The organism is Frankia sp. CcI156 (genome assembly GCF_001983015.1).
In the GTDB taxonomy this organism is placed as follows: Bacteria; Actinomycetota; Actinomycetes; order Frankiales; family Frankiaceae; genus Frankia; species Frankia casuarinae.
Window position 1 is genome coordinate 1 of record NZ_MOMD01000013.1, and the last position, 57,671, is coordinate 57,671.

A 57,671-nucleotide genomic window follows, 5' to 3' on the forward strand; every position below is an offset into this window, starting at 1 on the left:
CGCGCCGTCTCAGAGCGCGCCGTCTCAGAGCGCGCCGTCTCAGAGCGCGCCGTCTCAGAGCGCGCCGTCTCAGATGCGACGCAGGCCGGCGAGTACCCGGTCGAGCAACTCGAGCTGCGGGGCTCCCGTCGGCATGGTGAGCTGGGAGATCTCTACCAGGCGGTCCGCCGCCGCGTCGGCGACGAGCACGCGGACGACGCCCACGGGCAAACGCAGCTCGGCCGCGATCTCGATCACCGACTGAGGCTGCACGCACATCGCGACGATCGACTTCTGTYCGAGAAGCAGGACGGACAGCCGCCCGYGGCCGAGCGGTGTCGTGGTCACCATGGCCTCGAGCGCCAGCAGACGGGACGGGCGCGCCCGGCCGCGGGTCGCCGTGTACGGCCGCACAAGCTCGCCCGACGGCTCCACCGCGTCCCCGTTCACGTGATCACCTGATCACCTGGTCATAGGGGTATGGGGTCATGGKGGATGTCACCTGGTGGACACCTGGTCACACACTTTCGCGGCGGGCCGGGGTGAGCGCCTCCCGGGTCCGGGCGACGAGCACCGTCATCTCGTACCCTACGAGCCCGATATCGCAGGTGTTGGTGGCGAGCACGGCCAGATAGGACCCCTCCCCGACTGCCATGAGCAGCAGCGAGCCCTGGGCCATCTCGACGATGGTCTGGGTGACGTGGCCGCCGTCCACGAAGTCGGCGGCGGCCAGGGTCAGGCTGAACAGACCGGACGCGAGAGAACCCAGCCGTTCCGCCCGCTCCCGCGGGAGACCAGTGCAGACGGCGAGGAGATGCCCGTCCGAGGACGCGACGATCGCATTGGCCACGCCGGGCACGAAGTCGACGAAGTTGTTGACGAGCCAGTCGAGCGAGGGATGCTCGGGATCCGCGCGGGTCACGCGTCCTCCAGACTATGCGAATCAGACGGTGCGAATCAGACGGTGTGGTGTCCGCGCGCAGGCAGGAAGGGTGCGGATGGTCATCCGTCCCCGCCAGGCTCGTCAGGGGTCTCCCTTGACACCACGGGCATGGTGAACGCCTTCGTACAGTCGGCTCAGGCGGCCGCGGATCCGTTCGGGCGCCACCGTCTGCCGTTCCGGGGCCGGCGTGAGCGCCGCTGCCGGGCCGAAAAGGTCGGGACCGGCATCGGGGGGGCGAGCGGTCGCGGACCTGGACGGGGGTGTGCCCAACGGGTCCGGGCCGAGGAGCCCGTGGGTCTGCGGGGCGCGGATCGGCAGCCCGGAGGGGGTCCTGGGACCGTCTGGCCCGATGGGGGGATGGTCACTCACCGCCGCTTCGCCTGAGCCCGGTACCCCACCGACGGTTATCGCCCCGCCTGACCGTGCCGCCCCACCGGCCGCTGAGGGCTCAAGGGACGCGGGTGGCTCAAGGGACGCGGGTGGCTCAAGGGACGCGGGTGGGATGCGCTCCGCGGAACGCGACGGTGCCGGATCTCGCGTGAACCAGTTGAACTTCTCCTCGGGGACCTCGGGGACCTCGGGGACCTCGGGGACCTCGGAGGGCTCGGAGGGCTCGGAGGGCTCGGGCGACCGCACCGCGGCGGCGCGCATCCTTCTGTCCGCCCCACGCTCGCGCCGACGACGGAGCGCGGCCACCGCCTCCTCTATCGGAGGCAGGGCGGCCCCGCCATCCGATCCCGTGGCGGCGCCCGGACGCGACCCGCCACCCGCCTCGGCCGCGGTGGGCAGGTCGGCGTCGTCGGCGAGCTCGTCAACGACGTCGAGATCGACACCGCGCGGCCGGAACCACTCCTCGGTCGGTGTGTAGGAGGTGTAGGAGCCGAGAGCGGCCGGCGGCGTATCGGGACCGCCGAGCGACCCCGCAGGCCCAGCAGGCCCCGCAGGCCCGTAACCGTTCAGGCCCGTCGCACCGGGCCCCGCCAGGCCGGGAGCCGCCAGGCCGTTGCCATGAGACGCGCTGCCATGAGACGCGCTGCCACGAGACGCGCTGCCACGAGACGCGCTGCCACGAGACGCGCTGCCCGCGACGAGCAGCACGGCGGGCAGATGGACGAGCGCGCGAACCCCGCCGGTATCCGAGCGTGCCAGCCGCACCTCGATGTCGTGCCGCGCGGCCAGGCGGGCCACGACGAACAGGCCGAGGCGTTGGGCGATCGAGAAGTCGAACACCGGAGGCTCGGCCAGCCGCTGGTTGGCTGCGGTCAGCTCCTTCTCCGACATCCCGAGGCCGGCGTCGTCGATGATGATGAGCAATCCGCCGTCGTCAAGGCGGGACGCCGCGAGGTCGACCGCGAGGTATGGCGGGGAGAACTGGGCGGCGTTCTCCAACAGCTCGGCGACGAGGTGGACGACGTGGTTGACGGAGTCGGCCGCAACCTGCACCTCCGGCACCTCGATGATCTGGATCCGTTCGTACTGCTCGATCTCGCCGATCGCGGCCTGCAGCACGTCACCCAGCGGTACCGGACCCGCCCGGCGCCGGCCCGGGCCGGCCCCCGCGAGCACGAGCAGGTTCTCGCTGTTGCGGCGCATCCGGGTCGCCAGGTGGTCGAGCTTGAACAGGTTCTCCAGCTGGAGGGGGTTCTCCTCGCTGGCCTCCAGCCGGTCGATGAGCGCGATCTGCCGTTCGATGAGGCTCTGGCTGCGCCGGGACAGGCTCAGGAACAGGGTGTTGACGTTGCGCCGCAGGCCGGCCTGTTCGGTGGCCAGCCGCACCGCCTCGTGCTGCAGCTCGTCGAAGGTGCGCGCGACCTCGCCGATCTCGTCGCGGGAGTCGACGGCGATGGACCGGATCGTCGTGTCGACCTGGTCCGGGTACGCGGTTTGCAGCTGCTCGATCAGGCGGGGAAGGCGCTCGTGGGCGACGTCGAGGGCGCCCGTCCGCAGTCTGCGCAGGGGGCCGGTCATCGTGCGCGCGATCGCCAGCGTCCACACGATCGCACCGGCCATGATAATGATGATCAGCGCGCCGAGGATGGCGGTTCGCTCCCAGGCGGTGGAGCGCAGGTCGCTCGCGGACCCGATGACGTCGTCGAGCAGTCCGGTCTCGACGGTGCGCAGCAGCTCGATGTGGGTGGTGCTGGCCGCGAACCACTGGTCGGGATCGATGCCGAGGTCGGGCAGCCGCTGACGCTGGATGGCACGGTCGGAGGTGCGCTTGACCGTCAGCACCGCCTGACCGTTGACGATCTGATCATAGCGGGTCCGGTCGCTGGGTCGGGCTGCGGCGCGGAACGCGTCCTGGGCCGTCTGCTCCTCGGCGAGGAGACCGGACATCCGTTCGGCGGCGCCGAACTCGAACCGGCCGGTGAGGGCCGCGGCGTAGAGCTGACCGCGGATCTGGGAGTTGATCTCCTTGATGGTCGACAGGTCATTGAGGACCGTGGTGGCGTAGCGGAGCTCGTCGTCGTCCCGGTCCTGCCCGATCCGGCGGTCGAAGGCGAGCAGGCGGCTGATCGTGGTCGAGTACTCGCTCAGGATCGCGCCGATGGGCAGCTTCCCGCCCCGGACGGCCTGACGCAGCGCGGGCAGTGCGGCGATGCTCTGCCGCACCCGCACGGACAGCGGGGAGGCCCCTCGGCCGAGACGGCCGGAGGAGGACCCCAGCGAGGCCTGGAAACGGGTTAGCACCTTGTCCACGACACGCTGCTCGGTGTTCAGCCGGTCGGCCAGCGCCCTGCTGGTCGGGGCGGCGCCACGCCCGCTCATGATGAAGCCCGCGGCGAGGTCCCGCTCGAGCTGCATCTCGTGCACCGCCGCGGTCACATCCCGGCCGAGCCTCGCCGAGGTCACCCCGTGACCGTAGCTGGCCGCGTCGGACAGCCAGGTCACGCCGGCGAGAATCGCTACCGCCAAGAAGGCCGCCATGGGCACCGCCAAGGCCGCGAAGAGCTTCCCGCGCACGGGGAGGTCGTGCAGGCGCAGCCGCCGCCACGGACGCGATCGGAACTCCCCCGCCCCGGTCGTAGCCACGGCGGGGGCCGCGGCCCCGGTCACGGCCCCGGTCACGGTCACGGTCACGGCCCCCGCCGAGTGCCGCCGACGCCGCACCGGGGATGGCTGCTCCCGGTCCCCGGGTGTGCCCGCGCCACAATGCCGGCTCTCGGCAGAGGAGCCCGGCGGGTCATCCGCCGCGACCCGCCTTCTTCCCGGCTGGACCACGAGATCCGTACCTCTCGCCCTCTCGGATCGCCCTCTGGAACTGTCCCGCCAGGCCAGTCCCGGCCCTGGCCGGCAAAGACTATGCCTTGGCCGGCAAAGACTATGTGGGCGCCCGATGTCGCCGCCGGTGGGGTYGCCAGTAGGCTCGCCTGACGATTGGCCCCGTCAATCACCCGCGCTGCTGGACAGCCCGGCTGCGGTTGTTGTCCGACAAACAACTAGTGTCGCCGCTGGCCACTGCCAGCTTTCACTCCTCACCGAGCCGGGCATGCGGGAGCACGATGATCCACGGGTTTCGAAGCACGGTCGCGGGCCTTGCGCTTCTCTCCGCGGTCGTGCTGGCCGCCTGTGGTAGCGGTGGCAAAGCCGAGCCGGCCCGAGTTTCCGGCGAGGTCAAGATCGGACTGCTCGCCCCCATGACCCATGGCGATACCGAGACGGGGCGTGACGCACAACGCGGAGCAGAGCTCGCCAGCCGTCTCATCAACGCCGGCGAAAGCTGGGCGAGCGACGGGACCAGAGACCTCTGGGGGCCAGCCGGCCGGGCCCACCTTTCTGTTGTGACATTGGATACAAGTAGCGATCCGCGCCAGACCGCGGACGCCACGTCACGCTTGGCGACCGACCACGGCGTCGTGGGCATCGTCGGCGCGTTCACCCCCGACGCCACCCTGGAAGCCAGCCAGCGGGCCGAACGCCTGCGGATCCCGTTCGTCAGCGGGGGCCCGTCGCTGACGGCGCTGACCGAACGTGGGCTGAGCTGGTTCTTCCGGATCGGACCCGACGCGGCCGACTACGGCGGCGCCTTCCTGTCCCTGCTGCGTGACGCCGAGCAGCCGGGCCAGGAACGCCGACGCGTCGCCCTGCTCTACACCAACGACGCCACCGGCCTCGATATGCAGGCGACCGTGGCGGAGTTCGCCGAGGAGACCGGTTACCCGATCGTGGCGAGCGTGGCCTACCAGCCGGGTACGGGCCAGCCGGGTACGGGCGATCTGGCCGCCGCTGTCGGCGCCCTGCAAGCCACTGCACCCGACATTGTACTGACGAATATTTCTCCCGGTCAGGGCGCAATTCTGGGAAACACTTTCCGGGATGGTGGATACATACCGCCCGCGGTTGTCGTGTACGGCGACCCGGCGGAGGCCGCCCGACTCGCCGCGGTTCCCGAGTTCGCCGATCGGGTCAGCCGCCAGGTCGCCTGGTCGATGCCCATCGCCCGGGCCAATCCGCTGGCCGCGAGAGTAATCGACCGCTATCTGCACGATTTCGGGGCGCCGATGACCGAGAATGCGGCCGAGGCCTTCACCGCCATGACCACGATCGCGCAGGCAATCGATGACGCGGGCAGTACGGATCGTGAACTGGTCCGCTCCGCGTTGACCGCCCTGAATCTACCCGCGAGTTCGACCATCATGCCGTGGAACGGCGTCCATTTCGACGGAACCCACCAGAACACACTTTCCGCAACAGCGATCGAACAGACCACCGGTACGACATTCAGAACCGTCTACCCCCGCGACCTGGCCACGACGACGGTCAAGTGGCCCGCGCCGGGGACGGCCGTGACGACTGTCGGACACCCATCATCGAGGGCGACGTCGGCGTCACRGTCGACGCCGGGGACCAGGACCAGGACACGGACACGGAACGAGTAGGTACCCGGATCGTTCTCCCCCTGACCCGTCCACGGATCACCTCGCCGGCGCGAGATCCGCCACCAGCACCGGATCGAGGCCGCCGGGGGTGCCGTCCGGCTCGGTCTTCTCCAGCCGGAACCGGGCCGCGCGTCCGTCGAGTTCGAGGACGGCGAGCACACCGCCTGCCACACCGGGCTCGGCGCCGTGGCCGCGGCGCCGTGGCCGCTGGGCGAAGCCGTCACCGGACTGCTGACCATGGTGGCGGTCTGGGCGACCCTCTCCCGGAGACTCCTGTACGCGAGCCCTGGAGCCGCCGGCGGCGCATACCTGGCGGCGCGCACCTGGCGGCCAGGTGGTGCTGGCGACGGCGCCACGCGAGCCACTCCGGGAAGTCGGACGACAGGCTCGTCGTGTAGCGCCGTTCACGGCAGCGCGAGCGAGGATATTCTGGAGGTTTTTGAGCTGGTCCTTCAAATTCGGACCTTCCTTCAGCTATGAGCCGGTCTATGCAACTGTTGCCGCACGGAGGAGATCGGAGGTATGTCGGCTGTAGGGGTTGCGTCGGGGTATCTGGTCGGAGTCGACCCAGGGCGGAGGGATGAATTCGGGCCGGCGATCGTGGCCGATTCGGACGATCCAGCCGTGATGGTGGATGAGCCTGTGATGATATCCACACAGTAGTACCAGATTGTCAAGTGAGGTTCTTCCACCGTCTATCCAATGACGAACGTGGTGAACTTCGCACCATGACGGCGGCCGATCACACCYCGGGAATGAACAGCAGACGTCTCGGGCGATGACGGCGCGGCGTAGGTCCGCGGGTGCGGTGCGGTGGGCCCGTCCGACGTCGAGGGGGACGCTCGCCGCATCGAAGACGACGCGGGTGACCGTGGCGTCACAGGCCAGCCGGCGCAGGACACTGGCCGGCAGGGGTTGACCCCAACTGGTGGTGGCGGGCGTACCTCCCTGGCCGAGTAGTGCCGTCCAGGAGACGGTGACGGTGAGGTGGGGGCGCACGCCGCCGGTGACGGGCAGGGCTGCGGTGGCGAGGGTGCGGTGAAGGAGGTCGACGAGGGCGTCGGCGCGGCGCTGTGCAGGTGTGCGGGGGTCGAGGGTGCCGTCGTCGGCGGGGCGGGGTTTGGCCAGCGGGTCAAGTGCGCTGCGTAGGAGCGCGGCGGCTTCGGCGTCGAGTTCGCCGGTGATACGGGTGCTACCCCCGGGCAGATCGGTGATCCACAGGCCGCGCCGATCCGCGGGGGCGTCGCCCGAATCCTGGTTGCCGTTGCCCGAATCCTGGTTGTCGTTGCCGGGGTTCTGGTTGTCATCGCCGGCCGGGCCCCCTGCGGGGCCGGGAGACGTGCCGGAGTCGGCGCCCTCACGGTCGCCGTTCTGGCTGCCGGTGTTGGCGGGGCCGTCGCCGCCGGGGCTGGTGTCGATGCGGGTGAGTTGTTCCCGCAGGTGCCGGCCAAGACGGGCCAGTTCGCGGGGGTCGAACATCCGGGCCAGCTCCAGCAGGGATGCCTCCGCCGCGGTGTACACCTGCGCGTCCAGGCCGCGGGGGAGAGAACGGATCGTCGTGCGGACCTCGACCGCCTGCTCGACCGTGATCGCGCCGGCGGCCAGGGCCGCACCGGTGGCACTCAGCGGTCCGTCCACGGCCAGGGCCAGGGCCAGATCGACCAGGCGATGGGCGTCCCCCGGCCGGATCCGCAGCCGTTCCCGCAGCAGCGCCGCGGTGCTGGTAGCCCCCTCCCGCACGGCCAGGTTCCGGCCGTGGGCCTCTCGCACCAGCGCGAGCCGTACCGCGGCCAGGCGGGCCAGCTCCACCGAACAGTCGTCCAGGGCGCCGTACAACTCGGCATCCGACAACGACCACACCGGCGCGTCCAACAGGCCGCCGACCTGCTYGGCCACTACCGCCAAACCCGACGGCACCAAATGCTGCCCGAGGGCCGGGCCGGCAGTGATGGTCATGGATCAAGCGTAGATCACACAACCCCCGATGTCGAACTCATGTTCGATTGCCGTAACTAGGTGCTGTGGTCGTAGCGGAAATGAGGACCGGCGTGCTGGTGCGCGCCCTGCGCGAAGATCCCGGTCGCCCTCGGCTTCACGTGTATGGCCGGCGGCCTGCCGGCCGGGACCGTCCCCGCACCCCGCCCGGGCCGCCCTCGACTCCCCCGGCAGCCCGGGGCACGGCCTCGAGCACGGTCCAGAGCCCATCCCGCRCCTGCGATTGTTCACTTCTCCGGTGGAAAATCTGCACCCGCCGCGGACAACGACCCGACACGCTGCTAGCGTCGAAGCCGTGAGGTCGTATGCCGGATATCCGGGACGGTTGCGCGCCGCTCTGCGATGTTCGGGGGGATGCCCGAACATCGGTACACCGAATGGTCACCCATCCCGCACGGCCGCCTTCGACGGGCTGTGTCCAGGCTCCTGACCTTTTCCGTACCACACGATCTTAGGCATTCCGACCGGGCCCCGGGGAAGCGGCCCGGTTCGGCAGCCGGACCGTCCACCGCCGCACCGCGCGAGCAACCGTGAGGAACCGCGGACGAGGACAGCCATCGCGGATTAGTCGCAGAGGCATCGGTGCCCGGCCAGCGCCCCACGGCCGGCGCCCAGTACACCGCCGACACGCCGGCGCCCAGTACACCGCCGACACGCCGGCACCCCACCGCCGACACCGCCAACACCGCCAACACCACCAACACCGCCAACACCGCCAACACCGCCAACACCACTGACACCGAACACCGACTTCGACCCGGGGAGAATCACCCTATGAGCACCGAGAGCTGGTCGTTCGAGACCCAGCAGATCCACGCGGGAGCCCAGCCGGACCCGGCGACCGGCGCCCGAGCCGTGCCGATCTACCAGACCACCAGCTACGTCTTCCGCGACACCGACCACGCCGCCGCTCTGTTCGCCCTCGGTGAGCCCGGAAACATCTACACCCGGATCATGAACCCCACTCAGGACGTCTTCGAGCAGCGCATCGCCGCCCTCGAAGGTGGGATCGGGGCGCTCGCGGCGGCGTCGGGGCAGGCCGCGGAGACGCTGGCGATCCTGAACCTGGCCGAGGCCGGCGACCACGTGGTCTCCTCGGCCAGCCTGTACGGCGGGACGTACAACCTGTTCCACTACACCCTGCCGAAGCTGGGCATCGAGGTCTCCTTCGTCGGCGATCCCGATGATCTCGAGGAGTGGCGGGCGGCGGTACRGCCCACCACGAAGGCGTTCTACGGGGAAACGATCGGCAACCCCCGCGGCGACGTCCTCGACACCGTCGGGATCTCCGAGGTCGCCCACGCGCACGGGATCCCGCTCATCGTTGACAACACCCTCGCGACGCCCTATCTGTACCGGCCGCTGGAGCACGGCGCGGACATCGTCGTCCACTCGGCGACGAAGTTCATCGGCGGCCACGGCACCGCGATCGGCGGCGTCATCGTCGACGGCGGCCGGTTCGACTTYGGCGCCTCCGGCCGGTTCGCGAACTTCACCACTCCCGACCCGAGCTACCACGGTCTAGTCTACTGGGACGCGCTCGGTCACGGCTCGTACATCGCCAAGGCACGAGTGCAGCTACTGCGCGACCTCGGCCCGGCGATCTCCCCGTTCAACTCGTTCCTGCTGCTCCAGGGTCTGGAGACGCTGTCGCTGCGGATCGAGCGGCACACCGCGAACGCCCGGCGGGTCGCCGAGTGGCTCGATGCGCGCGACGAGGTGAGCTGGGTGGCCTACCCGGGCCTGCCATCGTCGCGGTGGTACTCCCGGGCGCAGAAGGTGCTCCCCCGCGGCGCCGGCGCGATCCTGTCCTTCGGCATCGTCGGTGGCGCCGAGGCCGGGAAGAAGTTCGTCGAGGGGGTCGAGCTGTTCAGCCATCTGGCGAACGTCGGCGACGTCCGCTCACTGATTATCCATCCCGCGACGACGACGCACTCCCAGCTCACCGAGGCCGAGCAGACCGCGACCGGGGTCACCCCGGATCTCGTCCGCCTGTCGGTCGGCATCGAGGGGATCGACGACATCCTGGCCGACCTCGATGCCGGGTTCCGTGCGGCCAAGAGCTGAGTCGCGTGGCACCGGTGCGGCCCTTTCGGTCGAACCGGTACCGCCGACGGTCCAACCGATACCGCCGACGGTCCAACCGATACCGCCGACGCCACCGCCCGCCTCCGGGGCATGGCGCGCCGGGATCGACCCGGTGGGACGGCGCCGGTTCGTCGACCTGCCGGGACCGCTGCGGCTGGAACGCGGCGGCATCCTGCCCGGCGTGACGGTGGCCTACGAGACGTGGGGCCGCCTCGACGCCGCGGCCACCAACGCGGTGCTGGTCCTGCACGCGCTCACCGGGGACAGTCACGCCGTCGGCCCGCCCGGGCCGGGCCATCCCACCCCAGGCTGGTGGGATGGCCTGATCGGGCCTGGGCGGGCCCTCGATACCGATCGCCTCTTCGTGGTCTGTCCGAATGTGCTGGGCGGCTGTCAGGGCACGACCGGGCCAGCCAGTCCCGCGCCGGACGGCCGACCCTGGGGCGGCCGATGGCCCGAGATCACGATCTCCGATCAGGTCACGGTGGAGGTCGCCGTCGCCGACGCGCTCGGCATCCGGCGCTGGGCCGCGGTGGTCGGCGGCTCGATGGGGGGCATGCGGGCCCTGGAGTGGGCTGTCGGCCATCCCGACCGGGTCGACCACGCCGTGGTCCTGGCCTGCGGCGCGGCTGCGACGGCGGAGCAGATCGGGTTGTCCGCGGTGCAGCTTCGTGCGATCATCGACGACCCGGCCTGGAACGGCGGCGACTACCACGGCCGGCCCGGCGGACGCGGCCCGGACGCCGGCATGGGTCTGGCCCGGCGGGTGGCCCAGATCAGCTATCGCAGCGAGGCCGAACTGGAGGAGCGGTTCGCGGATCGGACCCGGCCCGACGGGTTGTTCGAGGTCGCCTCCTACCTCGACCACCATGCCGGCAAGCTGGCCGCTCGGTTCGACGCCGGCACTTACGTCGCACTGACCCGGGCGATGATGACCCAGGACGTCGGCCGGGGGCGCGGGGGGCGCGCGTCGGCGCTACGGTCCTGCCCGGTGCCGTTCACCGTCGCGGGGGTCGACTCCGACCGGCTCTATCCCCTCCATCTGCAGGAGTACATCGCCGAGCGCGTCGGCGCGCCGTTGCGCGTCGTCCACTCGCGGCGCGGGCACGACGGGTTTCTGATCGAGACCGAGCAGGTCGCCGCAATCGTCCACGACGCCCTCCGGACGGCCTGACMCGGAACTGATTATCCGCACAGTTTATCCGCACGTTGACGGCACCGCGCGGCACTCTGACGGCACGGCGCGGCACGTTGACGGCACGGCACCCCGGCCCGTCACCTTGAGCGTGTATGAACCGCTGCATGGTGACCCCCTCCGCCGGTCCGCCGGGTGCCCGCCCGGGCGGGCTGTTCGCCACCATCCGCGCGGCCCTGCCAGGCCTGCTCCCGAGCGAGCAGCGGGTGGCCGAAGTGTGTCTGGCCCGTCCGGGGGACGTGGTCGAATGGTCCGCTGCGCAGCTCGCGGAGGCCGCGGGAACATCGACGGCCACGGTGGTGCGCGCCTGCCAACATCTCGGCTTCCGCGGATTCCAGCATTTCCGCGTCGAGCTCGCCCGGGAGAGCGGGGCCGCGGCGCTGCGCGGTGAGATCGGCCGAACGGACGCCGCCGACCCGGTCGAGCGCCTGGTGGACACCGTCTTCGGCGCGGCGACCGCGGTGCTCGCCGACGCGCTCGGCCCGCTGGACCGGTCCCGTCTCGCGCCCGCCGTGGACCTGCTGGACCGGGCCGACCGGCTGCTCGTCATCGGCAACGGCGGATCGGCTCCGGTCGCCCAGGACGCGGCGTTGCGCTTCCTGGGTATGGGCCGGCCGGCCGAGGCGCCGGGCGACTCGATCGCCCAGGAACTCACCGCCCGCCTGCTCGCGCCCTCGGACGTCTGCCTGGTTATCACGAGCAGCGGAGCGAACGAGCCGAGTCTGCGGGCCGCGGAGGCGGCCCGGACCGCGGGCGCCGCCGTCATCGGCATCACCAGCTACACGGCCGGTCCCCTGGCCGAGATCGCCGACATCAGCCTCGTGGYGGGGGCGCCCGACTGGCCCATCAGCTCGGACATGATCGCAAGCCGGCTGGCCTCCCTGCTGCTGCTCAACGCCCTGCAACTCGCGGTCGGCCTGCGCCGCACGGACAACCCGCTGCTGGCCGGAACCATCATGCGGGACGTCCAGGGCCACTCCGTGCGGGCGGAGGACGGCCCGCGGCGGCCCGCGGCGGATCCCGGCCTCGGGGCCGCCGATCCCTACGAGTTCTGACCGATGACCGGTCGGGTCAGGGGACGCGCGGACAGCTACGAAAGCGTCCCACCGGCAAGGCGCTTGGCCGGAGATTCGTTGCGGTAAGTGACTGTCCCCCGTTTCCCGACCGTCATGGACCATTCATCTCGGTACCCGAGACTGCCTCTGTAACGAGGAACCGGGAGGCAGGCGCGCTCCTGGAGCAGACGTACACGGGGTGCTGGGTGGCAGAAATCCGGATCGAGGGCCTCACGAGGCGCTTCGGAAACGTCCGTGCGGTGGACGACGTCTCCCTCGACGTGGCGGACGGCGACTTCCTCGTTCTGCTGGGACCGAGCGGCTGCGGGAAGACCACGCTGCTGCGCATGATCGCCGGCCTGCTGGAGCCGAGCGAGGGACGCATCATGCTCGGCGATCGCGACATCACCCATGTCCCCGCCCGACGGCGCGACCTCGCCATGGTCTTCCAGAGCTACGCGCTGTACCCRCACCTGACGGTCGAACGCAACATCGGGTTTCCGCTGCGGGCCGCGCGCCGCCCCAAGGCGGAGATCGCCCGGCGCGTCCGCGAGGTCGCCGACCAGCTCGAACTCGGCGGGCTGCTCCACCGGCGCCCCCGTGAGCTGTCCGGCGGGCAGCGCCAACGGGTGGCGCTCGGCCGTGCGCTGGTCCGTGACCCCCAGGCGTTCCTCATGGACGAACCCCTCTCGAACCTCGACGCGAAACTGCGCACCGCGACCCGCACCGAGCTCGCCGGACTGCACCGCCGGCTGGGCCGGACCTTCATCTACGTCACCCACGACCAGGTGGAGGCCATGTCGATGGCAACCCGCGTGGTCCTGCTCAACGGCGGCCGCGTGGAACAGGTGGGCAGCCCGACCGAGGTCTACGACACGCCGGCCTCGGTGTTCGTCGCCGGCTTCCTCGGCGCACCGCCGATGAACCTGATCGAGGCCCGGGTGGAGGCCGACGGCGACCTGCTGGCGGTCCGCGCGGACGGGCTGCGCATCCCGCTGTGGCCGGGCTTCGACGAACCCCGCGACGTCATCGTCGGTCTGCGACCCGAGAACCTGACGCTGTTGCCCGGCTCGGCCGAGTCGCCCCGCCCGGCCGAGCCGCCCCACCCGGCCGAGGCATCGACGGCATCACCCGGCTTGACGGCATCACCCGGGTCGACCGCGCAGATCGAAGGTGTCGTGACCACGGTCGAGAACCTCGGCAGCGAGGAGGTGGCCTGGTGCGACGTCCACGGTCAGGCCGTCGCGCTGCGTGGCCCCCGCCCGATCGGACTGGCCGCCGGTGACCGGGCCCGACTCACTGTCGACGTCTCACGGGTGCACCTGTTCGCTCGGGCGAGCGGACGTCGTCTCGCCTGGCGGCCACCGGATCCCCGGGAATCCCTGACCATCCCCGTGCCCGGCGCGCTCGCCGCGTCCCCATCCCCCGCTTCGCCCGCGCCCGCCGCGGTCTGAGCTGCGACCAGACCAACCGGACCAGATCATCGCGATCCGGTCCGTCCGCCATCCCGTTGATCCCGTTGATCCCAACGTCCCGTTGATCCCAAGGAGCATCMCCGTGGCTCGACCACGCCTGCTGCGTGCCGCGGCTGGCCTCGCGTTGCTTGCGGCGCTCGCCTCCGCGTGTGCGACGTCCTCGTCCACACCCACGAGTACGGCCGCGAACGCCAGCACGATCCCCGAACTCTCCMCGGACCAGAAGGTCTCGATCGTCTTCGAAAGTTACAACCTCGCGAACGTCGGGACGTGGAAGCCGGTGATCGAGGGGCTGCTGCGCGACTTCCAGGCCGCGCATCCCAACATCACCGTCAAGGGCCAGCCGCCGCAGAACCTGGCCGGTAGCGCGAACAGCGGCGACTACGTCACCAGCATCAAGAACCAGGTGCTGGCAGGCAGCCCCCCGGACGTCGCCCAGATCACCTTCAACGCGCTGCGCTTCGCCGCCGGCAGCCTCGGCGCCCAGCCGCTCGACACGTTGGTCGGGCGGGAGGCCGTTCAGGCGAACTTCGGCGGCGAACACCCGTTCGCCCCGAAAGCCCGCACCCTCGGCGACGTTGACGGCAAGACCTACGCCGTCCCGTACGTCTTCTCCACCCCGGTTCTCTGGCTGAACAAGACCCTGTTCACCCAGGCCGGCCTCGACCCGGCCAAGCCGCCGAAGACCTGGGCGGAGGTAAAGACCGCGGCGCTTGCCATCAAGGCGAAGACCGGCAAGGACGGGGTCCTCATCGACTGTCTGACGAAGGTCGGGGACTGGTGTTTCCAGAGCCTGGTACGTTCGGCCGGCGGCCGAGTGATCTCCACCGACGGTACCAAGCTGTCCTTCGCCGATCCGCCGGGCGTCGAGGCGGTATCGATGGCCGCCGACCTGGTACACAGCGGCGTGATGCCGAACCTTGACCAGAAGCAGCAGGTCAAGGCGTTCAGCAGCGGTCAGGCCGGGATGCTGCTCGAAAGCAGCTCCCTGCAAGGGATGTTCATGGCCGGCGCCAAGGCGAACAACTGGCAGCTCGACGCCACCCAGGAACCCTCGTTCGGCTCGAAGCCGGTCATCCCCACCAACTCGGGAGCGGCACTGGCGATCTTCAGTAAGGACCCGGCCAAGCAGCGCGCCGCCTGGGAACTGATCAAGTTTCTCACCGGCGACCACGCCTACACCGAGATCTCCTCGAAGATCGGCTACCTGCCGCTGCGGACCGGCCTGATCGACGACCCGAAGAGCCTGCAGGCCTGGGCGAAGGCGAACCCGCTCATCAAGCCGAACCTCGACCAGCTCGCCCGGATCGAGCCGTGGGAGTCCTTCCCGGGTGACAACTACCTCCAGATCTCGGACACGATGATGACCGCGGTCGAAAGCGCCGTCTTCACCGGCAAGGATCCCGCATCCACCCTGGCCGCCGCACAGAAGCAGGCCACCAGCTTCCTGCCCCGGAAGTGACCGCCGTGCCCGTCGTAAGCACCGGGAGCACGGCCACCGCAGCGAGCACCGGGAGCGCCCCGGGCGACGGCGGGGCGCCGCAGGCGCGGCGCGTCCTGTCGCTGCCGGGCACGATCAACCTGCGCGACGTCGGCGGCTACCCGACTGTGCACGGACGCTCCCTGCGCTGGCGCACGCTGCTGCGCTCGGGCACGCTACGCGGGCTCGACGGCCGTGGGCAGRCCATCCTCGCGCAGATCGGGCTGCGCACGGTCATCGACCTGCGCGAGGACACCGAGGTGGCGCACGATCCGGACCAGCTCGGCCGGCTCGCCGCGACGCATCGGCGGGTGCCCGTCTACACCCTGCCGGTCGACCGGCACCAGACGGCCGGCGATCTGCGCAGCCTCTACGACCACGTCGTCGATCATCGAGGGGACCGCCTCACCGCGGCCATGCTCGCGCTCGCCACACCGGGGGCACTGCCCGCGATCGTGCACTGCAGCGCAGGCAAGGACCGCACCGGTCTGGTCATCGCTCTGGCGCTGGACCTCGCCGGGGTGCCAGCCGAGGTGATCGCGCAGGACTTCGCGCTGACCTCGTACTTCCTGCGGGACGAGGCCGCGGCGGCCGTCCAGCGCATCTCCGCCCTGATGTCCACCGACGGCGAGGAGCTGCCGGCCTCGCTGATGGCGAGCCCGCCCGACCTCATCCTGCACGCACTGGACCGTATCCACGCCCGGCACGGGGACACCCGCACCTACCTGCTCGCGCACGGGGCGACGGCGCACGCGCTGGACCGCCTCGTCGAGGCCCTGCTCGTGCCGGCGGAGGCCTCCGACGCCGGGCCGGACTGCGGTCCGCCGACCGCGGGCTGAACCCCAGCCGGTGAGCCGCAGGCCCGAAGTCCCCACCCCTCGGGCCTGCGGCTCACCCCATGCGCCACCCCGCCCGCCCTGAACCCCGCTCCGGAAGGATGTCCATGCCAATACTCCTGGACCCGACCGCGCACACGCCCACCCACATCCTGATCCAGATCAGTGACACCCACATCGTCCGCGAGGGTGAGCTGATGCACGGCAAGGTCGACACGTACGCCGCGCTGCGCACCGTGCTCGACCAGATCGAGGCGTCCACGCTGAAGATCGGCGCCCTGCTGCTCACCGGCGACCTCGCCGACCGCGGTGATCTGCTGGCCTACCAGCGGTTGCGTGACCTGGTCGAACCGGCGGCGGCGCGCCTGGGCACGCCCGTGCTCTACGGCGTCGGCAACCACGACTCGCGTGGCCCGTTCCGGGAGGGACTGCTCGGCGCGGAACCCACGGCGGAGGCTCACGACTACGTGCACTGGGTCGGTGACCTGCGGATCATCATGCTCGACACCACCGAACCGGGCGAGCACAGCGGCTTTCTGAGCACCGCCCAGCTGCGCTGGCTCGCCGACGAGCTGGCCACCGCGGCCCCTGACGGGACCATCCTCGCCCTGCATCACCCACCCGTGCCGTCCCCGCTCGCGATGGTGAACTCGCTCCTGCTCGCCGAGCCGCAGAACCTCGCCGACGTGCTCGCCGGCAGCGACGTGAAGATCGTGCTGGCCGGTCACRCCCACCACGCGTCCGCGGGCGTGCTCAGCGGCGTTCCGGTCTGGGTGGCGGGTGCCACCGCCTACCGGATACGCACCCTCGGCCCGGCCGACCGGATAACCGGCCTGGTGGGGGGCGAGTACACCCGGATCGACGTCTACCCCGAGGGGGCCGTCGCCACCGCGGTACCGATCGCCACCTCCGAAGTGGTCTACGACATGACCCTCGACGAGGTCGTCCAGCTCGCGGCGGATTATCACTGACCCCGTCCGGCACTGACCCCGTCCGGCACCGACCCCGTCCGGTGCGTCGGCCCTTCCCACGCCTCCGGACTTCCCGCGCCTCCGGAAAGGATGCTTCCGAACCGTGTTCGTCGAAATCGCCATCCCGGGGGCAGCCGGCGCCACAGTCCCCGCCGGTGCCGCAGTTTCCGCCGGTGCCGCGTCGCGCGTGCCGGTGCGGGCCGCCCGGCCGTCGCTGGCCCGGCGGATGCTCGCCGCCACCCCGCCCTACCTGTACCTGCTGCCCGGAGTGGCCAGCCTGGTGCTATGGACCTACAAACCGATCATCGAGGCCGTCCAGCTGTCCTTCTACCACTGGAACCTGCTGCCGAACTCGCCACGGACCTACGTCGGTCTGGACAACTACCGGCAGATCTTCACCCTTCCGCAGCTCCGGGGCGCCGCGAAGAACACGCTGTGGTACATCCTCGGCCTGGTTCCGTTCGCCATCGTTCTGCCCACCGCCATCGCGCTGGCCATCCGGGACCTGGGCGGTCGGTCGCGCACCGTCTACCGGGCGCTGGTCTTTCTGCCGATGCTGGTCGCGCCGGTCCCCGCCGCCGCGGTCTGGCGCTGGTTGCTGGATTCCAAAGGGGTGGTGAACCACGCCCTCGGGCTTGGTGACTACAGCTGGCTGCGGGAGGAGCGGACGGCGCTGATCGCCATCCTGGCGATCTGCGCGTGGCAGATCCTCGGCTTCGCCACCCTCGTCATCTCCGCCGGACTCACCGGCATCAGCAGTGATTACGCCGAGGCCGCCGAGATGGACGGGGCGTCGCGCTGGCAGGTCACCCGGTGGGTGACTCTGCCGATGCTGCGCTCGACCCTGCTGTTCATGCTGCTGATAACCGTGCTGCTGTCGGGGCAGTGGACATTCCCACTGCTCGACGTGCTCACCCAGGGCGGCCCCGCCGACTCCTCGACCAACATCTATTACCTGCTCTGGGAGTTCGGTTTCCGCAGCCTGGACTCCGGTCTGGCCTCCGCGGCGGGCATCGCGTTCTTCCTCGTCTTCGCGGTGGTGGCGGCAGTGCTGGTCAAACTGGCCGACCGGTACAGCTTCRCTGACAACTGACCCGGACCCTCGGCGACCGGATTTCTCGACACACCCCGGTCCCCCGATCCAAGGATGCGCACACGATGAGCAGCATGCGGATACCGCGGATACCCCACTGGCGGGCCGCGGCCAGCCATCTGATGCTGGCCCTACTGAGCCTGATCAGCCTGTTTCCGGTGTACTGGATGTTCGCCACCTCCTTCCGCCGGCCGGACGACATCTTCGACCAGTCGCTCCTGCCCTGGCCGCTGAGCCTCGCGAACTACCGCTACGTCTTCGACAGTCTCGACATCGGCGTGCTGCTCGCCAACACCTTCACGATCGCCGCCGTCACCGCCGCCGGYCAGCTCATGATGTCCCTGCTCGCCGCCTACGCCTTCGCCGCCTGGGAGTTCCGCGGCAGGACCCTGTTCTACCTGGCGTTCGTGGCCACCTGGCTCATCCCGTTCCAGGTGACGATGATCTCGAACTACCTGGTGCTGTCGAACCTGGGCCTGCTGAACACGCTGGCCGGCGTCATCGTGCCGAACCTGTGCTCGGCGCTCGCGGTGCTCATGCTCCGCCAGCACATGCAGGCCTTCCCCCGGGAGCTGCTCGACGCGGCCCGCATCGACGGGCGGGGTTCATGGTCCACATTGTGGACGGTCGTCGTGCCGAACCTGCGCCCGGCGCTGGCGTCGCTGTCGATCCTGCTGTTCATCACCGCCTGGAACGAATATTTTTGGCCGGCGCTGGCGCTGCAGCGGGCGAACTCCGTCATCCAGCTGGGCATCCGCGGTTTCCTGACCCTCGAGGGCGACAACTGGGGCGCCGTGATGGCCGGGTCCGGCCTTGCCTGCCTGCCCGTCTTCGCCCTCTACCTGGTCCTGCAGCGCCAGGTCGTCGACGCGTTCGTGCGCTCCGGCCTGCGCTGACCGCGCTGACCGCTCCGGCCTACGCTGACCGCGCGGCCCCGTTTCCCGGCGGCAGCTCCTCGCCTCTTGCCTCTTGCCTATCCAAAGGAAGCCGGCCGGCCGGGTGACGGCGATCCAAGGTGGGCCGCGAAAGTGGGCCGCGAGATCGGAGAGCTCCGTCAGACGGACGGGGTGACCATATCGTCGGCGATCCGCTCGATCCTGGCCCGCAACTCGGCCAGGGGGAGCCTCAGGTCGAGCACGTACGTCACGAGCCCGATGGGCGTGGGACCCCCGATCCGGCTCCGGATGACGTCGCCACGACCGCCGGGCTGGCCGTCGGCCCGCTCCGAGCCGGCGTAGACGAGCCATCCCTGCCGGGCGCCGAGCCGGGMACAGTAGGCGATCATCTGGTGGTACACGTGTGCGCGCGCGCCCTGTCGGATCGCGAGCCGGTACTTCGCGTCGAGGACAACCGCCGGGATCATCCGCCCGCCCGGGCCCTCCGGCCGGTACAGCACGAGATCGGGGCACATCTCCAGCGTCCGGTCCTCGTCGAGGTGGTGGGTGCGGTCCTGCAGGCGGACCTCACCGCCGCGGTKGGTGAGGACCTCGTCGACGGCGTGGGTCACGAAGTCCTCGAAGACCTCCCACATCTTCACCACGAAGCCGTCCACCCGGAGCGTCTCCCCGTCTTCCCGTTCGAAGGAAGACGAGCGCAAGACCGTCTCGGCGAGCCGGAGCGCCGCATGGTAAGGCGCGTTCACCCGGGTTGGCACCCAGTCCGGCGGCTTGAYGGGGCCGTGCGCCGGCTCGGCCACACCGTCCAGGGCGGCGGCGATACGGCGCAGCTCCTGGGCGGTGGCCGGTGCCACCCCGGCCAGGGCGAGCAGCGAGCGGGTGGCGGCGAGCAGCAACCGGTTCTCGGCGGTGTCGACGGTGCGCTCGTCATAGCGCACCTCGAGGGGGAACATCACCCCGGACCGTTGCCGGAGCTGCGCGGACTCGCGCAGCCGGCCGCGAAGGACGGGAAGCGCCGCATCCACCTGCCGATAGCCTCGCGGCACCCCGTGCGCGAGCGCCCGCGAGGCGGTTCGGGCGAACGCCGCGGCGACCGCGGGCAGAAGATCCGGTTCCTCCGCCGCCTGGACCTCGTCCTCGAACCACCTGCCGCGATCCTGCGCGTAGCCAAGCAGAAACAGCAGACGGCGGATGGTGACCTTGGGTCGGATGCGAACCTCGAACGTATCCTCGCCCGACCCGAGGCGCACGGTGCCGACCAGGGCGTTGTCCTTGACCTCGCAGGTACCGTCGGCACGCCGTTGCCGCACCTGCGCCACCTCGCTGGCATCGAGCGCATCGGCCTGGCCCGGGCTCAGCTTCCGCCGCTGCCACCCGGCGCCCTCGGTCAGCTCCACCGGCGCAAGCATGGCATCAGCCTGCCGCGGGGCCGGGGATGGTGTTCGCGGGGACTCCGGCGGCCGGAACCACCGCGGCCGGAACCACCGCGGCCAGGCCGAGGGACTGCCGCAGCGCCGGTAGGCCGTACCGGGCCGCGAGATCGATGGTCTCGCCGACGTGGTGTTCGGCCAGCAGCGGCAGGATCTGATGTTCCCACACCCGGTCGAGGCCGTCGGCACTCTGGTGGACGCGGTCGCGCATCAGATAGGACGGGCCGATGCGGGCGTCCGGGTCGTCGATGCGGCGGTTCAGCTCGCCGAGCAGGCGGGCCGCCTCGTCGGGCAGGTCGCCTGCCGCAAGCCAGCGGCGCAGCACGGACGCGGTCGGTTCGACGTCCGGATGGAGCCCGACGAAGGTGAACCGCCGGCGCAGCGCCTGGTCGAAGGCGGCGATCGAACGGTCCGCGCTGTTCATCGTGCCGATGATGAACAGGTTCTTCGGTAGTTGGAAGTCGCGCGTGTCCGCGGAGGCGTACTGGGTGGTGACGGCCTCCCCGCGGTATTCCAGCAGAAAGTACAGCTCACCGAAAATCCTGGCCAGGTCACCCCGGTTGATCTCATCGATGATCAGGAAGAACGCCTGGCGGGGATTGAGCTCGGCGGCGGTGGCGAGCCGGCGCAGCGGACCGTCCACGAGCTCGAAGGACATCCGGTTGGTGGTGGCCGCGTCACCGTCGCCGCCCTTCACCTGCACCGGACGGAAACCCTGGAAGAAGTCCTCGTACATATAGGACGGATGGAACTGGACGAGGGTGACGTTCTCGCGCCGATCGTCGGCGAGATGCCAGGCCAAGCGCCGGGCGAGGTACGTCTTGCCGGTGCCGGGCGGGCCGTAGAAGATGAGCTGCGGCCGGTCCCGCAGAAGCTCGACGCACCTGCGCAACCAGTCCCGGCTGTAAAAGAGGCCGTCCGCGAACTCGTCCGTGACCTCGCGCAGATCGTCCCCGCCGAGGGCCTGGCCGGCGAGGGCCTGGCCGGCGAGGGCCTGGCCGGCCAGGTCGGCGTCGGCGCTCTGGGGGGCGGCCCCCGTCGTCGCGATCGATGCCACCGGCGCGGGCGCGGGCACCAGGGCGTCGAGGTCGGCGACGAAATCGGAAAGATCGACGATGCGCGCTTCCGCGTTGCCGAGCAGGGCCGCCACCCGATCGGGTAGATCGAGGTAGTTCACCGGCTCGTCGGCGTTGCGCCAGTGGACCGGCCGTTGCAGGTCCGCGACGCCCCCGACGCTCGCGACGAACACCGGCGGTCCGAGGATCTCCCCGACGTAGTACTCGTCACGGTCGTTMACGACGACGAGGTCGTTCTCCCGCATCCGGCTCAGGAAGGCGTGGTACTCGCTGGTGAGCCGGCCGCGCCGGGCCGAGGTGAGCGAGGCGTGTTCGCGGTCGACCGCCCGGCGCACCTGCTCCCGGTCGACCCCGGGCCGCACCTCCAGCCGGTCACCGGGCAGGGAACAGACCTCGTCGGCCAGCCAGAGATCCCGCGCCAGCGAACGGCCACGCCGGTCCGCGCCGCGCACCAGCCAGGCCCGGCGAGGGATCCGCTCCGGCGCGATGGACTCGACGAGCATGCGGAGGTCGTCGAGCGGCAGCCGCAGCTCGCCGGCAGCCCGCCCCGCCGTCAKGTCGCCGACCTCGACCTCGAACCAGTCCAGCCAGTCGCGATACTCGTCCTCGGTGAAGAGGGCCTCGCGCGGCGGCCGGCCCGCCGGGTCGAGTACGCGCGACCAGCCCTCGGGGCGGAAGCCGCACAGATGGCGGACGAGGCCATCGACCGTCAGATCGGCCACCGTCGAGAGATCCGTGACGCTGACCCAGGTCTGTTCGGGCAGCACCGCGAGGACGTCGTCCACCAGGCCAAGGCTGCTCCGGTGTTCCCGCCAGTAAGTGTTGTGCTCCGTGACATCACGCCACCACGCGGCCTCGTCCGGGGACGCCCGCAACGCATCCCGGCCGATTCCGGTAGCCTGCCACCGGCGGTTGCTCTCACTCAGATGACCGGCCCTGGCCAGGTAGACAGCGCCCCGCAGGACGAGTTTCCTTGCGACGGCGCTCCGCGGGTCGTCACCTGATCCGCGCCGCCATCCGGGATCGGCGCCAGCATCGGACGCACGCATCCGCATCCACAGCTCGTCCGGAGACGCCTCGCCGACCTCCGCCAAGATCCGCATAACCCGGTACAGCAGCCCGCCGATGATCTCTAGCTGATCCGCCATGCACCCGCCCCCGAGACGATCCACCCGCAGGATCTGATCGGGAGCAATTATTCATCAGGTCATCAGACAACGACGAAGCACTCATAGCGAACGAAACTTCCACTACCCAGAGTGATCATTCTGGTGAGCCAGCCAGGCCGTCCGGAGAGGTATCGAGCCGTCCGTTTCCCGCTGTCGCCGTCCACACGCCTCACGCACCGAACGCCCGTCGCCCCCGGCAGGCCTGCCGKCAACCGAAGATCGATGCTGCCGTGAGCAGGCACACAGGCCGGCAGGAGCGTCCTCACCGCGAGCATGAAGGCGCGCGAACCGATCTGTTTCGCGCGGCGCCGGCTCACGTGGACCGCGGAGAAATACGCCCCCCGATCGCCGGAGGTGATTACAGGCGGCAATCCCGCCCGGCTCGCTTCTCCGCGCCGGGATGCCGTACAAGTGCCAGGCGCTTCTGAATACGATACCGTTGGCCCGGTCACGAGAATGGCTCTCTTCTGCCCCGGGAGCGTCCATGGCTGTTCGCCGGTCTCCGGCCAGGTTACCGCGGTGACTCCGGCCGAGTTCCGTGGCCTCGAAACCGCCCCGGAACGACCCGACGCAGGCGGTGGGCCGGTCCCGGAGCAGTCTCGGGTCACCGAGATCGACAGAAAGCTCGACCTRCTGGACCGCGCCGCCTCCCCGGGCGACTCACCCGAGCCCTGCCATCAGGAGCGACCGGCCGGCCGGGATGCTCCCAGCCGGAACACCTCCAGCATCGACGCCAAGCTGGACCTTCTCGACAGGGCGGCGCTCGCCCGTTCCGGCGGCGGCGCGGCTACGCCGGCGGACACCACCGGCGACCGGCCGTCCGAGGTCCGCCCGCCCACCGAGCCCGGGAACAGCGACCGGGCTCGGACCGAGGCCAAGCTGGCGCTGTTGGAGGACGCGGCCCGCCGCTACCGCCCCGAGCCCCCGGACGCGCCCGCCCCCGGTCGGGAGCGCTGGGCCGTCCGCGAGGCACCGCGGACTCTGCCGGACGACCATCCGCTCCTCACCCCGACGGACACCATCAACACCCCCGAACGCGYCGCCCTCCGGGAGAATCTGGTGAAGGAGGTGATCGGCGATGCCAAGCCGCCGGAGCAGGGCAGCCCCACCCTCGACCTCATGGGCGGCGGCGGAGCCTCCGGCAAGGGCTTCGTGCTGGAGTACCTCAAGGACGAAGGCCAAGTACCCACCGAGAACGTAGTCCATCTTGATCCCGACGAGATCAAGAAAATGATCCCCGAGTTCGACGAGATCATGGGTGCAGGAGACTCGCGCGCGGCTGAGGTGGTCCATGAAGAGAGCAGCTCACTCGCGAAGGGAGTCCTTCAACAGGCCATGGACCGCCGCCTCAATATCATCTACGATAGCACCCTCGGCAACCCGGAGAAGACCGCCAAGCTGATCGATGACGCGCATGCGAAGGGATACGAGGTTCGCCTATTCGGGGTGAGTGCCGATCCGGAGCTCGCGGTCACGCGCGCCGCKGACCGCGCCGCAAAGTCCGGCCGCTATGTTCCCGTTGACCACCAGCTTGCGGCACACCGTGGATTCTCCCAGGGCTTCGAAGGTTATGCCGAGAAGGCCGATAAAGTACGTCTTTATGACACCAACTCTGAACCCCGACAGATCGCCCGCAAGAGGGCGGGCGAAATTTTGACAATTCTCGACCAAGGATCGTACGATAAATTTCAAAATAAAATAAACATTAATCCAGAAGCCATGGGGCCGGCATCACTGTACACCGATCGAGGCGAAAACCAATAATTTTCACTTCGACGACCAGCTACCCGCACAATCCGAATATCAGACAGATGGTTTCACGAGAAAAAGGAGCATAGCATGGAAGGCAAGGAAACCGACGAGGAGTTCGACGCTCGTCGTTCACAGAAGTTCGATGAGGGGATGGACCGACTCCAAACCTTCGACCCAGATAAATGGGAGGCCGTCAAGAAGYGGATGCGCGAGAAGGAAGAAGAGGAGACCAAGCRCATCTTCGGCGACAAGAAGCCCACTCTGTATGTCGATCGCTATACCGACCTGTGAGGCTTCGCGGCTGATCCCGGCGGCCCACAGAACCCGTCGGTATCGGGTGAAGTCAGATCGGCGCTGAGATCGTACGCAGAGATCCGGGGACGCGGCTACCAGAGGGCGTGCTGGTCGCCGGGAGGTGGCTCCGTGCCTTGTGCGCGCCGAAGGCTGCGAGGGTGGCCGGGTGAGGATGTACTCGAGCATCACGTAGTTCGTCAGCAGGATGTCGGGACGCCGATCCAGGATCCGCTGCCGGGACTCGGCCAAGTCCTGCCCGGTGTACCGGTCGAAGGTGACCGACCGRYCATCMACGGGTATTCCCCATTCGAGATACTTCTTCAACTCGTGGAGCTGGCTGTTCGCCAGCGCGTTCATGGGGTAGACCACGATCGCCGAGATGCGGTTCGGGCGGGGGTCACGGAGGACGGAATCCACGACCGGCACGATGTAGGAAAGGCTTTTACCGGATCCCGTGCCGGTGGTGAGCACATAGCTGCTGCCGTCCCGGGCCGCCTCGATGGCTTCCCGTTGGTGCCGATACAGCGTCAGCGACCGCCCGCCGGGATCGCCGGAATCCCTCTTGACCCGGAAGAATCTGCCGCAGTCGGGGTGCAGCAGACCTGTGCCKACCAGTTCGTCGAYCGTGCCGCCGGAGGCGAACGCAGGGTTGAGCGAGATCCACGGGTCAGGCCAGCGGACCTTCGCCGCCCGCTCCCGCTCGAGATAATCTTTGATCTTCTCGTCGCGAACCTCGACGAGGGAGTCGGYGAAGGCCGCATAGTCCTCGATCAGGCTCCGATGAGTCTCGAAGACCTCCACGTACTCCCTGCCCTCCTACCCACCAGGTCCGAACAGTGTCCGGCCAGCACATCCAGGTCGGGCGCGGCGGGCCGGGTGCGTCTGTCGTCGTACCCTACGGTGATCGGCGCCCGTCGTCCGGCATGACGGACCGGCTTCTGCTTCTGGTGGATCCGCCGCCTGACCCGGCCCGACCCGGCCCGRCCTGATCGCGGCACACCGTGGGCTGTTCCGGTGGGTGTCTGTCCAGAGGCCCCGAGCCCGATTCGTCCTTGTGGACACGCACGGCCACACCGGGAATCTTGCCTATCCAGAGGCTTCGACGTCCCTTTTATCCCTCTGGAAAGGCAAGAGAGGGGGCTGGCTACTCGGCTATTCGAAGCGGGGGGGCTGGCCGGTCGCTTCGAGGACGGACATCCACAGATCGCCGGCCGGGTCGACCTGGTTGCGCTGGCTGATCGCGAGCGGGATCGGGATGTGGATGAACCGCCGCCGCCAGCGGCCGACGACCATCTCCGTGCGGCCGGACATCGCGGCGTGCACGGCCGCGTGGGCGAGCCGGATCGTGTAGACGCTGTCGTACGGGTTCGCCGGCACGCTGCGGATCACGTAGCTGGGATCGATGTACTTCAGGTTGAGCTCGATGCCCTCGGCGTCGAAGTACTCCTTGATCCGGCGGGAGAGCTCCGGGCCGATGTCGTGCAGCTTGCGGTTCCCGGACGCGTCGGTGCTCTCCGGCTGGCCGACGACAAGCTCCTGGCCGGCACCCTCGGCGACGACGACGACGGCGTGGCCGCGCTCGGCCACCCGGCGACGCACGTAGTTCAGCAGACCGCCGTCGCCCTCCAGCTTGAACGGCAACTCCGGGATGAGCACCACGTCCGCGTTACTCTTCGCCAGCGTCGCGTAGCAGGCGATGAATCCCGAGTGGCGGCCCATGAGCCGGACCACGCCGAGCCCGCCGGGCGCGGACGTCGCCTCGGCGTGCGCGACCCGGATGGACTCCGCGGCCTTGCCGAAGGCCGTCTGGAAGCCGAAGCTCTGGTCGATGTAGGGGATGTCATTGTCGATCGTCTTCGGGATGCCGACCACGGCGATCTTCTCCCCGCGCGTCTCGGCCTCCCGGGCGATCTGCCCGGCCCCGCGCAGGGTGCCGTCACCGCCGATGACGAACAGGATGTTGATGTTCATCCGGGAGAGGCAGTCGACGATCTCGGCGGGATCCTGCTGGCCGCGGGAACTGCCGAGGATCGTCCCGCCGTCCTCGTCGATGTTGGCGACGCTCTCCGGGGTGAGATCGACGACGTCGTGGCCGTAGCGGGCGATGAAGCCCTGGTACCCGTTGCGGAATCCGAAGATCCGCCGAACCCGGTAGTGCGAGGTCAGCTCCAGCACCAGACCGCGGATCACGTTGTTCAACCCGGGACAGAGCCCACCGCAGGTGACGATGCCCACCCGGGTCTTCGACGGGTCGAAGTAGATCTTCCGGCGCGGCCCGGCCGGCTCGAATCCGGGCAGGTCATCGAGCGCGACACCACGCGAGGAGATCATCAGGGCGGTGTCGTCGTAGAGGACCTTGTCCGACTCATCGATGTAATGCTGCGTCGTCGGCCGCTCCCCCAGCAGCGGCAGGAGCGGGGAGTCAATCCGGCAGACCCCCAGGGTCTTGACCGCCAGATCGGCATTATCCACCAGTATTGGTGCACCCACCGTTACCCGGCCCTCACGTCTCGATCGGCGCTACATCAGTCTCGGTGACTTCGCTTCATACTTACCTGGACCAGAGGAGCACGGACACCCCCGATCATCCTAGGTTTCTCCACCCCGAGAGTACCGACCCAAACCACCCACCACGACCCCGTCGACGGGATAACCCGCAACCTGCGGACGGAAACAATGGCTTCATAGGCGCGAAACCGGCGTAACAACCTGCCAACCCCGTCCCGACCTGTCCCGGGCGGACACCTCCGGGCGATGCGGGCAGGCGATGCGGGCAGACCGTCCGAGCCGGATAACCCAGGCCAGACCAGGCCAGGCCAGACCAGATCCGGATCCGGAAGCCCCGCGACGTCGGCGGCCGCGAAGTCCGGTAGACGGTCAGCTCATGCAGTGACCACCATCGCGCGGCGGCCGAATTTGGGGGAGCCCGTCACGGTCCAGGGACCGCAAACTGTGCTCAGGTCCCCCAGATTCGCCGGCCGGCAGCCGGCAGGTCACCGCGCTCAGGACAACCCGGCCCGGTGCGCGCGCCGCCAGAAGGCTCCCCCACCGAGCAACAGCACCGCCAGTACGGCAAGGACGCTGATCTGCCCACCGGTATAGGAAAGCGAGTTCCCGCGGCCCCCCGTCCCGGTCCTGTCCGGGGCGGGGGGCCGAGGCGCACCCGTGCCGGCGGACGCTCCGGGGTCTCCATCACCACCACGGCCGTGGTCCCCATCACCAGCACGGAGCGAGACCTGGTCCGGCGCCTCGTCGATGGAACGCGAGCTTTCCGCCACGGAACGCGACGGGCCGTCCGCGGGGCGCGAAGCCGCGACCGGAACCGCGGCCAGCACAAGCAGCATGCTCGTGAGCACGGCGGCACCGCCGGAACGCAATCCCATGGTGGTTCTCCCCCAGCAGCCCGACTTGGCGCAGCCCGACCGGACGACGTCGGACCAGACGACGTCGGACGGTACCGATGGTCACTATGCGTGTCCAGGAGACGACAGGATCGACACGCCGACAGTTCACCACCCCACGTGCGTCCCCGGTAGTGGATCAGGCGTCGGCCGCCTCGTCCGGCGTAGGTGCGGCCACGGACGGAACCGCGCCGCGCGTCCCCGGGCGGCGGTCCGRGCGGCGGTCCGAGCGGCGGTCCGAGCGGGACAGGCCGGAAGCCGGCGATTGTGTCGGAGACAGGTCGTAAGGTCGATCAGGCGAAGGCGCGGGCGGCAGGTGGCGTCGCGCCGCCGCGCCCTGACCCAGCCCGCCAGCCGAGGAGCCCGATGTCCGCTCGTGATCAGGTCCGTGGCCGGTCGCTTCGGCTCCTGGACTACCTGGCCGCGCTCGCCGCCGAACGGCGCGGTGCCCCCCGTCGCCAGCTCGCCGAGTACGTCCCCGCTCCGCTCCTTCCGGCTGACGTCCCGTCCCATCCGGGGGTCCGGCTCGGCCCGACAACGCAGCGGGAGAGCTGGCTGGAGGTCGCCCGGGTACCCCAGCCGGCCGCGCCGAGCTGGCCACCCCCGCTCGACCGCTACCTGGCCGGGACGGTGGTGAGCCCGGACGCCCCACCCACCATCCCCGCCCATCTCCTGGACGCGGAGGCCGTCGAGCAGACCGGGGAGCGCGAGCCTCCCGGTGTCCCGGGCGAGGAGCGGGACGCTCCGCCGGGCGCCGTCGCACTGCTCGACGCCTGGGTGCGTCAGGTGTGGCGGCCGTGGGCGCCCGAGGCACGCGCCGCCCGCGACGCGCGCGCCCTCTACCAGCGCCTGTTCGACCTGCGCCTGCGGCTGCAGCGCGAGGCCGCGACCGTGGAGCTGGCCTGGGGGCACTCGGTGCTGTGCTGGCGGGTCGGCGACGCGACGATCATCCATCCGCTGCTCGTCACCCGCATGGTGCTGACGGTCGATCCGGACTCCGGGGTCATCCGGCTGCATCCCGACGGTCCGGTGAGCCTGGAGACCGAGCCCCTGCACGGCCTCGGCCTCCCCGGTCTGGACGAGATGTCGGCCCTGCGCGACCGGCTGCGGACGGCGCCGGCCGATCCGTGGGACGCCCCGGCCCAGGCCGAGCTGCACCGCCAGATCCTCGCGCCGCTCGGGCTGGACGCCCGCGCGACCACCGGTCCGGTGCCCCCGCCGGGGCCGAGCCCCGTCCTGGTCGACACCTGGGCGGTGTACGTGCGGCCGCGGCCGGCCCTGCAGGCGCAGTTCTACGCGGAGCTGCGGACCGCCCTCGCCGAACGGGACCTGCTCCCCGAGGCCATCGCCGCCGTGGTCGCCGACGACAGGCTCGTCGCCGCCGCGCTCGGCGGGGACGATCGGGCCGACGGCACCCTCCCCGAGGGTGCCCACGCCGATCGAGGCCGTGGCCGGCGCGGTCACGACGGCTCCCCCGCGGGGCTCGGTGAACGCCTGCTGATGCCGCTGCCGACGAACGCCGACCAGGAGCGGATCGCCCGGCAGCTCGCGGGCGCCCGCGGAGTCACCGTGCAAGGGCCGCCCGGCACCGGTAAGAGCCACACCATCGCGAACATGATCTGCCACCTCGTGGCGCATGGGCAGCGGGTGCTCGTCACCGCGCAGGACGAACAGGCCCTCGCGGTGCTGCGCGACAAGATCCCGCGGGAGCTGCGCGACCTGACCGTCGCCGTGCTCGGGTCGAGCCGGGCCGACCTCGACGAACTGCGCGCCGCCATCGTGGAGATCTCCGGGGCGGTCAGCGAGGTCGACCCGGCGCGGGAGACCGCGGCCGTGAAGGCCCTCGCCGAGGAGCTGGACGCCGCCCGCGCCACCGCCTGCGCCCTCGAACTGCGGATGATCGACCTGCTGGCCGGCGAGGCGCGGGAGTTCGAGCTGCCGCACGGGCGGGAACGCGCGCCGGAGGTGGCGAGCTGGCTGGCCGAGCGCGCGGAGGAGCTCGGGTTCGTTCCCGACCGGCTCGACCCCACCCGCGCGCTTCCGCTCGGCCCGGCCGAGCTCGCCGAGCTCTACCGGACCGCGCGCGAGATCACCCCCGCCGACGCCCGGGCCGCCGCGGGCAATCTGCCGGGCGACCTGCCGGACGGCGCGTCGCTGCCGGGCGCGGTCGCCCTCGGCCGGCTGCACGACGAACTCGACGAGATCCGCGCCGGGCTCGCCGACCTCGAACAGGCCGGCCTGTCCGTCGACGCGCTCGACGCGCTCGACGTCGACGGTGCCGACGGTGCCGACGGCGTCCGTGCCCTGGTCGAGGACACCCGGGCCGCCGCCGACCGGCTGCGCCGGCTGTCGGTCGGCTGGCTCACCACCGCCCGGGCGCAGTGCGCGGCGTCGGGTGAGCAGGCCAGGTTCTGGGCCGACCAGGCCACGGCCCTCGCCGCCGAGGTCGCCGAGCTGCGCCGTCTGACCACCCTCACCTTCGGCCGTTCCATCGAGCTGCCCGCCGGTGACCCGCGGGTCCAGCTGAGGCTRCTCGCCGACCTGCGGGGCCGCTTCGCCGCCGGCCGGGGGATCCCCCGCCTCGGCGGACGGGAGCTGCGGGACCTGCACGACGCGGTGCGCGTCGATGGGCTGGCCGCGCGCACGGGGGAGGACGTGGCAATCGTCGAGGCAGAGGTGCGCCGCCGTCAGACGCTGGCAGCCGCCGCCGCCCGTCAGGCCGCGATCGCCGCCGCCCTCGGCGGTGAGGCCATCGAGCCCGCGGCACCCGACGTCCTCACCCGGCTCGACGCGGTCGCCGGCGGCCTCGCCGACGCCGTCGACTGGGAACGCCGGGCGGCACCGGAGCTGTCCGCCCGGCTGCGCGCTGTCTTCCCCGCCGGCCATCCCGCCGGCCATCCCACCGGCCATCCCGTCACGACGACGCCTTCCGACCCGGACACGCTTTCCCACCTCGCCGGCCTGCTTGCCACGGCGACCGGCCGACGGCGCGAGAAGGAGATCGCCGGCGCGCTCGCCGAGGTAGAACGGGCGCTCGCCGAGGGAGGCCGTAGCCCGCGGGCCGGCCGGGTGTGGGCCGACCTGCACGAGGCGCTGACCAGGCGGGACCTGGCGACATGGACGGCGCTGCTCGACGAGAGCGCCCGGCTGGCGGCGCTGCGCCCCGGCGTGGAACGCCGGGACCGGCTGGCGGCCCGGCTGCGCGCGGTCGCGCCGCTGTGGACCGACGCCATCCTCACCGGACAGGGTGACCCGTCGAGCTGCGGCGAGGCGGTGCGGGCCAGCGAGGCGTGGCGCTGGCGCCAGGCCCAGACCTGGCTCGACGACCTGCACTCCGACGGCGACCTCACCACGCTCGGCCGTCAGCTCGCCGACGCCTCGCGGCACGTGCGCGCCCTGGTGCTGGAGACTGCGCGTCGCTCCGCCCGGCTGGGCCTGGCGATCCGGCTCGGCGACTCCCAGCGCCGGGCGCTGACCGGCTGGGTACAGGCACTCGACCGGATCGGGAAGGGCACCGGGAAGTACGCCCCGCGGTGGCGCGCCGAGGCCCGGGCCCACATGCGGGCGGCGATGGGCGCCGTGCCGGTGTGGATCATGCCGACGCACCGGGTGATGGAGAGCTTCGACCCGGGCGCCGACGACCTGTTCGACGTGGTCATCGTGGACGAGTCCAGCCAGTGCGACCTGCTGGCCCTCGGCGTGCTGAGCCTGGCCCGCAAGGCTGTCGTCGTCGGCGACGACGCCCAGACGAGTCCGGAGGCCGTCGGCATCGAACGGGCCAAGGTTCATGCCCTGATCGACGCGCACCTGCCCGACGTCGCCCAGCGTTCGCTGCTCGACGTGGAGGCGAGTCTCTACGACACCGCGGCCCGGGTCTTCCCGCGCACCATCGTGCTCAAGGAGCACTTCCGCTGCCTGCCCGACATCATCGGCTTCTCCAACCGCTTCTACGACCAGCAGATCCTGCCGTTGCGGGAGGATCCGGAGCTCGCCCTCGGCGCGCCGCTGCGACCCGTCCGGGTCCCCCGGGGCGCCCGGTCGCAGACCCGCTTCGGCGACGCGAACCCAGCGGAGGCGCAGGCCCTCGTCGAGCGGGTCCTCGCCTGCTGCGCCGACCCGGCCTACGACGGGATGAGCATGGGCGTGGTCACCCTGCTCGGCGCCGGCCAGCCCCGCCTCATCGAACACACCCTAGTCGAACGGCTCGGGGAGCGCGAGTTCTCCCGCCGCGACCTGCGGGTCGGCGACCCGTACCAGTTCCAGGGCGACGAACGGGACGTCATCTTCATCTCCGTCGTCGCGGACGACAACCGCTCGGCCGCCACCCGCCGCCGCGACCAGCAACGAGTCAACGTGGCCGCGAGCCGCGCCCGCAACCAGATGTGGGTGTTCCACAGCGTCGACCCGGCCACGCTGCGCGACGACGATGTGCGGCGCCAGCTGATCGAGTACATGTACGCCGGGCAGACCGGACGGCTCGACGCGGATCTGGCCAATCGCTGCGAGAGCGAGTTCGAACGGGCCGTCCTGCGCGAGCTCCTCGCCCGCGGCTACCGGGTGCGCCCCCAGCATCCGGTCGGGCGCTACCGGATCGACCTGGTCGTCGAAGGGGTCGCCACCACGCGAGCCACCGCCGAGCAAGCCGTCACCGAAGGAGCCACCGCCGGGGGTGTGGGGCGCCGCGGCCCCCGCCTCGCGGTCGAATGCGACGGTGACCGTTTCCACGGGCCCGACCAGTGGGAGGCGGATCTGCGCCGCCAGCGGATCCTGGAACGGCTCGGCTGGACGTTCTTCCGGATCCGCGGCTCGGAGTTCTACCGGCATCCTCGGCCGACCCTGGAGGCGCTGGTGCGACGTCTCGACCAGCTCGGCATCCACCCGGTGCCGGTGCCGGTGCCGGTGCCAGCACCAGCCGGCTCGCCGACGGAAGGGCCCTGATCTATCCGTTGGCGGCCCGGGGTTTGGGGCCGGTGGCGCGCATGTTCACCAGTCTGCCGAGCAGGTCGAACCAGAAGGGGGCGCCGGCGGTGAGCGCGAAGCAGGCGATCGCGATGCCGGCGATTTTCAGGAGCCACCCCTCGACGGAGTCGGGAACCTCCCGTGGGTCGTCGCGGCCCGCGGAGTTGTGGACCCAGCCGATCGGGAAGGCGAGCCCCGAGGCCTCGCGCACCGTCTTGATCACCTGTTCCGTGGCGTCCCCCACCATGGGCTGGTCGGAGGTGAGGCGGGTGCCGGAGGCGGGATCCCCGGCGAAACTCCCGGCGGAGCTCCCGGCCGCCTCGCCGGATGAGCCCACCTCGGCCTGGGCCGCGGTCACGGCCGCCTGCCGCACGGTGCCGTCCTGCCAGAACGCCCGTGCGAGCCCGATCGCGTCGAGGTTGAACAGGACGGACAGCAGGACCGCGTAGCCGAGCAGGAAGACGGCGATGCGCCGCTTGTACCACCCGGACAGGCGATCCATCGCGTCGTCGTACCACCGGGCCAGCTCGATGACGACCTTCTCGCGGTCCCCGCCGGCCTGGACTATCGCTGTGGTCATMGCGGTCTTCGCCGGGGAGGGGGGCATCGCGGCGAGCCCGTCCTCCATCGTTCCCACGGCTCCGGCCCTGGTGGCGGCGACGAGCGCGGCGGCCACGACCCGCCCGGTGGGGTGATCCACAGGCATCGCGTCGTACAGGGCCTGGGCGGACCTCTCCCCGAGGGCATGCCGGGCACCGTCGTAGGCCCGCCGGTAHGCGGCCCTGGCCTCGTCGGGGACGTGGTCAGGCAGGGTGTCCGGGCGGAGCTGGGACAGCAGGGCCCGGGCGGGCGGGTCGACCCGGTCCAGCAGCGCCCGAGCGAAGGCGGTGGACGGCAGGTAGGACGGCAACCGCAGTGTGTGCGCGCGGCGCACCGAGGCCCAGGTACCGGAAACCGGCGGATGGTCGTCCATGGCCGGCAGGGAGGTGTCGCGGCCAGTGGCACGCATGGCCCGAAGCGGCCCGTCTAACAGTTCGGCGACGAGGTCCGTCCGATCCGCGGGCGGGTCCGCCCCCGGATCGGACGGTTCGGCGGGCCGGTCACCGCCGAGCAGCCGTCGCAGCTCGGCCTCCAGCTGGCGCCCCCGGTAGCGGAACAGAGCGAGCACGGCCTCGTTGATCCGGGAGACTGCGAGGCTGAACGCGGCAAAGAGCAACGCGAGCCCGATCAGGACATCAAGAGCGGATGAGTCCGGCATAACCCCCCCGATTCCGAGCCCGGGGCACCCGCGCCACCGCCTTCACGGCCGAGGAGTACGCCCCGGGACTGTCCTGGGCAGACCGCGCATTTCTACACCTCGGCGCAGAACCGGCACTCAGCGGCATCATCGGACACCTGGTCGAAGCGGGCGAAGAGGACACCAGACGACCGGGCCGCCCCGCTTCGAACAGCGGGCCATGCTGGCAGGCCTGACCGGCCGGAGAGACCTGAGCCCGTCGGAGGAGCCGGTGGGGGCGATCCAGGAGATCTTGGCAGCCGGCGCCGCCGAACTAGAGGGTGTCGTCGCGAAACGACCCCGCCCTGTCAAAGAGGGCGGGGTCAAACGATCGTAGCGACGCTCCGATAGGATGATCGTCTTGGCGTCGAGAGACTGGATGGTGGATGGGCCGGCGGGATGACTCGTCCACGCCCACCATGATATCCGTAGATCATCCGGAAGACGTTCTTCGTGCTCCACGTGCGTCAGCCCCACCGCCCGTTCGGGCGGTGGGGCTGCCCCCGGCACAGCCGCGGCGGCGATCGGTCCCCGGCCACTGGAGCCCGGCTACCTGTCCCCGGGTAGCGGAGCCGGAGGACCCGCTGATCAGTCCGGGGGATCGTCGCCGAAGGGCCCGTCCGGGCCGTACGCGGCGACCTCGATGTCGATCATTGGAGGGCGCTGCGGATCCTGCAGGGGACGCAGCGGTGAGGTCGTCCCGCGGTGGTCCGCCCCCTGTTCCCACACGTTGAACTCGGCCATACTCGCCCAGACGCTGACCACCGCGAACCGGGACGGGTCCGCCGCCGACCGGTGCAGCGTGTTACCGAGCAGGCCAGGCGTGCCGACCAGCTTGGAGCTGATCTCGTGGTAAGCCCGCTCCACCGCGCCGGGATCGTCGGGCGGGTCGACCGCCCACAGCATGACCCGAACCTTCGCCGGACCGGCCACGGTCAGCTTCCCGCCGGAACGGTCAGGGAGGCCGCGCCGGCCAACTGGGCGACGACGGTACCGGTGACCATCGAGGCACTGGCGCGCAGCGGGTGCAGCGCCTTGCGGTGCACCAGGTGACRCTCGCTGTGCTCGAACTCGCGAAACTGCTCCTCGTCAACCCAGTCACTGACGATGTAGTACGTGCTCGGCTCCTCCTCCGAGCGGATCAGCCACTGCCCGAGGTTCGCCGGGTGCGAGGTGACCGCGTCGCCGATCCGCAGCCAGGTCTGCTCGAACTCGGCCTCCCGACCGGGGTGGATCCGCATTGTCAGCATGATCCGAAAAGGCGGGGTCGAGGTCATCAGATGCCTCCGTCCACGGCAAAGGTGGCGCCGTTGACGTAGGACGACACGTCGCTGGCCAGGAACAGGACGACCGCGGCGACCTCCTCGGCCGTCCCGATGCGTCCCAGCGGGATGCGGTTGGTGTAGGCCGCCTTGACGGCCGGGTCGATGCCYTCGGCATGGTGGGTCTCGATGACTCCCGGGGAGACCAGGTTCACCCGGATGCCGCGGACACCGAGCTCCTTGGACAGCGAGCGGGTCAGTCCGATCAGGCCGGTCTTCGCCGCGGTGTAGTGGGCCCGCAGCGGCAGACCGACCACCCCGGAGCCGGATCCGATATTGATCACMGAACCGGAGTCCCCCAGCAACGACAACGCGCCCTGCGTGACGAGGTGAGTGGCGGTGAGGTTGGTGGTCAGCACCTGCGTCCACTCGTCCAGGGGCAGCTGCGCGTAGGGGATGTGGCTGATCGTGCCGACGTTGTTCACGACGATGTCGAGGCCGCCCAGGTGGGTGCCGGTGGCCTCGACGAGCTCGGTGATCTGGCCCRGATCGGCGACGTCGGCCTGGACGAGCAGATGGTCGCCGCCGGTGTCCTTGAGCTCGCGGCGCAGGCTCTCGRCCTCCTCGGTCTGGCGCTGGTGGCCGGCAACGACCGTCGCTCCGGCTCGGGCGAGGCCGAGCACCACGGCCCGTCCGATGCCGCGGGTACCGCCGGTAACCAGGGCGCGTCGCCCGGCCAGGTCTGGGAACATCGCTGACTGTCTCCTGTGTCAAGGTGTCGGCTGGTGAGGTTCGGCTGGTGAGGTTCGGCTGGTGAGGTTCGGCTGGTGAGGTTCGGCTGGTGAGGTTCGGCTGGTGAGCGGGGGCAGGCGATACGGGCAGGCGATACGGGTGGGTACGTCCTCCTCAGCAAGGACCGACGGCGCGAACCACGAGGCTGCTGTTGAAACCGCCGTAGCCGCGGGCGTTCACCAGCGCCACCCGCACGGGTACACGCCGGGGCGTGCGCACGAGGTCGAGCCCATGGGCCGGATCGGGGGTGTCGAGGTTGCCCACCGCCGGGATGACCCCGTCCCGGATGGACAGCAACGCCGCGGCTACCGTCAACGCCGAGCCGCCGGCGAGGAGCCGGCCGACGAAGCCCTGCGGCGCCGTCACCGGGACCGTCCGGGCCCCGAAGACCGTGCGGATCGCCGCCGCCTCCTGGGCGTCGAGGTCCGGTGAACCAGCGCCGTCCGCGAAGACGACATCGACGTCGTCCGGGGTGAGGCTGGCGTCGCGCAGGGCCCGGCGCATCGCGGTGGCGAGCCAGCGCGCGTCCGGGGCGGGGCGTTCGTGGTGGGCGGCGTCGTGCGTCGCGGCGTAGCCGGCGATCTCGCCGTAGACGTGCGGGGCTCCCCGGGCGGCGGCGGCGGCCGGATCCTCGAGCACGAGCGTCGCGCCACCCTCACCGGGCAGGTAACCGTTCGCCCGAACGTCGAACGGCTTGTAGCCGTCCGCCGCGACGGTCGCGGTGCTGACCCGGCCACCGGACAGATGGCCGGCAATCGCATAAGGCGTCAGGCTCGCCTCGGCCCCCCCGGCGAGCACCGTCGGCGTGYCGCGGCGGATAATCCGCCGGGCCTGGGCCAGGCTGTCGATTCCGCCGGCACCGTCACTGACCAGGACCCCCGACGGCCCCTTCAGACCATACCGGATCGAGGTCTGCCCGGTCGTCGCCGCGTAGAACCAGGCGATCGACTGATAGACGCTCACCGCGGTGCGGCCCCGGGTCCACAGCCGTCCCAGCTCGCGCTGCCCGATGTCKACACCGCCCGACCCGCTGCCGAACACCACCGAGGTCGCATACGGATCGTGCGCGGCGGGGTCGTAGCGCGCATCGGTCATGGCGAGGCGCGACGCGGCCATCCCGAACCAGGTCCACCGATCGGTCTGGACGATGTACCGCTTGTCGACGTAATCCTCGACCGCGAAACCGGCGACCTCGCCGGCAAGGGTGGCGTCGTACCAGGTGGTGTCGAACCGGCTGATCGGCGCGATCTTCAGCTCGCCGCGCAGAGTTGATGCCCAGTACTCCTCCGTCCCGATGCCGCTGGGCGCGAGGACGCCGAGACCGGTGACGACCGGCCGGACCGGGGCCTGCGGCGAACCGTCCCGGTACGCGGGTCCCGCGGCCGTCGCGACGGAGGCCTCCACGGCGGCGTTCATCGCGTCGGGGCGGCGAGGACGATCGCCGACTGGAAGCCACCGAAACCGCTGCCGACCGACAGGGCCACGTCGACAGTGTGGTCCCGGGCGATGTTCGGGACGTAGTCGAGATCGCACTCGGGGTCGCGGGTGGTCCAGTTGGCGGTGGGGGGGATGACGTCGTTCTCGATCGCCAGGGCGCRGGCGGCGATCTCGATCGACCCGATCGCGCCCAGCGAGTGCCCGATCATCGACTTGATCGAGCTGACCGGGATGTCATACGCCCGCTGTCCCAGCGAACGCTTGAAGGCGGCCGTCTCGTGCCGATCGTTCTGCTTGGTGCCCGATCCGTGCGCGTTGATGTAGTCGATGTCGTCGGCCCCGACCCGCGCCGCGTCCATCGCGACCCGGATCGCCTCGGCCATCTCGACCCCGTCGGGGCGCAGTCCGGTCATGTGGAACGCGTTCGAGCGCGAGGCGTACCCACCCACCTCGCAGTAGATGTGCGCACCGCGCGACCGGGCGGCGGTGAGCTCCTCCAGGATGAGTACGGCGCAGCCCTCCCCCATCACGAAGCCGTCCCGGCTGGCGTCGAAGGGACGGGAGGCGTGTTCGGGGTCGTCGTTGCGGGCTGTCGTCGCGCGGATCGCGTCGAAGGACGCCATCGAGATCGGGGAGATCGGCGCGTCGGAGGCACCGGCGATGACGATGTCGGCCTCGCCGTCGACGATGAGCTGATGGCCGTAGCCGACCGCGTCGATGCCCGAGGTGCAGCCGGTGGAGACCACGAAGGCTGGGCCGTGCGCGCCGAACCGGCAGGCCAGTTCGGTGGCCAGGCAGCTCGGCACCATCGCGTGGTAGAGGAACGAGCTGGCGTACCGGGGATCAACCTCCCAGTCCCGCCCGCTGTCGGAGACCTCGACGTACTCGTTCTCCAGGCGGGTGGTCGCGCCCACCGCACTGCCGATGCTGACGCCAACGATCGGGCCGTCCCCGGAACCGTCCCCGCCGTCCCCGGAACCGTCCCCGCCGCCCCGCAGGTCCAGGCCGCTGTCCTCCACCGCCTCCAACGCCGCGGCCAAGGCGAACTGCGCGAACCGGTCGTTACGCGCGATCTCCCGGGCGGTCAGGCCGGCCGCCGCCGGGTCGAAGTCGCACTCGGCGGCCACCTGGGAACGGAACTGGGTCGGGTCGAAGAACGACAGTCGCCGCGTCGCGGTACGGCCGTCGGTTAGCAGGGTCCAGAACTCCTTGCGGTTGACCCCACCGGGGGCGACCACCCCGATCCCGGTGACCGCCGTCCGTCTTGGTCCGCTCACTGTCCGGACCCGTGGGGCAGGGAGTCGACGGTGGGCGCCGACGGGGCGACCGGGACGTGCGGGGCATCCGGGTCGAGCGGTACCTCGGTGTCGACATGACCGAGGTCGGGCCGGGGTGCCAGCGGGCTGAGGTGAAAGACGAGGAAGGCGGTCTCCTCACCGGTGTTGACGACGCGGTGGCGCATCCCGATCGGGATGCACACCCCGTGGTCGGCCGGCAGGTCCTGGTACTGACCGTCCAGTCGGGCGGTCACAATGCCGCGCACGCAGTAGAGGAACTCCTCCGAGTAGGGATGCAGGTGTTCGGTCACCACCTCACCCGGCTGGAGGGTCAAGGTGCCGAAAAAGCCCGAGGTCGAGCCCACGGTCGCCGGTGAAAGCAGCGTGCGGACGTCACCGCCGCGCCGACGGTTTGGGGTCATGTCGTGAATGCAGAGAACCTTCGGAATCGCTGTCACGGAAGTCACCGGTCTCGTTCTCCTCAGACTTGTTCCGGCAGCGCGATGGAGACCGGGGGCAGCTCGGCGGCGGCCCGCTCGACCTTCTCCCGGATCACCGACATCTCGCGGGCGGTGTTGGCGTTGATGCGGTTGGTCATCTGCTCGTCGTTCACCGGCGCCGACGGGCGCATATGGAAGTCCTGCACCCAGCGCATGYGGGTGCCGGTGCCCTCCGGCGTGTAGCTCCAGTGGATGTGCATGTACTCGAACGGACCGGTCTCGACGCGGTACGCGCGCACCTGCCGGGTGGCCGGGTCGAGCGTCCGCTCGGACACCCAACTCCACGCCGTCCCGTTCTCGTCGGGATGCATGGTCAGGCGAAACTTGAAGGTGTTCTCATGGTGCTCAAGAATCTCTACCGAGGCGTATTCGGTAAAGAGGTCAGGCCAGGACTTCAGATCGTTGGTGATGGTCCAGACGGTTTCAATGTCGGCATCGATGAAAATCRAGTTGTCAGTGTGCCCGCTCACGTCGGCTCCGGTCGGCCTGGAAGGTATGGGGCGTGGGAACTAACGGCGGATTCAGACCGTCTCGCGCTGGCCGAGAGCCGTGTTYACCGTGGCCAGGATCTCGGCGAGGGTCCAGCTCTCCGGCAGCTCGGCCGGGAGGTCCACCCCGAAGGTCCCGGYCACCTCCGCCGAGAGCTGGAGGTAGGCGAGCGAGTCGAGGCCGATGTCGATGAAGGTCACATCCAGGTCCGTCGGCCGCTCGTCCGAGGGCAGACCGGCCTGCTCGACCAGGAAGTCGAGCAGGGCATCGGCCGACCATTGCCGGGGCATGTCGTACTCCCTTTTTCATTTTCGGGTTTCGGGGTTCACATGAAAAACTGGGCGTACCGGTGGGCGGGATCTAGGACGCGGTCGCTGATGACCGGTCGCGGCCACAGCCGGCGGGCCCGGTGCTCTGGCGGTGTACAGGAGCCCGGCCGTGTATCAGGAGCCCGGTGGCGCACCGGGGGCTCAGCCGGCCGTCCACGAGTAGAAACTCTGTGCCATCGCGTCCCCGGGGGTGCGCCAGGTCTCCGGGTCGTAGGCGGAGACGTATTTCCCGAGCTTTTTGCTCACGTCGACGAACAGCGGATGCTCATGGACGTTCTCGACGGTGTTCCTGACGTTAGTCGGAGCCTCGATAAGATGAAAGTAAAGGCCATGGAAGTGAAACAGGTCACGCCTGGTCACACCCACGATTCCGGGTAGTTCTCCGGCATCGGACTCGGCGAAGGTCGCCGCGATGGCGGGAGCGTCGGCAGGGTTCATCCTGGCCACGATGAGAGTCCGRTGTGACTGACCTCCGGACGGCGTGGCGGGGTTCTGCGGACCGGTGACTGAGGGACCGGTGACTGAGGGCACAAGAATCTCCTCGACATGTTCTTGGGAAGCGCGTGTTTGACCCCAGGCAAGCACGGGTACCGTGTGCATGGCAAGCACGGGTACCGTGTGCATGGGCAGTCAGGCGGACCGGCCATGACGGACCGGCCCCGRCACCTTGCGACGCGTTACAGGTGGCAGGGGAATCCGCCGACGAGCATGGAGCCGGCCGGGAGTGACCGGTGCGCGACCACCGCTTCCCACCCGACAGCCCTTCTGAAGCAGCCAGCCTTTCTAAAGCAGTCGGCTTCTTTGACTCATCGAGAGCATGGGGCCACGCGGCGCGGCTGTCCTGGATTTCCCCTGGCAGCAAGTTGCCCTGGCAGTCAAATGCCAACCAGTGCACACGGAGAGCACAACGCGGCTACAACCATCGCGAGCGGGCTTCCCGGTGCCCGGGGGTGGTCGACACGCCACCGGAGGAGAACCGGGATCTCGATCTCGTGGGAACCACGTCGTCCGCGCTCGGCCTCGGCCTGGTCGGGTATGGTGCTACCCAGAGCCGGCTACATCCAGAGCCGGCTACATCCAGAGCCGGCTACATCCAGAGCCGGCTACATCCAGAGCCGGCTACATCCAGAGCCGGCTACATCCAGAGCCGGCTACTCAGAACCAGCCGCTCAGAACCAGCCGCGTTGCGCGGCGAGGCTACCCGCCTGGAATCGGCTACGGGCGTTCAACCGTGCCATCAGATCGGCGATCATGCGGCGCACGGTGCGGACGGAGACGCCCAGATGGCGCGCGGCCGCCTCGTCCTTCATGCCGAGGCTGAGCAGACGCAGCAGCAGCCGTTCGGTGTCGTTCGGCGCGTCGTCACCGTCCCCGGGAGCGGCCATCGCCTCGCCGCTCAGCGGTTCGGCGGCCTCCCAGACCTGTTCGAACAGGGTGAGCAGCAGGGCGGTCAGCTCCGGGGTGCGCACGAGCAGGGTCTGGCCGGTCGCGAACCCCCGGCCCAGTCGGACCAGGCCGATCCGCCCGTCGACCGCGGTGGCGTCCAGCCGGGGATCGTCGATCATCCGGGCGTCCAGGCCATGCGCCGCCACGGTCCGCACATAACCGGCGCCGAGCTCGTCCAGGCGCACCGACCGGGGCAGGACGCTGCGCATCACCACACCACGCCGCAACGCACGCAGTTCGACCGGCATCACCTCGCGAGTCAGGGTCGAGGACCACTCGCGCCGGGTATGCAGCGCGAGCACCTCCCGCTCGGCTCGCCCGACGATCGCGAGCAGCTCCGCACGGGCCTGGTCGGCACTGTCTATCCGCCTTACCTCGGCGGTGTCCCCGCCGGGACGGCTCTCCAGGTAGTCCGAGACGAAGGAGCTGATCTGCGCCCGGGCCAGGAGCAGCCGCTCATGGCGACGGATCAGCTGCTCGTGCTGCGCCTGGAGCAGGTGGTCGAGCCCGGCTTCGGGATGCACCGCGACGTAGTGACCGGCCCGTTCGCGCGAGGGCAGCAGCAGACCCAGCTCGACCAGACGATCACGCGCCCGCCCCGCGGCGACCAGCGGCTCGCCGAGCATCTCCGCCACCTCGGGCACGCTCAGGACCTCGTGGCACAGCCACAGCCGATAGGCGGCCAGGGTGACCTCATCGATACCGAAAAGATCGAGCACCTTCCCCTTCCTCGGAGCAGGATCGGGACGTGGMCGACGGACGCCGACCGGACCAGCCGTGCCCACCGGACCAGCCGYGCCCACCGGACCGACGCGGCCGCTCACCCCGACCRCTGGGGCAGGCCCGGCCGGGACTCCGCGGACACCACGTCGAGGGCGTGGCGGACCAGCGACACCAGGGACTGCCGGACCGACTCCCGCTGCCGGGCGTCGCAGAACACCACCGGACGGCGCGGATCGAGGTCCAACGCCGCCCGGACGTCCTCCACCCGGTACTCCCGCGCACCGTCGAACCGGTTCAGCGCGATGAGGAACGGGATGTCGCGCTCCTCGAAGTAGTCGATGGCCGGAAAGGAGTCGGCCAGCCGCCGCGTGTCCACCAGGACCACCGCGCCKATCGCGCCGAGGACGAGCTCATCCCACATGAACCAGAACCGGTCCTGGCCCGKGGTGCCGAAAAGGTAGAGAATAATGCTGTCGAGAAGCGTGATCCGACCGAAGTCCATCGCGACCGTGGTTGTCGTCTTCGAACCGACCGCGCTGGTGTCGTCGATCCCTATGCTTGCGGCCGTCATCGCGGCCTCCGTGGTGAGGGGCTGAATCTCGCTCACCGAACCGACGAACGTCGTCTTTCCGACTCCGAACCCGCCGGCGATGATGATTTTTACCGGATGCGGCGGCGCCGTTTCCGGCGACCCCGTTCTAGAGGGCCTGTAGTCCATCGAGCACCTTTTCGATGAGGGCAATGGAAGGGCGGTCGGAGGGTCGGGCCGGTCGGGTCACGGTCACCAGGCCGGCGTCGAGCATGTCGCCGACGAGGACCCGCGCGACCCCGACCGGAAGATTCAGCCGAGCGGAGATCTCCACGATCGACTGCACGCGTTGGMAGAGCAGCGCGATGGCGCGCTGCTCATGCTCCAGCGTCCGCATCATCAGCCGGCCGTTGGGCGTGGTGGTCACCAACGCGACCAGCTCCAACGTCTGGTTCGTCGGCCGTGTCCGGCCCCCGGTGACAGCGTAGGGGCGGACGACCGGACCAGCCTCTTCGTCGAACCATTCATCATCGCGCGACATACCGGTCCTCCTGCCTTGAGAATTCTGCTGTCATCCGGTCGGTGATGGCAGGGGGTGACCGGCTGACCCACCAACCGATCGGACCCCCACCCGATCGCCGGGCCGATGTCAGAGTGGCAGCGCGGACTGCATCTGAGCCCGGAGTTCCGGGGTGAGAAACTCGCCGACCCGGGTCACCAGCAGCGCCATCTCGTAGGCGATGAGACCGATGTCCGCGCCGGGGCTGCTGAGAATGGCYAGGCACGATCCATCCMCGACCGCGGTGACGAACAGGAATCCCTCGTCCATCTCGACAATGGTCTGCCGGACGTTTCCACCCCCGAAGAAACGACCCGCGCCGCGCGCCAGGCTGTTGAATCCGGAGGCCACCGCGSCCAGTTGGTCGGCGGTCGCCCGGTCCATCCCGTACGAGGTGGCGAGCAACAACCCGTCAGAGGAAAGCGCAATCACATAGGTGACTTCGGGCACCTTCTTGACGAGGTTGTTGAGCAACCAGCTCATGTTCTCGGACGGCCCCAGCGGACGCATCAGGTCACCTTTCCTACATCGTCACCGTCGTTCGAAACCTGGCCGTCCGCCAGACCACGACCAAAGTTGTTCTGGAAGGACGACATCATGTTGCGGATCTCTTCCGGGCTCCGTTGCGCGGCGAGTATTCCGGAACGCTCCTCGGGAGTGTCCCGACGAAGCTGTGGCGCGAGACTGGCCCGCCGGGTGCGCTTGGGCAGGCCCACCTCGGTGAAATCGACGGGCAGCTGGCCGTCCGCGCCGGGCCCGGCCGGGTCAGCGGGCTCGTCCGAACGGGCCGAAGGCGCCGGGCGTCCGAGGGGGACGACCGTCTGGCCCATGGCGGGGGTGTCCTCGCGCTGGAATCCCTCGGAGCGTCCCACCGGCCGGCCCAGCGGTGAGGTGAACGGATCGGTTCGGGTGGCCTCCCGCGGGTCGGCGGAGCCGGGCTCACCACCGCGCGACCGCTCCCTGGCCATGGGGCTGTCACCGAACAGCGAGGTGACACGGCTGCCGGGTCCGCCGTCGCCGCCATACTCGGAGCCGGGCGCACCGTCGTGGCCACCCGGACCGGGGACGTCCCGTCCGTCCTGGAAGGGGCCATCCCGGAAGGGCTCCTCCCGGAAGGGTTCATCCCGGAAAGATGTGTCCTGTCCCGGACGGGCCGGCGGACCGCCGGGGTCGTCCGACCCGGGCGTCTGGGGATGGTCCGGGACGGCGGGGTGGGGCTGGTCCCCCACGGCCCTGCGGCCGCCACGCGAACGGCGCGACGGCAGCGGCGGGGGGTCACCGAAGTCGCGGGAGCCGGGCTTCCCGCCCGACCCGCCGTCCGGGTCGGAGYGCGGGGTCGAGGGACGCGGCGGAGCGTCCGAAGGCCTGCCGTTGGAACGGTGCCGCGGGCGGTCGGCGACGAACCAGCTCGATCGCACCGTGGCGAAGACCGGCAGATCGTCGATGAGCGTCTCGTCCTGACCGTGCGCAGCCGCGGCCGCGTCCTCGGAGCGCGCGGGGGGACCGGCGAGGTTGCCGTCCGCGTCCACCAGCGACCCACGGAACCGGTCCTCGTCGATGGCCGGGCCGTCGAGAGCCGGAACCCGCGTCATGGGGAGCGGCGGGGCGATCTGCGCGGGCTCCGGCCGGGCCTCCCCGTCGGTGTCGACCTGCCGCAGCAGCGTGGTCGGCACCAGGACGATCGCCATCGTGCCGCCGTACGGCGAGGACCGCAGCTTCACCGAGATGGAATGCCGCTCGGCGAGCCGACCGACGACGAACAGGCCGAGACGCTCGCTGGTCGACAGGTCGAAGGGAGGCGGGTTGGCCAGCCGCTCGTTCACGGCGTCGAACTCCTCCGGACTCATGCCCAGCCCGCGGTCCTCGATCTCGATCACGAAGCCGTTCGACACCTCGTGCCCGGAGACATGCACCGGCGTGTGGGGCGGAGAGAAGGAGGTGGCGTTCTCGATCAGCTCGGCGAGCRTGTGGATGACGTCACCGACGGCGTGACCGCTGATGGCCCCTCCGTCGATCGACATCACCTGCACCCGGGTGTAGTCCTCCACCTCGGCGACGGCGCCACGGACGACGTCCTTGACCGGGACGGGCCGGCGCCAACCACGGGCCGGCTTGGAGCCGGACAGCACGATGAGGTCCTCGGCGTGCCGGCGCATGCGGGTGGCGAGGTGGTCGAGACGGAAGAGCTCCTCCAGCTCGTCCGGGTCGGTCTCCTTGCGCTCCAGGGCGTCGATCACCTTGAGCTGGCGGTGAATGAGTGCCTGGCTGCGGCGGGCGAGGTTGAGGAACGTGTCCCCGATGCTCTTGCGCATCGCGGCCTGCTCCACCGCGGTCCGCACGGCCACCGCGTGCACGGTGCCAAACGCCTCGGCGAGCTGACCGATCTCGTCCTTGCTCCGGACCTCGACCGGGAATTCCTCCTCGGCCACGTCCACCGGCGACCCGCGGTGCAGACGGTCGACGACCCCGGGCAGCCGCTCGTTCGCGACTTCGAGGGCGCCGCGGCGCAGTCGGCGTAGGTCCCGGATCATCGGGCTCGCCACCAGGAGAGAAATCACCACCGACACCACGAGCACCAGCGCCACGCCGATACCGCTGAGGAGCGCGTCGCGGGTGGCCGAACTGGCGATCTTCGCGCTGGTCGTTGCGAGGTCGGCCGCGATCCGGCGTTCGACCTGCCGCATCGCATTGATCTTCGCGTCGGAGGCCTCCAGCCAGATCTGCGGGGTAACGGTCAGCGGCTGGCCGTTCTGCACGGCGTTGACCGTGCCGTCACGCAATGTCGCGGCGGCCGAGATCGTCCGGCCGACCGTCACGTTGTAGAACTCCTGCTCRTCCGCCGTGGCCGTGGTGCGGAACTGGGCCAGCCAGGCGTCCTCCGCCCCGCTCCTGGTCTGGATCTCCCGCAGCGTGGCCGCATCCGTCTGCTGGAGGAGGATCACGCGGACGACGGCGCCGCGCTGGTGGGCGACCTGTTCCTTGGCCTGCGCGATACTCACCAGTGTGGTGGCACCGTTGACCAGCGAGGTGTTGCGGCTTCCGGCCGCCACCTGGGCGTTGAGGGCGAGGAGATCGTCCACGGCACCCGAGTAGAAAGCAATGTTCTGGTCCACCTGCGCCTGGTGCGCGTCGATCGCCTTGCGCTGCGCAGAGAGCTTGCCGAGGCGTTCCGAGATCGACGCGAGCGTGGTCGCCAGGGTGTCACGACCCGCCGCGGGCAGCGCCGCCTCACCGRCCCGATAGACGGCCAGGGCCTTGTCCACCGGGCCGCGGGCGGCGAGCGCCGCCTGCTCCTGAGCGACGGCCATGTAGTTGGAACCGACATAGGAGTTCGTGGCGTACCGCTCGACCTGCAGGGCCTGGACCAGCTCGTTGCTTTTGATCGAGAAGTCGGCGAGTGCCTTGATGCGGTTGGCGACCCGCACGTTGTCGACGTTCCCCCGCACCTGTATCGCGCTCAGTACCGCGAGCGCAGCCAGGGGGACGACGAGAATCACCACTAGCTWCGAGCGGATGGGCCAATTCTGGAGCATCCGGTCCTCTCGTCCGGCACCCGGGAGTCGAGTGCCTCGTGTGCGGGGGTGAGTAGTCGAGTTCCATCGGGACATGTCACCGGAAGACCACAGACGACAACACCGGGCCAGCGCATTGGAGTAGGCGGTCCGGACATCGGGTGAATGTTCCGGGGGCGCGGACAACTGTAGCGGGTGAAGAACTAGCCCGACTGGGGGCACCCGCCTTCAACGCAAAAGGATGGCGAGGTAGCACCGGGTGACGAACATTCGCGGGCGCGCAACGCGCAACCAGAACCCGCCCCGAATTACATGAGCGCAGCCCGGACCAAACAACGACGATGCGCATGAACTAGCACTGACGGGCAGCAGTCGACGCCAACCGGCGCAGATCCTCCGCGGCCACGAAGGCTCCGATCAACCGGTCGCACCGCGCTCGACAACGCAAACACATCACATGTTGGCATGTTGCTGGAAGCACATCGCACGATCCGAGGCCACACAGATCACACCCTCGCAGCCCACCCGACCCCCGCCCGGGCCGCAGCTCCCACCTCTTGCCAGATCATGAAGAGTGGTTCCATTGTGGACATTGCAGACGTTGTAGACATTGCAGACACCTGGCGACGGGAACTGGGTCACCCCGCCCCAGCAGTCACCCCCGTCGACGATTGCCGATCAGGCGTCGACGATTGCCGATCAGGCCCTACCCGGTCCGCCGAAGCTTCAATCACTCCACAACAACTCCACGACAGACCTCCCCATCAACTCCCGTCCAATGAGCTGCTGCTGAACTGCTGAACTGCTGCGCTAATMGCCGAGCGAGGCCCCGGCTGGCGGAAGCGGCGGAGGTCACGGAAGCGGCGGAGGTGGCACAACTACTTTCACCCGAGGCCAGCCGGTGGCACTGTGCCCCTGAGCACGGTTGACGCCCCCGGGCACGGTTGACGCCCCCGGGCACGGCCGGGTCGGGAGCACGGCCGGGCCAGGGAACCCGACGGACCGGTGAGGAGACACGGATGAGCAGCCAGATCGAGAGCGAACCCGGCCAGGGCGCGCTGACGGTACGGATCAACCGCCCGGAGAAACGCAACGCCCTCACCCAGGCGATGTACCTCGCCCTCGCGGAGGCGTTCGACAAGGCCGAGACCGACCCGGAGATCCGGGTCATCCGGCTGACCGGCAGCGGCGGATCCTTCACCGCCGGCAACGATCTGGTCGACTTTCTGGCCGCCGACGCCCTCCGGGCGGAGGGTCCGACGCTGACCTTCATCCGGACGCTGGCCCGCAGCACGAAACTTCTCGTCGCCGAGGTCGACGGGCCCGCGATGGGCATCGGGACCACGCTGCTGCTGCACTGCGACCTGGTCTACGCGACCGAGCGCAGCACTCTCGGGATGCCGTTCGTCAACCTGGGGGTGATCCCCGAGTTCGGGTCGACCCTCCTGCTACCCCGCCGGGTCGGACCAGCCATCGCTGCCCGCCTCGTCTACTTCGGCGAGTCCCTCGGAGCGGCCGAGGCCGCCCGACTGGGGGTGGTGACCGAGGTACTTCCCGACGCCGAAGCGCTACGCGCCCGGGTCGACGACCGGGTGGCGGCGCTGCTGGCCCAGCCGCCGCAGGCGCTCGCGGCAGCTCGCGCCCTGCTGCACGACGGCGGGACACCGGAGGTGTTGGCGCGCATCGACGTCGAAAGCTCGATCTTCACCGAGCGCCTCGTCAGCGACGAGGCGAGATCCGCGATGACCGCCAGGCTGCCGGGCCGCCACGGCACGTCGGCAGCCGAGGGTTGACCGACCACCCGAGGGCTGACCGACGTCGGTGTCCGCCCGCTCGATGCCGTCCGTGCGATCCGGGAGGACCATCCCCGCAACGGCGACGAGGGCGACCGGTTCGCCCCGTCCGGGCGGGGCATACCGGTGTCTGTGACCCATTCCCTGCCGCACCAACGCGACCGGGGTAGTGCCCTCGGGCACCGGCCTTGGTGGCGCCGCGCCTTCTCCTGCGGCTCCTCCGGTCCGGGGGGGTTCCCCCCGGCTCACAGCGCATTCGGGCTACGCCGCGTCCTCGCTGCGTTCGGCCTGGTGTTCTGCGGGGTCTTCGCCGGTTTCTTCGCCGTCCGGGGGCAGACAGCCGGCGCCGCCTTCCTCGCCTTTCTCGCCCTCGTCRCCATCGTCGATCTGGTCGTCATCCAGCAACGGATCCGGCGCCAGACCGAATGATCCCCACGCCGGTCCGGATGGGCGGTGCTCCCGCATAAGGTGGCCGAGGATCGCCGCGTCCGGCACCGCCAGGCTCGCCCGCCAGCCTGGTCGGTCCGCGCCGATCCGGCTGGCGGAACGAGCAGGAGGATCTCAGTGGGCGGCGGGACGGGCTGCCGACCGAACGGGCGGCGATGAACGATCCGGAGGGCGTCTCCGGGCCGGTGTCGGCTGGCTTCGCGCGCGGCACCACCGACGAGGTGGGCCTGCGCCGCGGGCTTCGCCGGATGCGGCTCATCGCCGGCAGCCTGCTTGCCGCGGTGGTGACGATCTACCTCCTCGCCGCCCGCTGGCAGGCCCACGGTGGCCCGGGGTGGATCGGGTACGTGGCCGCGGCCACCGAGGCGGGCGCGGTCGGCGCACTGGCCGACTGGTTCGCGGTGACCGCRCTGTTTCGCCACCCACTCGGCCTCCCGATCCCGCACACGGCGATCATTCCTCGACGTAAGGACGCGCTTGGTCGGAGTCTGGAGAACTTCGTCGGCACCCACTTCCTCGCCGAGGACGTGATCCGGGAGAAGATCGACGGCATCGGAGTGTCCGCCCGGGTCGGTGCCTGGCTGCGCCAGCCGTCGCACGCCGAACGGGTCACGACCGAGGCGGCGGAGCGGTTCATCGCGGTGCTCTCCGGGATGAACGACGACCTGGTCCGCGAACTCGTCGAGAAGGCGGTGCTGCCCCGCGTCGTCGAACGGCCCTGGGCCGGGGCTCTCGGAATGGCGCTGGAACGGGTGGTCGAGGACCGGCTGCACCATCGACTGGTCGACGTGATCGTCACCGAGGCCGAGACGTGGTTGAAGCAGAACCCGGAGGTCTTCGCCCGCACCGTGCAGGAGCGGGCACCAAGCTGGTCTCCGAAGTGGCTGGACGAGGCGGTCGCGGCCAAGGCGTACAGCGAGGCGCTGCGCTTCACCGAGGCGCTGCGCACCGACCCCGAGCACCGGGCACGCCGCGCCCTGGACGCGTTCCTGCGCGGCTTCGCCGGCCGGCTGCGCACCGACGAGGCGCTGGGACGGCAGGTCGAGCAGATCAAGTACCGGCTCCTGGCCCATCCCGAGGTCGACCGGGTGATCTCCGCCATGTGGGCCACGGCGAAGAGCATCCTGCTCGATCTTGCCTCCGATCCGGGCAGCACGGCCCGGGTCCGCGCGACCGACGAACTCGCGGCCTTCGGCGCCCAGCTCGCCACCGATCCGGAGCTGGCGCGCACCGTCGACCACACCGTGGCGAACGCGGCCACCCGCGTGGTGTGCCGGCACAAGGACGACATCGCCGCGGTCATCGGAGATACTGTCGGCCGCTGGCAGCCCGACGAGGCCTCCCGGCGCATCGAGCTGCACGTCGGTCGCGACCTGCAGTTCATCCGGATTAACGGCACCGTCGTCGGCGCCCTCGTGGGACTGATCATCCACCTGGTCACCGAACTCGCCTTCTGACGCAACGGGTGGAGCTGAGGGAAGCATGCGGGGCAACGAGGACGATCGCCGTGGCGACGAGCGTGGGAGCCGGCCCGGCCCGGATAACCGACAGCTCGTCCGGGGACTGTCATGGCCGACGCCACCCGGTCGGCCCACCCTGCCGGTCGTCGGACTGATCATGCTGGTCTGGTTCGGACTGATCACCCGGATCGGCCACTACGACGTCGACGTCTTCCTGCGGGCCGGCGCGGCCGTGCGGCACGGGCTCGATCCCTATCCCGCCCCCGGCACGGGTGCGGTGTACTCCGGCTTCGCGTTCGTCTACCCCTACCTCACGGCGATGCCGTTCGCGCCGCTGTCCTGCCTGGCACATGCGGACGACATCTTCGTCGCGGGATCCGTGCTCGCCCTGCTCGGCGGGACCCACCTCGCCGGCGCCCGGGACTGGCGGGTGTACGCGCTGGTCATCGCCCCGTCGTGCACCATCATCGGGCTGCAGATGGGCACCCTCAACGCGTTGCTGTTCGCGGGGCTGGCACTGGCCTGGCAACGACGCGACCGGCCCTGGACCTGTGGCGGCGTCGTCGCGTTGCTCGTCTACAGCAAGCTGTTTCTCGCGCCGCTGCTGCTCTGGCTGCTGCTCGCCCGCCGGTTGCGGGCCTGGATGGTGGCCCTCGCCGGTCTCGGCGCCCTGTTCCTGGCCGGTGAGCTGCTCAGCCCGGTGGGAACAGCGACCTACGTCGGCATGCTGGACGCGCTCGCCCGGGCGGAGGCCCCGAACGGGCTCAGCCTCACCGGCCTGCTTGTCAACATCGGTGTCGCGATGGAGGCCGCCGCGTCGATCGCCCGGCTCTGCGCCCTGGCCGTCCTCGCGGTCTGCTGGGCGGCCACCCGGCGGGGCCACGACGAACGGCTGCTGTTCGCCGGTGCCGTCGCCGCCGCGATCCTCGCCTCCCCGATCGTGTGGAGCCACTACCTTCTCCTGCTGGTCGCACCGCTGCTCGTACTCAGCGCGCCTCGTCCAAGCCTCGCGGACGCCGGGGTCGGACCGGGCTGCCGGKTCGGATCCGGTGCCCCCATCGGGCCGGACCCCGCCGTGGGATCGGGCACTCCGGTGAGACCGGGCACCGCCGCGGGATCGGGCACTCCGGTGGAACCACCCACGTGCGTGGGGCCGGTCTCCCCCGGTCCGACCGCCGCGTTCGCCGTGAGCTCCTGGTTCCTCGTGACGCCCCACCGCAGCACCACCATGGAGCTGCTGGCTGTCACGGCGATCCTCGGGCCACTCGTGCTGAGCTCGCTGCACGCCGGTCGGACGTCGCGGCCGTCGGCCACCCGGCGACGGACCGTCGCGGCGGCGGGCGGGCGGGCTGCGACGCCCGCCAGGCTCAGGCTCGCGGTCGGGCTCGGGCTCGCGGTCGTGTTCGGGCTCGGTGACGCGGTGGTGAATCTCGCGGCGGGGCACAGCGCGGCCGGGCGGGTGGTGGGTGCTTACGGGACACTCGTCGGCGTCGTCACCCTGGTGGCCTGGGCCGGGCACGTCACCGCCCGCGACCGGGGACTGCGCACCGCGGCCGGCGACCCGCTCGCCCGAAAGAGCAACCCGGGACGAACCAGCGGGTGAGCCCGAGACGTACAGCCGCAGGATCGGCGTCTCTCACACTCCGCGTGGCGGAACGGCGATGTACCTTGAACAGAACGACGGCTTGCAAGGCCGTCCGCGCCCGGCCGAACGGTCGGGTGTGCGAGGTCGGTGCGAGCGCCCTAGCGGGGATGACCCGCCGGTGGGTCCGGTCGCGAAACCCGGCCGTACCCCCGGCCTCCGGACGATACGCGGACTGGTGTGGGACACCTCATCCAGTCCGGGTGGACCCATGGCGGCCCTGACCTGATCGGCGGATCCTCTGTCTCAGTACGGAAACTCCCAGTCCCACCCGGGCCAGCAGTCCCCCGGCTCCCAGCAGTCGCACGCCCCGCAGCGCCAGCCTCGCCCGGCCCGGGGCCGCGGCGGTCCGGGCGGTGGCGGGGCCCGGGGTGGCGGCCGCGGCGCCGGCGGGCGCGGCCCGCGGTACAGCGGCTCCCGTTCCGGTGGCCCGGCGCGCCCGGCCGGACCGACCATCACCACGCGTGAGCCCCGGCCGCCGGCCGAGTCCTTCGAGGCCGCGGGCCTGCCCCGCCGGCTTATCAAGGCGCTGGCCGACCGGGACATCGCCGCCCCGTTCCCAGTCCAGGCATCGACCCTGCCCGACGTCCTCGCCGGGGAGAACGTCCTCGGCCGGGCCCGGACCGGCTCGGGCAAAACGCTCGCCTTCGGGCTGCCGCTGCTCGCCCGCCTGGCCGGCCAGGGGCCGGCCCAGCCCCGCCGGCCCCGTGCGCTCGTCCTCGTGCCGACCCGCGAGCTGGCCCAGCAGGTCAACGACGCGCTTGAGCCCCTGACCAAGGCGCTCAACCTCCGGCTCGCGCCGGTGTACGGCGGGACGTCCATCAGCCGGCAGATCTCCGCGCTGCGCCGCGGTGTGCACCTGGTCGTCGCCACCCCGGGTCGGCTCACCGATCTGGTGGAGCGCGGCGCGTGCGTGCTGGACGGGATCGAGATCACGGTCCTGGACGAGGCCGACTTCATGTGTGACCTCGGCTTCCTGCCCGCGGTGAAGGCACTGCTCGACGCCACTCCGGCGGACGGGCAGCGGCTGCTGTTCAGCGCGACGCTCGACCGGGAGGTCGAGGTGCTCGTGCGCGACTACCTGCCCGACCCGGTCCTGGTCGCGGTGGACTCCGAGGTCTCCCAGGTCACCACGCTCGCCCGGCACGCGCTCGAGGCCGTCGACCGGGCCGCGCAGGTCGCCTTGGTGACCGCGCTCGCCGGCGGCTCGGGGCGCACCCTGGTGTTCGTGCGCACCCAGCGTGACGCCGACTGGGTGGCCGAGTCGCTGAGCCGGGCCGGGGTGCCGGCCGAGCCGCTGCACGGCGGAATGCCACAGGGGGCGCGGACCCGGGCGCTGGCCGGTTTCACCGACGGCTTCTACCGGGTGCTGGTCGCCACCGACGTCGCCGCCCGCGGCATCCACGTTGACGGCATCCGGCTCGTCGTGCACCTCGGTCCGCCGGAGGACGCCAAGACCTACCAGCACCGAGGCGGACGGACCGCCCGAGCCGGCGCCGACGGTGCGGACGTGCTCGTCACCCTGCCCGCCGAACGCGGCAAGGTGCGCGGGCTGCTGCGCGCCGTCGGGATCGAGGCGAGGCCGATCCCGACGACCGCCGACGATCCGATCGTGCTCGAGCTCGCCGGGCCGCCCGCGCCCCGGATCAGCAAGGACGAGATCCCGCTAGCCCGCACGGGCGGCGGGCGGGGACCGCGCGGCGGCGGTACGCCTCGCGGCAACGAGCACCGGCCCGCCCGGCGAGAGGGGCACCGGTTCGGGCGGCCGGCGACCGGGCACGGCCGCCCGCCGCGCCGGGGCGCCGCTCCCGGAACGGCCTCCACCGCACCGGCACCGACAGCCTGACCGCCGGCTCCGGCGCGCCCCTGCGGGCCCGACCGGACGTCCCGCCCCGGCCGCGGGCTCCGGCCGACCGGCCCCGGTTTCGACCGGGCCGGTTGGCCGGTTGAACGCGCCTGACCAACGGCTCGCGCATGCTCTGCGCACGATCCGCGCATGCCAGGGCCATCCGACGGCCAATGAAGGGCGCAACGCATCGCCATCGTTCGGATTTGTGGTGTGACCAGGATCACTTGGAGACTTTGCGCGCCACGTCCACTCGATACCGTTTTAGGGACAGGTGTCGGTAACGATGGAAGGAGCGTTGCGCATGGAACAGGATGAGACGACCCACCTGGTCCCGGGGCTTTCCCTACCAGGTCAGCGGGAGACCGGCTCCGGCGTCCTCGACGGCGCGGAGGTCTTCGAGCCGGCCACGGAGACATTCTCGTTCGGGTCCGTCGCAAACCCGAACCGGCTCCGGCTCGGCGCCTCCCGGTCACTGTGACTTCTGGAGGTCGGCCGCCGTCGGGCGGCCGGCCTTGCTGTTTCACCGTCGGCTTCACCGCTGGCGGGTCTGTCGGCCACGAGGAGCGTCGTCCTACCGTCACAGCATGAGCAGCCGCGACGTGACCGCCCCCTCGGTCACCACACCCCCGGTGACCACACCCCCGGTTTCGGCGGACCCGTTCGGYCGGGAGAACCACCGGTCGTTCTGGGCCCAGCTGGACGGGCCGGTGCACTACGTCGACCTCGGGGGGGCCACCCGACGGCCCGCTGCTGCTGTGCGCGCACGGTCTCGGCGGCTCCCACCTCCCCTGGCTCGCCTTCGCCCCACTGCTCACCCCGGTCTGCCGGTCCCCCGCCTCGCCGCGGCGGTCCTCGCGTACCGCCGCGGCCGCTACACCCCCCACCAGCTCGTCGACGAGAACCTGCGGCGGCTCTGCGCCGACCCCGGCCGCGTCCCGCCGGCGGCGATCGCGGCGATGGTGCGCGCGCAGAGCGAGCGCGGCGGGATCCCCGGCGCGGACCAGGCGTACGTGGGAGCGGCGCGCTCGGTCGTCTGGTCACTGGTGCGCCCGGCCTCGCTCGCGCACATGGTCCGCACCGTCCGGCAACCGACGCTGCTCGTCCACGGCTCCGCCGACCGGCTGATCCCGGTGGGCGTGGCACGCCATGTCGCCGCGGAACGCCCGGACTGGCGGGTGGAGATCCTCGACAGGTTCGGCCACATGCCGATGCTTGAGGCGAAGGCTCACCGCCGAGCTGGTGCTGGACTGGCTGGGCCGGGAGGCGGCGCACGCCCGGCGGCGGCGGTGGCGGCCGACTGACGCCGCCGGGCATCGGACCCGCTGGCGAACGATCATCCATCTCGGACGAGGAGATCCACCGATGCGAGGCATGCCGCCCGTTGACGCGCTCCGCGCGGCACTGCGCGCCGCCGCCGGGCATGCCGACGCCTACCTGGCGGGTCTGGCCGATCGTCGGGTCGGCCCCAGCCTGACCGCCGAGCAGGTCCGCCGCCGGCTCGGCGACACGCTGCCGGCAGGCCCGAGCGACCCGGTGGCGGTCATCGACGCCCTGGTCGACGCGGTGGCCGGCGGCCTCACCGCGACCGGCTCGGGCCGCTTCTTCGGCTACGTCGTCGGCGGGACCCTGCCGGCGGCGCTCGCCGCCGACCTGCTCACCGTCGTGTGGGACCAGAACGCCGCCCTGGCCTCCCTCTCCCCGGCCGCCAGCGCCGTCGAGGCGCTGACCGGCCGCTGGATCGCGCAACTGCTCGGCCTGCCGTCGGGGGTGTCCGTCGGGTTCACCACCGGCACCCAGATGGCGCACGTGACCGCCCTGGCGGCCGCACGGCACCGGGTGCTGGCGCGGGCCGGCTGGGATGTCGAGACGGACGGTCTCGCCGGGGCGCCGCCCGTGCGGGTCCTGGTCGGTGCCGCCCGGCACGCCACCGTCGACGCCGCGTTGCGCCTGCTCGGATTCGGCACCCGCGCGACGATCGCCGTCGAGGCCGACGAACTCGGGCGGATGCGCCCCGAGGCGCTGCGGGCGGCCCTTGCCGACGAGAGCGGCGGGAGCGGGCCGACGATCGTGATCGCCCAGGCGGGGGAGGTCAACACCGGCGGGTTCGACCCCTTCGAGGAGGTGTGCGCGCTGGCCCGCGAACACGGCGCCTGGGTACACGTGGACGGTGCGTTCGGGCTGTGGGCGGCGGTGTCGGCGGCGGCGTCCCGGCGCGCCCWCGTCGCCGGGGTCGAGCGGGYCGACTCGTGGGCGACCGACGGCCACAAGTGGCTCAACGTCCCGTACGACTGCGGGATCGCGCTCATCGCGGACCGCGAGGCGCACCGGCGGTCGATGTCGGTCTCGGCGGATTACTTCGTCCTCGACTCCGCCGGCCGGCTCGACCCGGTCGACTGGACACCGGAGTTCAGCCGCCGGGCACGGGCCTTCGCCGTATACGCGGCGCTGCGCTCGCTCGGCCGGGCGGGGCTGCGCGATCTGGTGGACCGGTGCTGCGAGTATGCCAACCGCTTCGCCGTGCGGCTCGCCGCTCTTCCCGGGGTGACGGTGCTGAACTCGGTGGCCGGCCCAGCCGGGTCAGCCGGGTCAGCCGGGTCAGCCGGCCCGGGCCGCGTCGTGGAGCTCAACCAGGTGCTGATCCGGGTGGTGGCAGACCAGGAGGGCGACCGGACGGCGGCCGGGCGGGCGGAGGGCGACCGGCTGACGGCGGCGGTCACGGCCGCGGTGACGGCGAGCGGCGAGGCGTTCGTGAGCGGCACGGTGTGGCGGGGGCGCACGGCGATGCGCATCTCGGTAAGCAACTGGTCGACCTCGGACGGCGAGGTGGAGCGGACGATCGCGGTGATCGAGGCCGCCGTCGCCGAGGCGCGGGGGACGACCGTGCGGGGGACGACCGTGCGGGGGACGACCGTGCGGGGGACGACCGTGCGGGGGACGACCGTGGCGGCGCCGAGCGGCGGCGGTACGCACCGCGGCGGTATCGCTTCGTAGTACCCGGCAGACACGACGGCGGAGGTGTCCGGACCGCGCGCGCGGGAAGGTCTGACGGTCCAACTCTTCCGTCCACCTTCACGTTCACACCGAGTACTCGACACTGGACGGGGCGGCTCGGCTGAAGGACATGCTCAAAGAGGTCTTCCGCCAGCAGATGCCGGCGGTCGCAATCACCGATCACGGCTACATGTACGGCGCCTACGACTTCCACAAGCAGGCGACGGCGGCCGGCGTCAAGCCCATCATCGGCTGCGAGGCGTACGTCGCGCCGGAATCCCGCCCGCTCAAGCAGCGGGTGCGCCGCTGACGGTGGAGCGGCTGCGGGAGGTTCTCGGCGCCCCTCCCGGGCGGACGGAAGTGCACCTGCGGCTGCAGACCGCGAGCCGCA

General features: G+C 70.7%; 46 protein-coding genes and 1 pseudogene (1 of these 47 running past the window's edge). 22 read left to right on the forward strand and 25 right to left on the reverse strand.

Going from position 1 to position 57,671, the window contains the following annotated elements; genetic code table 11:
• Nucleotides 1–69: 69 nt before the first annotated feature.
• The 3 genes from CcI156_RS05625 to CcI156_RS05635 all read right to left on the reverse strand — a co-directional run bounded on the left by CcI156_RS05625 (nt 70) and on the right by CcI156_RS05635 (nt 4,003).
• Nucleotides 70–429 carry a DUF742 domain-containing protein gene (locus CcI156_RS05625; protein ID WP_076804615.1) on the reverse strand — a complete coding sequence of 120 codons (360 nt, stop codon included), beginning with the start codon at nt 427–429 and terminating at the stop codon, nt 70–72.
• A gap of 67 nt (nt 430–496) precedes the next feature.
• Nucleotides 497–901: a roadblock/LC7 domain-containing protein gene (locus tag CcI156_RS05630; protein ID WP_011437212.1), complete on the reverse strand. Its 405-nt coding sequence runs from the start codon at nt 899–901 to the stop codon at nt 497–499.
• A 102-nt stretch (nt 902–1,003) separates the two neighbouring features.
• On the reverse strand, nt 1,004–4,003 hold the full coding sequence (locus CcI156_RS05635) for a nitrate- and nitrite sensing domain-containing protein (RefSeq protein WP_236707291.1): 3,000 nt from the start codon (nt 4,001–4,003) through the stop codon (nt 1,004–1,006).
• A gap of 422 nt (nt 4,004–4,425) precedes the next feature.
• Between CcI156_RS05635 and CcI156_RS05640 the strand changes: the two genes are divergently transcribed.
• The gene (locus CcI156_RS05640; RefSeq protein WP_076804617.1) at nt 4,426–5,802 is read left to right on the forward strand and encodes an ABC transporter substrate-binding protein; all 1,377 of its coding nucleotides are present in this window, start codon (nt 4,426–4,428) and stop codon (nt 5,800–5,802) included.
• Between the two features lie 36 nt (nt 5,803–5,838).
• Here CcI156_RS05640 and CcI156_RS27375 read toward each other — a convergent pair whose 3' ends face one another.
• Nucleotides 5,839–5,973: a hypothetical protein gene (locus tag CcI156_RS27375; protein ID WP_023840763.1), complete on the reverse strand. Its 135-nt coding sequence runs from the start codon at nt 5,971–5,973 to the stop codon at nt 5,839–5,841.
• 315 nt (nt 5,974–6,288) lie between these two features.
• Nucleotides 6,289–7,758: an HNH endonuclease signature motif containing protein gene (locus CcI156_RS05645; RefSeq protein WP_076804619.1), complete on the reverse strand. Its 1,470-nt coding sequence runs from the start codon at nt 7,756–7,758 to the stop codon at nt 6,289–6,291.
• Between the two features lie 813 nt (nt 7,759–8,571).
• Here CcI156_RS05645 and CcI156_RS05655 point away from each other — a divergent pair.
• The 9 genes from CcI156_RS05655 to CcI156_RS05695 all read left to right on the forward strand — a co-directional run bounded on the left by CcI156_RS05655 (nt 8,572) and on the right by CcI156_RS05695 (nt 18,886).
• A complete protein-coding gene (locus CcI156_RS05655; protein WP_076804622.1) occupies nt 8,572–9,864 on the forward strand; it encodes a bifunctional o-acetylhomoserine/o-acetylserine sulfhydrylase in 1,293 nt (430 codons plus the stop codon).
• Nucleotides 9,836–11,059: a homoserine O-acetyltransferase gene (locus tag CcI156_RS05660; protein WP_082456677.1), complete on the forward strand. Its 1,224-nt coding sequence runs from the start codon at nt 9,836–9,838 to the stop codon at nt 11,057–11,059. Before CcI156_RS05655 ends, CcI156_RS05660 begins: the two co-directional genes overlap by 29 nt.
• Nucleotides 11,060–11,187: 128 nt before the next feature.
• Nucleotides 11,188–12,135 (forward strand): MurR/RpiR family transcriptional regulator, encoded by a 948-nt coding sequence (locus CcI156_RS05665; protein WP_175637543.1) that lies wholly within the window; start codon nt 11,188–11,190, stop codon nt 12,133–12,135.
• A 206-nt stretch (nt 12,136–12,341) separates the two neighbouring features.
• Nucleotides 12,342–13,589 carry an ABC transporter ATP-binding protein gene (locus tag CcI156_RS05670; protein WP_011437220.1) on the forward strand — a complete coding sequence of 416 codons (1,248 nt, stop codon included), beginning with the start codon at nt 12,342–12,344 and terminating at the stop codon, nt 13,587–13,589.
• Between the two features lie 103 nt (nt 13,590–13,692).
• Nucleotides 13,693–15,072, forward strand: coding sequence for an ABC transporter substrate-binding protein (locus CcI156_RS05675; protein ID WP_076804626.1), 1,380 nt, complete (start codon nt 13,693–13,695; stop codon nt 15,070–15,072).
• A gap of 5 nt (nt 15,073–15,077) precedes the next feature.
• The gene (locus tag CcI156_RS05680) at nt 15,078–15,929 is read left to right on the forward strand and encodes a tyrosine-protein phosphatase (RefSeq protein ID WP_076804727.1); all 852 of its coding nucleotides are present in this window, start codon (nt 15,078–15,080) and stop codon (nt 15,927–15,929) included.
• 104 nt (nt 15,930–16,033) lie between these two features.
• The gene (locus CcI156_RS05685; protein ID WP_076804628.1) at nt 16,034–16,897 is read left to right on the forward strand and encodes a metallophosphoesterase; all 864 of its coding nucleotides are present in this window, start codon (nt 16,034–16,036) and stop codon (nt 16,895–16,897) included.
• A 103-nt stretch (nt 16,898–17,000) separates the two neighbouring features.
• Nucleotides 17,001–17,990, forward strand: a complete 990-nt coding sequence (locus CcI156_RS05690) for a carbohydrate ABC transporter permease (protein WP_076804630.1) — start codon at nt 17,001–17,003, stop codon at nt 17,988–17,990.
• 65 nt (nt 17,991–18,055) lie between these two features.
• The gene (locus tag CcI156_RS05695) at nt 18,056–18,886 is read left to right on the forward strand and encodes a carbohydrate ABC transporter permease (RefSeq protein ID WP_011437225.1); all 831 of its coding nucleotides are present in this window, start codon (nt 18,056–18,058) and stop codon (nt 18,884–18,886) included.
• Nucleotides 18,887–19,044: 158 nt separating this feature from the next.
• Here the strand turns inward: CcI156_RS05695 and CcI156_RS05700 are convergent, their stop codons facing one another.
• Together CcI156_RS05700 and CcI156_RS05705 are read right to left on the reverse strand one after the other, a co-directional pair.
• On the reverse strand, nt 19,045–20,295 hold the full coding sequence (locus CcI156_RS05700; RefSeq protein ID WP_076804632.1) for an McrC family protein: 1,251 nt from the start codon (nt 20,293–20,295) through the stop codon (nt 19,045–19,047).
• Nucleotides 20,296–20,299: 4 nt separating this feature from the next.
• Nucleotides 20,300–22,540, reverse strand: a complete 2,241-nt coding sequence (locus tag CcI156_RS05705; RefSeq protein ID WP_076804634.1) for an McrB family protein — start codon at nt 22,538–22,540, stop codon at nt 20,300–20,302.
• Between the two features lie 294 nt (nt 22,541–22,834).
• Between CcI156_RS05705 and CcI156_RS05710 the strand changes: the two genes are divergently transcribed.
• Nucleotides 22,835–24,325, forward strand: coding sequence for a zeta toxin family protein (locus tag CcI156_RS05710; RefSeq protein WP_139341419.1), 1,491 nt, complete (start codon nt 22,835–22,837; stop codon nt 24,323–24,325).
• Between the two features lie 117 nt (nt 24,326–24,442).
• On the opposite strand, the gene CcI156_RS05720 is transcribed toward CcI156_RS05710, so the two are convergent.
• The 3 genes from CcI156_RS05720 to CcI156_RS05730 form a co-directional block, all read right to left on the reverse strand.
• On the reverse strand, nt 24,443–25,408 hold the full coding sequence (locus CcI156_RS05720; RefSeq protein WP_254847289.1) for a DEAD/DEAH box helicase: 966 nt from the start codon (nt 25,406–25,408) through the stop codon (nt 24,443–24,445).
• Between the two features lie 351 nt (nt 25,409–25,759).
• Complete coding sequence (locus CcI156_RS05725; protein WP_011437230.1) at nt 25,760–27,097, reverse strand: ATP-dependent 6-phosphofructokinase; 1,338 nt, start codon at nt 27,095–27,097, stop codon at nt 25,760–25,762.
• A gap of 512 nt (nt 27,098–27,609) precedes the next feature.
• Entirely contained in the window at nt 27,610–27,990 is a 381-nt protein-coding gene (locus CcI156_RS05730; RefSeq protein ID WP_011437231.1) for a hypothetical protein, read from the reverse strand.
• Nucleotides 27,991–28,374: 384 nt separating this feature from the next.
• Here CcI156_RS05730 and CcI156_RS05735 point away from each other — a divergent pair, with 384 nt between their 5' ends.
• Entirely contained in the window at nt 28,375–32,946 is a 4,572-nt protein-coding gene (locus CcI156_RS05735) for an AAA domain-containing protein (RefSeq protein ID WP_023840769.1), read from the forward strand.
• A 1-nt stretch (nt 32,947) separates the two neighbouring features.
• Here the strand turns inward: CcI156_RS05735 and CcI156_RS05740 are convergent, their stop codons facing one another.
• The 15 genes from CcI156_RS05740 to CcI156_RS05810 form a co-directional block, all read right to left on the reverse strand.
• Nucleotides 32,948–34,225, reverse strand: a complete 1,278-nt coding sequence (locus CcI156_RS05740; protein WP_011437233.1) for a hypothetical protein — start codon at nt 34,223–34,225, stop codon at nt 32,948–32,950.
• 606 nt (nt 34,226–34,831) lie between these two features.
• Nucleotides 34,832–35,149, reverse strand: coding sequence for an antibiotic biosynthesis monooxygenase (locus CcI156_RS05745; protein ID WP_051623809.1), 318 nt, complete (start codon nt 35,147–35,149; stop codon nt 34,832–34,834).
• A gap of 29 nt (nt 35,150–35,178) precedes the next feature.
• Entirely contained in the window at nt 35,179–35,520 is a 342-nt protein-coding gene (locus CcI156_RS05750; RefSeq protein WP_076804639.1) for an antibiotic biosynthesis monooxygenase, read from the reverse strand.
• Nucleotides 35,520–36,257, reverse strand: coding sequence for an SDR family NAD(P)-dependent oxidoreductase (locus CcI156_RS05755; RefSeq protein ID WP_076804641.1), 738 nt, complete (start codon nt 36,255–36,257; stop codon nt 35,520–35,522). Before CcI156_RS05755 ends, CcI156_RS05750 begins: the two co-directional genes overlap by 1 nt.
• A 154-nt stretch (nt 36,258–36,411) precedes the next feature.
• A complete protein-coding gene (locus CcI156_RS05760) occupies nt 36,412–37,713 on the reverse strand; it encodes a beta-ketoacyl synthase N-terminal-like domain-containing protein (RefSeq protein WP_076804642.1) in 1,302 nt (433 codons plus the stop codon).
• Nucleotides 37,710–39,011 carry a beta-ketoacyl synthase gene (locus CcI156_RS05765; RefSeq protein WP_063578334.1) on the reverse strand — a complete coding sequence of 434 codons (1,302 nt, stop codon included), beginning with the start codon at nt 39,009–39,011 and terminating at the stop codon, nt 37,710–37,712. Before CcI156_RS05765 ends, CcI156_RS05760 begins: the two co-directional genes overlap by 4 nt.
• The gene (locus CcI156_RS05770) at nt 39,008–39,433 is read right to left on the reverse strand and encodes a cupin domain-containing protein (RefSeq protein ID WP_082456678.1); all 426 of its coding nucleotides are present in this window, start codon (nt 39,431–39,433) and stop codon (nt 39,008–39,010) included. The genes CcI156_RS05765 and CcI156_RS05770 overlap by 4 nt, the downstream gene beginning before the upstream one ends.
• A gap of 59 nt (nt 39,434–39,492) precedes the next feature.
• Nucleotides 39,493–39,981: an SRPBCC family protein gene (locus tag CcI156_RS05775; protein ID WP_076804643.1), complete on the reverse strand. Its 489-nt coding sequence runs from the start codon at nt 39,979–39,981 to the stop codon at nt 39,493–39,495.
• 51 nt (nt 39,982–40,032) lie between these two features.
• Nucleotides 40,033–40,290 carry an acyl carrier protein gene (locus CcI156_RS05780; RefSeq protein ID WP_076804645.1) on the reverse strand — a complete coding sequence of 86 codons (258 nt, stop codon included), beginning with the start codon at nt 40,288–40,290 and terminating at the stop codon, nt 40,033–40,035.
• A gap of 180 nt (nt 40,291–40,470) precedes the next feature.
• Entirely contained in the window at nt 40,471–40,779 is a 309-nt protein-coding gene (locus tag CcI156_RS26605) for a TcmI family type II polyketide cyclase (RefSeq protein WP_049761097.1), read from the reverse strand.
• 719 nt (nt 40,780–41,498) lie between these two features.
• Nucleotides 41,499–42,494: a LuxR C-terminal-related transcriptional regulator gene (locus CcI156_RS05790; RefSeq protein ID WP_023840772.1), complete on the reverse strand. Its 996-nt coding sequence runs from the start codon at nt 42,492–42,494 to the stop codon at nt 41,499–41,501.
• A gap of 101 nt (nt 42,495–42,595) precedes the next feature.
• Entirely contained in the window at nt 42,596–43,216 is a 621-nt protein-coding gene (locus CcI156_RS05795) for an ATP/GTP-binding protein (RefSeq protein WP_076804647.1), read from the reverse strand.
• Entirely contained in the window at nt 43,197–43,568 is a 372-nt protein-coding gene (locus CcI156_RS05800; RefSeq protein ID WP_076804648.1) for a DUF742 domain-containing protein, read from the reverse strand. Before CcI156_RS05800 ends, CcI156_RS05795 begins: the two co-directional genes overlap by 20 nt.
• Before the next feature lie 108 nt (nt 43,569–43,676).
• Entirely contained in the window at nt 43,677–44,096 is a 420-nt protein-coding gene (locus tag CcI156_RS05805; protein ID WP_076804651.1) for a roadblock/LC7 domain-containing protein, read from the reverse strand.
• Nucleotides 44,096–47,083: a nitrate- and nitrite sensing domain-containing protein gene (locus tag CcI156_RS05810; RefSeq protein ID WP_371681765.1), complete on the reverse strand. Its 2,988-nt coding sequence runs from the start codon at nt 47,081–47,083 to the stop codon at nt 44,096–44,098. The genes CcI156_RS05805 and CcI156_RS05810 overlap by 1 nt, the downstream gene beginning before the upstream one ends.
• Before the next feature lie 1,034 nt (nt 47,084–48,117).
• Between CcI156_RS05810 and CcI156_RS05815 the strand changes: the two genes are divergently transcribed.
• From CcI156_RS05815 to CcI156_RS25490, 10 genes and pseudogenes are all read left to right on the forward strand, one after another.
• Nucleotides 48,118–48,891, forward strand: coding sequence for an enoyl-CoA hydratase-related protein (locus CcI156_RS05815; RefSeq protein WP_011437248.1), 774 nt, complete (start codon nt 48,118–48,120; stop codon nt 48,889–48,891).
• Nucleotides 48,892–49,017: 126 nt separating this feature from the next.
• Entirely contained in the window at nt 49,018–49,320 is a 303-nt protein-coding gene (locus tag CcI156_RS05820; RefSeq protein WP_083718320.1) for a DUF6343 family protein, read from the forward strand.
• A 173-nt stretch (nt 49,321–49,493) separates the two neighbouring features.
• Nucleotides 49,494–50,795, forward strand: coding sequence for a DUF445 domain-containing protein (locus CcI156_RS05825; protein WP_023840773.1), 1,302 nt, complete (start codon nt 49,494–49,496; stop codon nt 50,793–50,795).
• A gap of 25 nt (nt 50,796–50,820) precedes the next feature.
• Nucleotides 50,821–52,401, forward strand: coding sequence for a glycosyltransferase 87 family protein (locus tag CcI156_RS05830; protein ID WP_076804657.1), 1,581 nt, complete (start codon nt 50,821–50,823; stop codon nt 52,399–52,401).
• A gap of 616 nt (nt 52,402–53,017) precedes the next feature.
• Nucleotides 53,018–54,286 carry a DEAD/DEAH box helicase gene (locus CcI156_RS05835; RefSeq protein WP_035731820.1) on the forward strand — a complete coding sequence of 423 codons (1,269 nt, stop codon included), beginning with the start codon at nt 53,018–53,020 and terminating at the stop codon, nt 54,284–54,286.
• 304 nt (nt 54,287–54,590) lie between these two features.
• A complete protein-coding gene (locus tag CcI156_RS25485) occupies nt 54,591–54,767 on the forward strand; it encodes a hypothetical protein (RefSeq protein WP_023840775.1) in 177 nt (58 codons plus the stop codon).
• Nucleotides 54,768–54,873: 106 nt separating this feature from the next.
• A complete protein-coding gene (locus CcI156_RS24540; RefSeq protein WP_051569466.1) occupies nt 54,874–55,590 on the forward strand; it encodes a hypothetical protein in 717 nt (238 codons plus the stop codon).
• Between the two features lie 61 nt (nt 55,591–55,651).
• On the forward strand, nt 55,652–57,280 hold the full coding sequence (locus CcI156_RS05845; protein WP_076804730.1) for a pyridoxal-dependent decarboxylase: 1,629 nt from the start codon (nt 55,652–55,654) through the stop codon (nt 57,278–57,280).
• 61 nt (nt 57,281–57,341) lie between these two features.
• Nucleotides 57,342–57,584: pseudogene (locus CcI156_RS05850) on the forward strand (PHP domain-containing protein); the annotation flags it as partial.
• Nucleotides 57,585–57,592: 8 nt separating this feature from the next.
• Nucleotides 57,593–57,671, forward strand: the 5' portion of a protein-coding gene (locus CcI156_RS25490) for a hypothetical protein (protein WP_011437256.1). Its footprint extends 98 nt past the window's final position; 79 of the gene's 177 nt are visible here — the first part of the coding sequence; its start codon is at nt 57,593–57,595; its stop codon lies off the right edge, out of view.

Bases quoted from the DNA above. Each gene is read 5' to 3' on its own strand.
- CcI156_RS05660 (WP_082456677.1), top strand. From the start codon at position 9,836: ATGCCGGGTTCCGTGCGGCCAAGAGCTGAGTCGCGTGGCACCGGTGCG.
- CcI156_RS05730 (WP_011437231.1), bottom strand. From the start codon at position 27,990: ATGGGATTGCGTTCCGGCGGTGCCGCCGTGCTCACGAGCATGCTGCTT.
- CcI156_RS05770 (WP_082456678.1), bottom strand. From the start codon at position 39,433: ATGACCCCAAACCGTCGGCGCGGCGGTGACGTCCGCACGCTGCTTTCA.
- CcI156_RS05815 (WP_011437248.1), top strand. From the start codon at position 48,118: ATGAGCAGCCAGATCGAGAGCGAACCCGGCCAGGGCGCGCTGACGGTA.
- CcI156_RS05745 (WP_051623809.1), bottom strand. From the start codon at position 35,149: ATGCTGTGGGCGGTCGACCCGCCCGACGATCCCGGCGCGGTGGAGCGG.
- CcI156_RS25485 (WP_023840775.1), top strand. From the start codon at position 54,591: ATGGAACAGGATGAGACGACCCACCTGGTCCCGGGGCTTTCCCTACCA.